Consider the following 57,442-nt stretch of genomic DNA (forward strand, 5'->3'; position numbering starts at 1 on the left):
CTGGTGCTTGAGGCAGGTGGTGGCGTTGAGCAGCCGGGCAACCTCGTCGCGGCTCAGTACCACCGGCAGCTTGCGCGGGTGCGCCAGACGAACGAGCTTGCGCGCCAGATCGGGACGATCGACCGTGTGCGTGAAGAAGAAGCGCAGCGCCGACACGATCCTGTTCATCGTCGGCACGGGAACACCGTCGTCCTGCTGCTCGATCTGGAACCGGCGCAGGTCGTCGGTGGTCGCTGTGTCTGGTGAACGCCCAAGGAACGTCGCCAGGCGTCCGATATCGCGGAGATAGTTGCGCTGTGTCTGCCGTGAGAAACGCCGCAAGTTCATAGGGTCGATCAGCCGCTGGCGCAGCGGGCTGATAGGTGCATCGAGAATGGGAGGGTGCATGGTCAGGCTCGTTGTTGAAAAGCCCGTGATGCTCTGCCGCTGCCGAACCATCCTCAATGCGAGCGCGACGTCCGGTTCATGATCTCTACCTCACCCCATGCGCCCCTCCCGCGCAGCGGGTTCGTTCCCCGGCCCCACACCGGTCGTTGCGTTGCTCCGGCTTAGTGGACGATTCTGGCGCTACAGCCATCTTCGCCAAGCGATACGGATACGAGCTACATCTTCACACCAACCCCACCCTGAAATCCTGCAGAACCTGAGCCAGACCCTGCGCGCCGAGAAGTGTCAAAACGCGCGTCGGCTGAAGCTTCAGTATCGCCCGGTCGTAGATGGCGAGATTGGTCGCCCCGTTCAGGCGCGAGGGGTAAATGACCCCGTCAGGCTCAGATGGGTGCTCGTGAAATGCTAGCGACCACCGGCGTGCCAGGTTCTGGCGCTGTGCCCGAACGACATCCGTCGGCACACCCATCCGAACGGCATTGTCGCCTCTGAGATCGACCAGGCGTAGGTCTGTCGTGGTCGCGATGTCCGCATAGCGCCGTCGGGTCAGCTCCACCTCCTCTATTGGAAGATCGTCAAGGATTCCTTCGCGGCGGTCGCGGAGCACGGTCTCGAGGAAGCACACCTTCAGGGAGTCACCGAGGTACACAACGCCAAACCGGTTGGCGTCAAGACGGCGTCGAGGATCGCTGAACCGGCTCGGCGACTTCCCGTACCCCAATGGATCAGGATAGATGCTCCAGTAGATCCGACCGAACGTCCGACCCCGCGGTATGGTCTCGATTTCGAGCTTTGTGCGCCCGAAATCCGACGGAGGTGGAACGCCGGGCATTCAGTCGAAATCGCCCCTGGCCTTGCCTTCCGCCGCGACCAACACCGAGGCGTCATCGCCTTGCTGTAGGGCTCGAAGGCCCGTCCGCCCATCGAGGGCGCCATGGCGCGACACCAGAAACCGATAAACCGCCCAGGCGCTGTTGCCGAGCGTCTCATGGAGCGCCGGCAATGTCCCGAACGGCCGGCCGTCCTTGTCGAGTTGCCACACAGGAAAGCGGAAGCCGCGCTTGGCGCCATCGATCCCGAGTACCTGACCGCTCTGCCGCTTGGCATTGACCGTCACCCGCGACATGCCGAGCAGTTTGGCGAAGGCTTCCGCGCTCAGCATGTCATCGCCGGCGACAATTTCGGCGACGCGCTTGCGGCCACGTTCGCGCGCCGCGGCAACAGCCGCCTCGAGTTCGGCATCCGGCTTGCCCGTGTCCTCCACGGGAAACACATCCGCAGCGATCGGTTGCTCCTCGACCGGCGTGATCGTCTGCGCATCAGCCGTTGGATCGACCTCTACCCGGAACGAGACCCGATGGCCGATCTTGCGGCTGCGTGCGATCGCTTCCTGATAGCGTTCGAGCAACACCTTCTTGAAGTCTGCCTGTGCCGGCAGCTTCGTTGTGAAGCTCAGGGCGGCGACTCCCGTATGGGATGCGGTCCCGCTATGATTGCTGCGTTTTGGAGCGGCCATGATGACAACCTCTTGCTGTCACCAATATGGTTACAGAGCGCAAGTTCGTCAAGTTCGATAATTTCGTAAAGTTAGTAGCGAATGGCTGCGGACTAAACAATTCCCCAGGCCCGAAACCTTCCCCTCCCCGTCATCTCACGCAGGCCAAGCTCGCCGACCAGATTGAGCGCTCCCTGTTTTGTCACTTTTAGCCGCTCCTGGATCATGCCAGCCGAGACGAGTGGCCGCGACAGCACGAGTTCGACCAGGTCGGACAGTTTGGAGCTGGCGCGCCGTTGTTTGACTCGCCGCTCCATCTGGCTTTTTGCCAGCACCAGCCGATCGTGTTCCTTCAGGCCAGCCACTGCTGCGTCGTGAATGGCATCGAGCAAGGCGAGCAGCCGATCGCCGCGATTGCGCGCCCGCCTCCGCTCGCGCGGAATGTTTTTCGCGCCGAGATGAATGCAAGCGAGATGGTGGGCGGCGAGTCCTTCCTGTCGCAGCAGTGCAGCCACGAGCAGCGGCCCGAGCCACGTGGCATGCTGCAGCACCTCGATGTCGGACCAGGCTTCGAGCAGGATCGCCGCGCGCAGGACGACTGGTTGCCCCCGCGTTTCCGCGAGCACAGCGTGCCATTCGGCCAGCCGTTCTTCCTCATTCCAGTCGGGATCGTAAATCAGGTCCGGCCGGTCGTCCGGGCGCGCCGCTTTCGCCGGCACGTCGGCGCCGCTCAGAATCTTCGACGAGCGCGCCAGGACAGCATCGATCTCGGCAAATTCTTCCGCCACCAGATCGGCCTCAGCGTCATCGCGATCGTCGTCTTCCACAGAGGCAGTTCCAGCCCCCTCCCCGTCCCGGCTTTTCGGCCCCGATGCCGGCATCGCGCCGCCGCGACCGGTCAGCGCCAAAAAACCTTCCCGGCCGAGCGCCCAGTCCGGCTTTTGCGACAAAATTCGACGGCGGGTTCGCAGCACCGCATGCGCCCGGGTGAGTTCGTGGGTCGGTGTGCGGATGTCCATATGGGCGTCGTGCAGGACGAGGTCCTCGAGGTGGACGAGCTCGCCCTCGAGCCACAGCGCGGAAGCCGCGTCGGCAAAGTTTTGGCGCTCGACAAAGCCGTCGCGGATCGGCGAACGGGCCAGCCGCTCGTCAAGACGCGCCGAAACCTCGGTTGCGCGGGAAACCGGCCCTAAGAGGGTTTTCAGGGACAAATCGCCGATGTCGTAAGTCATTGTTTTCATGATGCCTGATTCGCGTTAGTCAAGCTATCCGGCTGTTAGGTTGACTTGCAGGGGATTTTCCCTGGCGTCGTTCTCACTATCGATAATGACCTGTTATCGATAGTGATGGCTTTGGCGGCGCAAAGGCGCTAGATTCGGCGCCAAGCACGGCCGCAACGGCCCAGAAACGCCCGGAAGGTTCCCTCGATGCCAGAAGCGCCCCCTACCCGCGCCGGCGGCCGCCAAAGCACCGAACTCGTGGCGCGGCGCGCCGAAGCCCTCGACGCGCTCGATTCCGTGCTGCCTTTCGACCGCCGCGATTTTCTCGCCGGCCTTTTAACCGATGACGACGTCGCAACCCTGCGCCATCTCGCCAGAGAAGGCATCGGTGCAAATTCTCTGCGGGCACTCGCCTCCGACCTCGGCTACCTCGAGGCGTGGTCTTTTGCCGCGACCGGACAGCCGCTGCCCTGGCCGGCGCCAGAAGCACTGCTGATCAAATTCGTTGCGCACCATCTGTGGGATTTTGCGAAACGCGAAACCGATCCGGCGCACGGCATGCCCGGGGACGTAACAGCCGCGCTGAGGGCGCAAGGACTGTTGCGCAGCGACGGCCCGCATGCGCCGGCGACCGTGCGCCGGCGCCTATCGAGCTGGTCGACCTTGACCAAATGGCGCGGTTTGCATGGAAAGTTCAACGCACCGGGTCTGCAGAGCGCGATAAACTTGGCGGTGCGCGCCAGCGCCCGCCCGCGCGGCCGCAAGAGCAAGAAAGCGGTGACCGCCGACATTTTGACCGCCCTCCTGAAAGCCTGTGCCGGCGACCGTCTCGTCAACCTCCGCGACCGCGCCGTTCTCATCACCGCCTTCGCCTCCGGCGGCCGCCGTCGCAGCGAGATTGCCTCGCTCAGGACCGAGCAGATCATCGAAGAAGACCCGGTGCCGGCCGATCCCAAAGCTCCCGACGGCGACAAACTGCCGTGCCTGTCGATCCGGCTCGGCCGGACCAAGACGACACAGGCCGACAGCGCCGCTTTCGTGCTGCTGGTTGGCCGGCCGGTGACGGTGCTGCGAGCGTGGCTGGAGCGTGCCGAAATATCGGAGGGCGCCGTTTTCCGCGGCATCGACCGCTGGGGCAATCTCGAAAAACGCGCCCTGACGCCGCAGGCCGTCAATCTGATCCTGAAGCGCCGCATCGCCGAGGCCGGCCTCGATCCGGCAGTATTCTCCGCCCACGGCCTGCGCTCCGGCTATCTCACCGAAACAGCCCGTCGCGGCATTCCGCTGCAGGAAGCCATGCAGCAGTCGCAGCATCGCTCGGTGCAACAGGCCTCGAACTACTACAACGACGCAGAACGGACGCTTGGGCGCGCGGCGCGGGTTCTTGCCTGACCAGGGGCATGAGATGCTCTTGGTCCTAGGCTAGAGCGGTTAGTTTTTGATAGAAGCGCCGAGCCGCTCTATCTCTTTGTTTTGACGCAATTCCGAACGGAAAACCGTTCCACACGTTCCCTGGAATTGCTCTTGGGCCAAGCGGAGCAGGAAAAACATGACCCTGACCAATCGAGACATTGTCGAGCTGACGGCATGGCGCCGCAGGCTGCACCAGCATCCGGAAATCTCGAATGAGGAAGAGAAAACCGCGAGCGAGGTTGTCGACTTCCTCGCCGACACAGCGCCGGACAAGGTGCTGACCGGATTGGGCGGCCACGGTGTGGCGGCGGTATATGAAAGCGGCAAAGCCGGTCCGACAGTCCTGTTCCGGTCGGAACTCGATGCGCTTCCGATTTATGAGCTTTCAGGCGTTTCTCATTCGTCGCTCGTACCGGGAAAGTCGCATATGTGCGGCCATGACGGACATACCGCGATCCTCGCCGCACTTGGCCGCCAGTTCGGGCGCGAAAGACCTGCCCGCGGCCGCGTCGTGCTGATGTTCCAGCCGGCGGAAGAGACCGGCAATGGCGCGGCCGGCGTCGTCGCCGATCCGCGCTTTTCCGAGATCGCGCCGGATTTGGCCTTCTCGCTGCACAATATGCCCGGTGTGCCGTTCGGTGAGGTGCGTATCAAACCCGGCGTGGTCAACTGTGCTTCACGCGGCATGCGAATATTGCTGGAGGGCAAGACCGCGCATTCGTCGATGCCCGAAACGGGTGTCTCGCCAATGATGGCGGTCAGCCAGCTGATGCCGGCACTGCCCGCGCTCGGGCGCGGAACCTTCGCTGACGACGATTTCAGTATGGTGACCGTCACCCATGCCCTGATGGGCGAAGCTGTGTTCGGCATTGCGCCGGGAAATGCTGAAGTGTGGGCGACGCTGCGCACAAGGCGCGATGAGCGCATGGCGGACCTGTGCGCCGCCGCGGAAGCGCTGGTGGAAAAGATGGCTGGAGGGCATCGTCTTTCGGCCCGCTACGACTATCACGAGATCTTCGTTGCCAGCGTCAACGCCCCGGATGCCGTGGAACATCTGCAGCGAGCGCTCGACGAGGAAGGCGTGCCACGCACAGAGGAAGCCCTGCCGATGCGCGCTTCGGAAGATTTCGGCCTATTCGGCCATAGCGCGGCGTCCGCCATGTTCTTCCTCGGCGCCGGCGAGCGGTACCCTGCGCTGCACAACCCCGACTATGACTTTCCAGACGACCTGATCCCGATCGGATCCAGAATATTCATGCGCACGGCTCGCAACCTTCTGGGGTGATTGGCTCCCGGGCTGGCCGCGCGCAAAAGCTCGGTCTCAGCCGGGATATTAATGACGTCGCCGGTTCGTGAATGACTGGGGCGTCCACTCCCACGACCGCAGCACTCGGCATCCTCCCTTACCTCAACGATCGTTCGTTCGTCTGAGTTCGTTTCTGCGAGTGCGCCAGTCTGCCCAATCAACCGGCTCGGAGTTGACGACCCTTAAATCGGCTGGAGTAAACCGCTCTGTGAAGAGCACCAGGTTCTGACATGGCCAGCGTGCACTCGGCGCCAAGATGCCGTCGAAGCCGAGAAAGGCGGCCGCATCCCCGATCTCCTGCGTTCGTTCGTAGCTCAGCGATCCATAGGTTTCGGGCGAGACTCCGAGAGCTTCCAATGCAGCAAGATCGGCTATCCTCAGCGTTCGTTGGGTGCGGACCAAAATCCGGTGGAGAACCGACCGAATTTTTGAGGGAAAGACAGGTTGCCGACTGAGGTGGAAGTGGATCTCCTCTAGGGCGCCTTCGCGCTCGAGCGAGGTGTAAAGGACATCGAAGGTGCCCGGATCCCATCGAGCGCGAGACGGATAGCCCTGTAGAGGCTCCCGCTCTTCCCGCACAATACGCCACACTTCACCTTCAAACGAAACGCCGGCATGAGCGTCGAGCGCGTCGAGCAGATCCGGATCGCGCGCTCGCCGCTCCACCCGAAACTCTCAGACGTATGCGCCGGCGTCGAGCCGCTCAATTACAGCCAGAACTTCCTGCGTCCGGTCCGCATTGATGAGATCGATGGCACGCTCATTGTTGAGGAGCGGATGACGCGAATGCAGCCAAAGCCGCGTTTCGTCGGCTGTGTAAAAATCCGACAGGCGCTCGACGACGTAGCGCAGATCCGCGATGACCGTCTGGGTCCGCAGATTTGGGGAACCGTTACCATGAGACCACCGCGATACGGTCGCCGTCGACACGTCAACGATGTTGGCTATGTCCTTGCCCTGAAGTCCACCGCGTGAGCGCAGATCATCCAGAATTCTCACCACCGCTGTGCTCATGACATTATCCTACCTGCTCGAAGCAGCTCTGGGCGCCGTCGCCTGCCGGCGCGGCGGAACCAGTGAACCTGATTGGCCCGGAACTAAACGACATTCTTGCTCATCGGGCAATTAACTCCACCCCGATAATTACAGATTGATTTCACGAATGTCAATCTGTGGAACCATTTCGTAACCGTCGGAGTTCGCCGGTCGTCGCCGCCGATCGCACCAAACGCAACGCCCAAATCACCTCCGCTTGCCGTGGGGACACTCGCAACTGGAAACGATGGCGGGCGTTTCTGTGACACGGGCTATAACGCTATCCGTGGCAGCGAGCCTGGTTGAGAAAGCCCAACCGTCATGAAGCCAATGACCGAACAGCATCTCGCGGTGCTACGCAGGCACATGGTTGAGTTGATTGCAATCTATACCGACCTTGCAAGCGAAGAACTCGGCAAGGCGGCGCTCGATGAGCGGGTGATGGCAGCGATGCGGCGAGTGCCGCGGCATCTCTTCGTGCCAGCCTCGGTTGCACCTTATGCCTACCAGGACATGCCGCTGCCGATCGGCTTCGATAAAACCGTCTCGCAGCCATTCATCGTCGCTCTCATGACAGATCTCCTTGCTCCCCAACCGCACGAGGCGGTGCTCGAGATCGGCACTGGCCTGGGCTATCAAACCGCAATTCTCGCGGAACTCGCCGGGCAGGTTTGGAGCGTCGAAATCATCGAGGAATTCGCAAGCCATGCCGAGGCTCTGCTGCAGGGCCTCGGCTTATCCAATGTCGGCATTCGTGTCGGAGACGGGTCTCGCGGCTGGCCAGAGCACGCCCCATACGACAAGATCCTCGTCACAGCAGCGGCTGAGCGGACACCGCCGGCTTTACTGAAGCAGCTTAAGCCGGGGGGACGCCTGGTTCTGCCTTTGGGACCTGAAGAAACACAGTTTCTGACTGTCGTCGACAAGGATGCGGCAGGGCAGCTCGAGACGCGGCAGCTTATCCCAGTTAGGTTCAGCCGGCTCGAAACGGGCTAATGAAAGGTGCAGACCGCCGCGGCCGGTGGTTACCATCGTCACACTAGCCCAGTTACCCGGCCATCCTGGTCAGTGACCCATTAGCTTTCAAAGCAGCCATCAGCATCGGCCCGACCGAAAACTGCCCTGCCCTCGCCTTCTCGGTGAGCGCCCGCAGATAGCCGCCGGCTGAATCGATGTGCTGCGCCCGGTGCAGAATGCACGCAATCACGACTGCTGCGATCTCCTGACCCATGACATGGCAGGCATCCTCATACGCCGACGGCGAAACGCCCAGATATCCCCGCACCTGGGCGGCGGTTATCATGAAGTCGCGCCAATTGCCGATCCCGTCGACGGCGTAATCCCCAATTTCCGGGCAGGCCTTCAGCACCATCCCTAGCGGGTAGGTTTTTGGGGGCTCTGCGGTCCTCGTTAGTGGCTCGGCCGCCGCCCCGCTTTTCTCTAAAGCAGGTTCAAATTCAAAAGTAGAGTCGGTATTTGAATTAGATTGCTGCCGCTCGCTTTGGGACTCATTGCCGCTAGGATTTGTGGATTCCATATGAATTTCCAGCAGCTTATCCACGTCGTCATGCAACGCTGCCAGATCGGCCACGATAGGTTCGAGGTCGGCAATGTTGGCTCGGCGCGGAATTGTCTCCACAACGGCGCGGAAGCGCCTCCACAGGCCTCCCCAGTCGCCCGGCACGTCTTCCTCGACGGCCGCCTCGATCAGCTTGTGGATGTCACGGCGGTGCAAGGTGATCCGCTCGCGCATCAGCCTGAGCGCCCTGTTGTCGGCGCGAACACGCTCGGCCGCCGCCTCGAACTCTTGAGCGCGGGCCAGCAGCGGCGCCAGGGAAAAGCCGAACGCTTCCTCGATCTCCCCTCCCCTGCCCTTCCGCGCGTAACGCTTGCCGTTCGGGCTGTCCCGACGGATGACTAGACCGCAATTCACCAGTTCCGCCAGGTTCCTCCTCAATGTGGAATCGGGCATGCCGTGCGCCCTAAGCGACAGCTGTGCGTTCGAGGGAAACACGATGAGGCCGTTTTCTTCACTCAGCTCACTGTCAGGATAGAATGATAGCAATGCATTCAGGACGGCCAGGGCGCGATCGCCGGTGCCGATGATGCTCTTGCCCTCGCAGAGGTTGCGGTAGACCTGCCATTTGTCGGCGACCCTGCCCTTGGGGATCTCCCGTGACTCGTTTTGCGCTGCCAGCATGGCAAGCGACATCGGCCGCCGCCCAAAGGGCGTCGTTGCAATACCCGTCTCCATTTCTTCCTTCGCCTTCAATTAGGCAAAAGAAATCCGTCCGCCGAATCGACGCTTAAAACTCTTGACACTGATTCGCGGAAATGAGATTCTCGGCTTGCTAAAGATCGAGAAGGGCTTCCACGGTTCGCCGTCGGGGGCCTTTTTCTTTTGCGGTTCAGTCTCCTGTTGCTGTCCTCTCCGACTTCCTGAACGCCTCATAAAGGTCGCCTAGATTGTCGGAAATCCACGTTCCAAAGCGGCCGCCATCTGTCTCCTTCACGGCGATCGTGACGGCCTTGCCTGCCTTCTTGACACTGACGCTAACTGATTTGTCCTCAGGAGCCCAAGATTGTGCCTCGGGCTTCACACTGGCCTTGCGAACGGGCTTTCCCTTGGCATTCAGGGCCGCAAACAACCTTTCGAAGCGTTCGTTGCTTTCCAACTTACCGAATTCGGGTGACGACTGGATTTCATCAACCATGTCGGATTTCCTGCCGACAAGCAGGGACAGTTCGACCCACCGCTCGCGACCGACAGACGCAGCTGATCCAATCTTGCCGATGACAGATGCCGGGATCCTTGTGACAACTGACACCATCTTCGAGACAGCAGCGGCGTTCGAGGCCAATGCCGACGAGATGACATCTCTGTCGTATCCCAAGTCTTCAAGGCGCTTTGCGAACATCGCCTTCTCGATGAAACTGAGATTTGCCCGAGCAGAATTCTCCTGACCCTGGGCAATGACATGAGTCTTGTCGTCGATCTCCTTGACGACCGCCCTCACCTTCCGCCCCAGTTCGCCAGCAACTCGGACGCGGCGATGGCCGAAAACGATCATGAAGCGGCCGTCGATACCGGGATGCGGACGAACAAGTATGGGAGAATCCTGACCCCTCTCCCGGATCGCTTCCAGCAGTTCTTGATACTGCTCCTTGTCGTCGCCCATGCGGTCGGAAACGAACGAGCCGTCGATGGCGTTTGGATCGAGTTCGACCACATGCTCGCCTTCAAGATACGCATCCGCTTGCTTTGCCAACTCGTTGACTGAGCGGATCATGGATTTCGAAGCGCCGCGGATCGGATATGCCGCCGTGGAGGTAGACGACACCTGGTCGTCGGTCTCCGTTTCTGAGAGGCCTGCAAGAAGGTTCTTACGTGCCATATTTGTCTACCTCCAGACAGCGCCTAGTCCATTGAATGCATTCGAAAAAGGTCCGAATTTGTCAGCGGACAAAGTCAGCGCCCCCATGCTTTATGAATCAAGTCGGCGACTTCACCGTTTACGACTTCCAGCGCATCCATTGCCCGCTCGTATGTGGAACGGGTCATCGCATTCTTCTCAACTTCGTAGAGGGTCTGCTTGGTAATCCCCGCATCGGAAATCGCCGTTGATTTCAGCATCTGGTTCTTGAGAATGAATTCGCCAAACAGCGTATGCAGGAACGCCACCATCTGCGCTTGCGGCTGATCCGTGGGTTCGAATCGAGTAACAAGATAGCGATACCACTCCAGGTTCACCTCGGCACCCGCCGCCCTGATCGGCTCGAGGATGTTTCCGAGCATCAGCAGAAACTGGCCCATGCTCATCACATCGAGCATCTGCGGATGGATCGTGATCAACACGGACGTCGCCGCGGTCAGTGCGGTGATCGTCAGATACCCGAGCTGCGGGGGACAATCGATAATTACGACATCGTAGCGATCGTCGACCTCCGTCAATGCCGTCGAGATGCGCGTGAAGAACGCCCTGCCCACATTCGAAGACCTGTCGGTCATTGCAAGAGGCGTGTCGTATTCGAATTCCTGCAGCTCTAGGTTCGCAGGGACGATATCGAGGCCCGGGAAATTCGTTGGCTTGATGATTTCCGAGAGAGGCACCTTCTGGTCGTCATATCGAATCGAGTCGTAAAGCGATTTCGTCTGGTCGAGTTCAGGCTGGAACCCATGCAATGAGGAGAGCGACGCCTGCGGGTCGAGATCGACAGCTAGGACACGGTGCCCGGTCAGCGCAAGATATTGGGCGAGGTGGGCAGCGGTGGTGGTCTTACCGCTGCCGCCCTTGAAATTGACCACAGCTAGGATCTGAAGCTTCTCGCCCGGCCGCCGATGGGGAACATACATTCGGGCGTCGGATCGCCCGTACTGGTCGAGATACTGGCGCAGCTCAAGCATCTGTTCAGCAGTATACGACCGCCTGCCCGACGTTGAGGTTTCAGGCACCGGGCCTTTGCCTTCCAGATGCAGTTTCTTCAGATGGCTTTGGGAGACCCCAAGATATGTGGCAACCTCGGCCAGCGAGAACGAGCGAAGATTCTTCTTTGCATGGGGAGGGAAGCGCTGCATCGAGAGTAGGTGCAGCTTCTTCGATATCTGGTCGCCTTGCTCGAGAATGCTTTTCTCGAACAGCAACGGGATTTTCGTGGGAACGGGCGAACTCACGTTCATTCGATCGACACTCTCTAAAAACGATTTTTGGCGCAAAGACGCCAAGCAAGCGTCATTATGTCCGATTCGCTCGATCCGGCAAGAAATTTTAAGTTAACAAAAGGTTAACGGCCTCGCGGCAGCGGAATCACGTGATCCGATTCATGCAATTGAATAAGCTACACAATTTGCCGATTTTGTCAGCGGACAAATTTCCTGCTTTCTGCAGCCGTCAGTCAGTCTCCGCAAGTATATCGCCGATCATCATACCGTGCGGGAAGCCGACACGAGTGCTGCGCAGCCTTCCACTTAGGGGAAGAGGAGTTCACGTGAAAGTTTATGCCAAGAAGACCCACCGAACCTTTCGGACCCTGGGCAGGGCAGGGGGGGGCGGCGCCTTGTCGATCACCCCCATCCGGGAATGTTGTCCTGCAATGACGATTGCAGCATGTCCGTTTTTTGTCGAAAACAAGCCCGCGCCTCGGGCGGAGAGCGCGGGCCGATCGGGTTGGGCCCGATTTGTGGCGGGCAAGCGGGGGCGGGCCGCTGCTCACAGATAATTATTAGTATGCGCTAATATTATGCTGTCAAGTTCGGCAACTTCTCCGGGGACGGGGATCAATTAACGGAGCCGAGGGCGCCATTCGCGCCCGGTTCCCAACTGATCCGAGGCGGTGACGTATTTGTTGGCACATGCGCTTCGCATCGTAATAAGAAGGGCCGCCGGCCCGGAGCCTGCTCGCGATGCGCATTATTGCATTGTGGTTCGGGCCTCAACGCCCGCTGCATACGCCAAATCAGTCGGTACAGGGCGCCAATTGCGACGAGCCCTGCACCTCAGGCTGGCTTACCTGCAACTGCTGAGCGTGCATCCAGTCGGCAGCGGCCTGCGCCTTCGCAGCGGCCGTGATGATAGCCCTCTTGTCATTCTTCAGGACGGCGAGCCAGCTCGCCAGATAGGCAGCTGTGTTGTCGCGCGGATCATGCGCCACGCCCAGGTCGGCACACAGGAACGATGCCGCGAGCTCCGCGACGAGCTCCTCGACGGCATAGCCTTCACTGCCGAACCTGCCCGTCAGATCGCGGTCCAGGCGATGCTTTGCGCCGGACCAATGCGAAACCTCGTGTAGCAAAGTTGAGTAAAGGTGGATCTCGCTGTCGAAACGCCCGCGGTCAGGCATGAGGATGTCGTCGATGCTCGGCCGGTAGCAGGCTTTGGTGCCACCGTAGCTGACGCTTGCGCCGATGTTCTGGACGAAGCTCTCGACGGTCTGGATGTGGGGAACCGGATTGCCCGGGAGCTCCTCGGCCGGCCTGAAGAACCGATCCGGCATGTTCTCGATCTGCTCAATATTGAAGACGGTGTAGCCCTTCAGATATGGAATCGCGCGGTCTTCGTCGTCGTCGTGATCCTTCGGCGTGAACGTGCCGTACTTGACGACGAGCGTGCCTTTTTCGCCCTTGCGGACCTGACCGCCGAAGTCCTGCGCCTGTCTGTAGGTCATCCAGGTGTTTTCCTCGTAGCCGAACGTCTGGCCCGCGACCCACAGCATGATGACGTTGATGCCGCGATAGGCTTCTCCGGTCACGCGACGCGGAATGATCGAGCTTCGGCGGGCATTGCCGCGCCATGGGCGGATCCAGGGTTTGGTGCCGGCTTCAAGCTGCTCGACAATAGTATCCGTGATGCGCTGGTAGGTGTCCTTAATGCTCGTCATGGCCGTCTCCATCCGTTGGTTGACGGCAAAGACCGGAGATAGCCGAACGAGCCTATGCACCCCAAGGGGCCGCAACGGAGAGGAGGACCGCGACAGCGGTTGCATGGGGGAGGGGCTATCGTAGCTTGTCCGTCAAATCACCCCAACGGATGGAGTCGGCCGGCTGCATCGAACGCGCCGGCCGATCAACTACGGTCGCTGAGCAGCTTGCCGCCTGCGGACGCTGTCACCGTTCGCGGTCATCGCTATCGCGCTCACGCGCTCGCTGCGCCGCGATATCGGTCTCGATAGCCTCCAGCTCACCGAACGGCGTGTCTTGCCGGGGCGCTTCAGCCCGTTCGGCTTGCGCGGGCGCCTCGAAAGACTGCGGCTCACGCCCGAGGCGGGAAAAGTCTGATCGTGCGGTGAAGGTGAATTCAGTTTCGTCGTCCGGCAGCCGTTCGGGCAGGTCCGCGCGATCGACGGCGACAATCCGCTCGTCTGTGACAATGCTGGCGACACGGTTATCATGCCCGAGCACCTGGCCAGTGACTTCTTCGCCCGGGCGGGCTGTGCGGACGTTGTGTTCAAACGGTACCTCGCCGCGCGCCTCGAGGTCGGACAACGCGGCGCGAAGGGCTTCGCGGCGGTTCGGGTCTACCGCGTCCTCGAGCACATGTTTCATGGCCGCACTTGACGGGTCGTTCGTGGTTTCGATCGATGCCTCCGTCATGCGCGGTTTGGTGATGACCGTAAACTCGACCTCATGGCCGTAGTGACGGCCAAGCTCAGCAATGAAAGCCTCCTGGGTGCGTCCGTTGCCCTCACGAAAGGGATGCACATAATTGAGCTCGGCCATGACCTGGCCCCCACGCTCGGCGAACTGCTCTGGAGTCGAGCCGCGCAAGACATCCGGATCACGGATAGGCTTCAACGCCTCGTCGAGCCCCATCTCGATGCGGGAGCCATGCAGGAATGCGGTGCCGCCTTTGGAGAGGCCACCGATCGGCTCCACACGCTGCCCGTCCACGATCGGGCTTTCGTTGCGCGTGTGTCCGGCCCATTCGTAGACGTCCTGAAAGATGTGGCCGTGAAATGCCTTAATATGCGCCTTGTCGAATTTTCCTCGCGGGCCGTCGCCTTCGGCAATCTCCGCCATGCGGAAAGCCGTAGAGCGGTACTCCTCGATGCGCAGCTCGGAATGAGTCTCGATACCGAACTTGTTGCGCAACACGTCGGTACGATCGGGATCGTCCGACGTGTTCGGATAGAAATAGGAACCTTGGGCAGGGCTGTCGGACATCGGCGGGGTCAACAAAAAACCGCCTGCGTAGGGCAGGCGGCCTTTCGCCTTTTGATAGCTGGTATTTCGATTACGCCCGTTTCGGCGGCCGCACGACCCTCAGGCGATATTCCTCGCGGGTGATGTCGCCGGCGACGTAGGCCGCCGTCGCTTCCTCCAGCACCGGATCGTGGGTGTAGCCCTGCCGGATATTGGCCGCACGGGCCTGCTCCGTTGCCTTTCGGCGCCGGGCGACGGCTTCCGGCGAGCGGTCCGGACGGGTCGAATGAATGTTCATCAACAAATCTCCAATAGCGCTAAACACTAGCAGAAAAACCGCTGAAAATCGAGCGGTTTGCGGCATGTATCCGGCTTGTGAAATGATGCGCCCGGCTCGAGGCCGGGCGCTTCGCGTCAATCAGTCGCGGGGTTCCCATTCGATGATCGCCTGCAGCGTGGGATCGTCCTGGCCGGGGAAGCGGCCGAGATTGGCGTTGAAGCCGAGGCGCTTAATCGAAAGCGTGTAGTAGGGCTTCTTCGCCTCACTGGTCTTCTTCCAGATGCCGCCGACCTCGATGTCATAGCCGCGCGGGGACTTGGCATAGACGCGGTGCGTCGGGGCTTTCTCGTTGCTCGAGTCGAACGGGACAACGTGGATGTCCAGGTCGCGATCGATAGTGGAGATAAGGCCGTTGCCCTTGGCGGCGTCCAGGTTGTCGGTGTCGAACTGGATGAAGTTGGTGGTGGTCATGTCAGTCACTCCTCTTTGGTGGTTGCAATGATCGTTCACGGGCACGGCGGAAAGCGGTGCGCACCGGAGGCCGAAGTGAGAGCGGAGGAAGCCGAGGCCGGAAAAATTTGGTGCGCGAGGAAGCCGCAGGCGGGGAAATTTTTGCGGGCGCGGCTTTGCGCAAACCGCGTCGGCGTGCGAACGAGCGTCAAAAGCAACCGCCTTAGAGGGGTGAGGTATGAACATCATTGGCTATCTGTCTCCGGATCGATGACGGCCTGAAGCGGCAAGAAGTGACCTCATTTTATTCACAATTTCCGTCACGGCAACGGGTTCTCGCCATTCAGAGCAAGAAACGAGAAGCAAATTGCTTCAGCGCTTCTACCACTTCATAGCATCGATTTGGGTATGCCAGGTCAAGGCGCCGGAGACTTTTTGGCGCGCCGGTAGAGATGCGGACTTTCGATCTCGGCCGACCAGAGCCCAAGCCTTCTGTTTCGGGCGCTGTTCTCGGCCTCGCCATACTCGACCAGGTTGATGGCATGGGACGACGGCAGATATCGAAGCATGGATTCGGCAAGCCCGGCGCGGACCATCGCCAGTCCGATATCGGTTTCCTTGTAGAAGCAGTGCCCCACCAGGCGGCGATACTGATCGCGGTCGATGATCCGGCAACTGACGTGTTTCCCATTGATCATTCGCCGAAGAAAGGCCCGGCCTTCAATGCCACATTGCCAGACCTTGCCATTGCGAAGGCCTGTCTGGCCGAGCTCGCAAGCGTCGATCGCCGCGATCCGGATGCGCTGCTGGCGCACGCTGATCGTGTCTCCGTCGATCACGCGGGCCGTGCCAGACCAGGTGGTCGGATCGGCATCGACCGCGCCGACGCTGATGCAAACAAAGACCGCGAGAAAATAGCGCAGGAGGTGCATCAATTCACTGTCTCCATGAGATTGCGGGCCGCAAGCCCAAACACTGACGGGGCAAGATGAAGCTCACCGGCGGCTGCGCGGTCTGTCATGGCACGCAAATAGCCGCCCGGCGAGGTAACTTCCTGCCGGTCGAACTTCTGCAGGGTCACCGCGATCGCTACGGCCGCCTGCTGCTCGCCCATCTGGTCGATCGCGCGGCGGCGTGCATCGTCGGAAATTCCAGCAATTCGGCACATTTGGGGCACGATTCGCGCCAGTTCGGTCCACGTACCGGGCAGGGCAAAGCCGTAGGTGTCTAGCGCCGGTATCGCCCGCACCACGTCCTGCAAGGCCACAAACGCCCCTGGTGGGTGCTTCGGTTGGTTGACTTGGCGCGAGCCGCCCCCCAGGCTTGCTTCACAAGCCCCTTGGCTGGCAGAGCCAGCCTCTAGCAAACTGAGTTGTTCGGCGTGAGCCGAACGCCGATTCTCGTTACTGTTCACAATAGGGTCAGGGTTTGTAATCTGTCTGTGCATGTCGATTTCGGCATTCGCGCATGCCGAATTTTCTGTCACCAACGCGGATTCCGAACGACGGCAGAGCTGCAGGGCTCGTTCGATGAGACACTCGAACAACGCCGTAGCGCGGCCCAAAACTGCGCTCGACGCCTTTGCGGGAATACCGACAACCGCAACGACCCGCTCAAGTCGCGCCTCAAGCCGTGATCGGGCGCGCTCTGAAAGGCTGATGGCGGTTGCCAATGTGTACCGGAGATTGCGCAGCGCCCCGCGATAGCGGCGAAGTGCTGCGCTTGCGGCTGCTTTCTCGGCTTTCGCCCGCCGCACCAGCCCATCGAGCTCGCGGTAACGAACAATCAGAATGCGCATATCGATGCCGCAACCACCGACAATCAGACCGTCGGCGTTGCGGTGCGGATAGCGCTTGTAATTGCCGCTGTCCTGCATGGTGACGAGCCCGGCGTCGAAGAGGTTCGACAGCATGCGACTGACCCGTCCGACCGAGCGATTGATCTCGAAGGCGAGCTGCTGGTTGGACTTGAAGATGATCGGCCGCCCGTCTTTGTCAAAGGCCTCAGGCGACGCCGTGTTGACCAACGTGACCAGAAGATGGCTTTCGCTCGCGTTAATTAAGCCCGTGCAGGGCAGGTTGTGCGCGAGCACGGCAAGCTGCCCGCGTGTCACTGATCCCATCTCGGCTGACTCTGACAGCCGCCGGTATTCGGTGCGTTGTGGCGTCACTCTGCGACCGATCGGCCGCTTCAGTGGCACAGCTTCTCCCATTCTCGTCTCCTTTTTGTTGGAGACCAGGCAAAGCAATCCCGTTCACCGAAACGGTGCTTTTCAGGTTGACAGAGGAAGGGAGGTTTGCGACAAAGATGTTGGCTAAATTGATTATTCGCAAACCGCTTCCGGGATTCGTTTCGGGGCGGTTTTCTTTTTCTGGTCGGTTCGTCTTCTCCGTCGTAGGCACTAGTTCGCGCGACTCGGAATCATCATTCCGGGTGATTTGTAGAACCATAACTCGAATATCCACTTTGGCGCAACAATTGCGCTACCACCGGTAGCAAACAAAACCACTCTCCTAAGGTTTCCAGGCACTTCATAGCTCGACACTCTCCGGTTCGCGCTTTATCTGCTATACCTTCTCGGATATACGAACGGCAGCAAAACCGGCCTGGTTCTAAGCCGGTTTTTTTGCGGACGGGAGGGGGAGTTTGAGGGGAGGGGAACCGGGCCTCCGCTCAATGCGGATAGGGGCCGTTCGATCCGGCCCCGATCGCATCAGCGGCCGTCGATGAATGTTCCCGGAAGGCCGAAGGCTTCAAGCGCCACGGTAAGCGCGTGCTGAATGTCTGCCCAACTCGACATGTGCGGGTTCTCGACATAGGCATTGATGAGCTTGCAGCAGGCAGGCGCGGTAAACCGACGGGCCGGAGAAAGCGCGACCGATATGGGGGCATGGCAGGCTGCGCTCGCCGACGTGTTACTCGTTGGGATGATTGCCGCACTCATCGCCAAATTCGGTTCGATGGCACGGTCCTGGTCATGACGGTGGCCATGTCACACATCGCCTGCAAGGCCTCGACGCGCCTAGCCAGCAGCGGCGACGGCGAAAAGCACCGTGTGCAGGACGCTAACGATCTATCATTGCAGCCTCCGCACCAAGCGCCTGGAACGGCCGTAAAAATGTGAAGTCTCAGCGCCTGGCTGCAAGCCATGCGGCTTACGCAATTCCTCGCGACCCGAGCAGTGTCTTCGTAGGCCGCTGCATTCACTGCCTGCGATCATTTCAGTGTCGTGTTTATCGGGATCCCGGCTCGCTGGACAGAGAAACCTCTCTGACCACGCCTCTCAAGGAATCATCAATGTGCGAAAGGACGCCCACATCGTAACCTCGCTCGCCGGGCAACCCCATGGATACCTACCAAGCCGCCATTGGGATCAGGGTTTTCTCGCCCGGACGGCCGGTGAAAATGAGGAATCTTTCATGGATGGCACCCTGCTTCGCGTTCGCCGAATTATTTGCTGTCGTGTCCACGACGTCAAAGGGGGCCGAGCATCCCCTTGTGCCAACAGAACTCCATCGGACCCGGTCCCGGTGGATGGCCCTACCGCGAGGCTGCGGTTCCTAGCGCGAGCTGCTGTCCACTCTCGGACGCTCGGACGAAGCATGTGCTTCTTCCCACTTGACGGGTGCCTGCAAGGACGTTCCCTCCATCTCATCGCTAGCGACGTGGCCTGATGAACAGGCTGTGGAGGCGCATTCCGGTCGGCACGTCGGGAACCGGCGGGCAGCCGCTGCCTCCACAGTCCGGGGAGCCAAAGACGGGCCGCCCGGGAAGGGTAGGCCTTCTGGGGATCAGAGCGACAGGGAGCTTAGACACCAAGCCCAAATGTTGCTTTCCGAAACTCGCTCTTCCCCGTCCAGCGATTTCCCGCGACGGGCGCTGATCTGCGTCGGCAGATCGCTTCTGCCTGTGCTCGAAGCGGGTTTTCCTTACATCCCAATGGCTCATACAAAGGTATCGCCGACACCATCGTGCAATAGATTTGCCTCGGCTAACGGTCGATGTGTAACTCGCATCCAAACGGATCAATTAGGCCGAGGAGCATATCATGTCAGCATTACCGATCTCGCCCACACGGCGCGAACTACTTGCCGCCACAGCCGCTGTGGGCGCTCTCAGCCTGCTCCCGGGAACGTTGCGGGCGGCGGGTGCTAGCGGCTCCATCCGTCCATTCACTGTCGACATCCCGCAGGAGGAGATCACCAAGCTTCGCCAGCGCATCGCCGCGACGCGGTGGCCTGATCGCGAAACGGTTGCCGATTCATCGCAAGGAGTCCAGCTCGGTACTATTCAGAAGCTCGCGCGCTATTGGGCGACAGATTACAACTGGCGCAACGGTGAGGCCAAGCTCAACGCCTACCCGCAATTCATAACCGAGATCGACGGGCTGGACATCCATTTCATTCACGTCCGTTCGAAACATGAAAACGCCTTGCCGCTGATCGTCACGCACGGATGGCCCGGCTCGGTCTTCGAGCAACTGAAGATCATCGATCCCCTGACAAATCCCACGGCACATGGCGCGAGCGCATCGGATGCTTTCGACGTAGTGATCCCATCGATGCCGGGATACGGGTTTTCAGGCAAGCCGACCACGACCGGCTGGGGCCCCGAGCGCATGGGCCGGGCCTGGGCAGAACTGATGAAGCGCCTCGGCTACACCCGCTATGTCGCCCAAGGCGGCGACTGGGGCGCGTTTGTCGTCGACCAGATGGGCTTGCAGGCGCCTGCGGGATTGCTCGGCATCCACACCAACATGCCTGCCACCGTTCCAGACGAGATTGACAAGGCGGCTCAGGCCGGCGGCCCGCCGCCGTCTAGTCTTTCGACTGACGAAAAGCGCGCGTACGAGCAGCTGGTCGCGACATTCAAGCAGGTCGCCTATGCACGGATGATGGCGTCGCGCCCGCAAACTTTGTATAGCATTGCAGATTCACCCGTGGGCCTAGCGGCCTGGCTTCTTGATCACAATGATGCTGGTGGCCAGCCGGCTGCAGCGATCGCCTCGGCTCTGGAACGGACCACGAGCGCGACTGGCGAACTTACCCGGGACGAGATCCTCGATAACATCACGCTCTATTGGGTGACAAATACGGGCGTCTCTGCGTCGCGACTCTATTGGGAGTACAAGGGTGGCTTTTTCAACGCCAAGGGCGTTTCCATCCCGGTGGCCGTAACCGTCTTTCCTGGCGAGCAATACCAAGCCCCAAGGAGTTGGACTGAACGGGCGTATTCCAAGCTGATCTATTACAACAAGGTCGACAAAGGGGGCCACTTCGCGGCCTGGGAGCAGCCGCTGCTCTTTTCCACCGAGCTTAGAGCAGGGTTCCGGCCGCTGCGCCAAGAGATCTGAAGCGAGCGGGCTGCTTGCCGCCCCGCTCTCCTCCCGAGGCGCGGACCGGGTCGTTTGAGCCCGGTCCGCCGCGCTACGACCGACACACCGAGGATGTCATGTCAGCAATATCACTAACGCCCGCACGGCGCGAACTGATCGCCGCGACGGCTGCCACAGGAGCCATCGGGCTGCTTGCCGGAGCATTGCGGGCGGCGGGCGCTGGCGATTCCATCCGCCCATTCACCATCAAAATCCCGCAGAATGAAATCGCCGAGCTTCGTCAGCGCATCGCCGCGACTCGGTGGCCGGACCAAGAGACGGTCAATGACCGGTCGCAGGGCATACAGCTTGCAAGACTGCAGGAGATCGTCCGCTACTGGGGAACCGAGTACGACTGGCGCAAGGGAGAGGCCAAGCTGAATGCTCTTCCGCAGTTTATGACCGAGATCGACGGGCTCGACATCCACTTCATTCACGTTCGGTCGAAGCATCCCGAGGCCCTGCCGCTAATCATGACGCATGGCTGGCCTGGCTCCGTTTTCGAGTTGCTCAAGACCGTCGGCCCGCTCACTGATCCTTTGGCTCATGGCGGAAGCCCAGAGGATGCTTTCGACCTGGTTCTGCCCTCAATGCCGGGCTACGGCTTATCCGGCAAGCCAAATGGCACGGGCTGGGCGCCCGACCGCATCGCTCGCGCCTGGGCCGAACTCATGAAGCGTCTAGGCTACGAGCGCTACGTCGCCCAGGGCGGCGACTGGGGCGCTCCCGTTTCGAGCGCGATGGCGCGCCAGGCGCCGAGGGGACTGCTCGGAATCCACATCAACTTGCCGGCGACGATACCGGCCGAAGTAGCCGCAGTGCTCGCCGCCGGCGGGCCTGCACCGGCGGGCCTCGTCGAGAAGGAACGCGCAGCGTTCAGGTCGCTCGATACGTTCTACAAAAAGTACAGGGCCTACGCGGCGTTGATGGGCACGCGACCGCAAACGATCGGCTACGCGTTGACGGATTCTCCAGCCGGGCTTGCGGCCTGGATGTACGACTATAATAACGGTGAGCCCGAGCGCTGGCTTAGCAAAGACGAGATGCTGGACGACGTAACGTTATACTGGCTCACGAACAGCGCGACGTCATCAGCCCGGTTGTACTGGGAGACCATGGGCCAGAGCGTCCTTCTCGCGACGGCGCAGAGGACCGCCGAGATCTCACTCCCCGTGGCGATCACGGTATTTCCGGAGGAGGTCTATGCAGCGCCCGAGACATGGGCCCGGCGCGCCTATCGCAACCTGATCTACTTCAACGAGGTGAGCAAGGGCGGGCACTTCGCCGCCTGGGAAGAGCCAAAGCTCTTCTCAGCCGAACTGCGCACCGCTTTCAGATCACTTCGGCCGGCACAATGATCGCCAGCTCAAAGCGAGGAAAAAGGAAGGTCCACATGGAAACGGCTCGAATGATGGTGGCAGCCGTGCTGATCGTCGGGACCGGTTTGACACTGGCCGTCGCGCAGCCCGAGGAGGCCCGACTGGGTGGAGTCCAGCGCATCGACCTCCTGCGGAACGATCTCAGCATCTCTGGACGCGAAGTTATCCAGGTGCTCGTCCAGTTTGCCCCCGGAGTGGTAGCCCCTAGGCATTCGCATCCCGGCGAAGAAATCGTCTATGTCGTCGAAGGTTCGCTGGAGTATGCGCTCGAGAGCAAGCCGCCGGTGACGCTCGAAGCCGGCGACGTGCTATTTATCCCCAACGGAACGACCCATGCGGTCAAGAACGTCGGCAGCGGCAACGCGGCCGAACTCGCCACTTATATCGTCGAAAAGAACAAGCCACTCGTGGTGATCAAGTGAACGCGACGCTGTGGCTCGACGCCGATCAGCAGGCGCAAGCACGGCAACATTGCTGAGGATTCAGGAGGCTTCAAATGAATATAAAAAGTTCTTGGCAGCTGCGGCACTGCTTTGCGGTGTTGTCGCTGTCACCTTCGTCGGCGCCCAGTCACAGCCGGAGATAGTAGCCACGACAACGGCGGCACAGAGCATGTTGCTCGTGGCGGTTAACGACTATCGACGAGGCTGGAATTCTGCTCGGCTCCTTCACTTGCCGACGCGCCGGAGAAAGGCGCAAAGCAGTTGCATGTCGTGTATACACAGCCCGAAGCGTGGAGGGCTACTTCGAGACCGGCACATTCCAGGACGGCACCGTCTTGGTCAAGACGTCTTTGGCACGACCACCGAGGACTTGACGACCGGCACGCTATGCCGACACGCAAATCGGGCGTTTCGTCGACCCATCCGACAAGCATGCCAACGGATCCCCGCTGGGGCGAAGGCTGGGGATGGCCGGGGATGGGCTTTCTATGAGGGAACCGAGACACGGAAGACAGTCGCGACCGACTACCGCGTAGATTGTCTTGCATGTCACGAGCCGGCACGAAGCCAGAATCTCATCTACCCGCAAGTCTATCCCGTCCTGAAGCGTTAGGCACGTCCGGCAATGGATGACGACGCGATCAGGGTCTCCGCCACGAAGGATGTCAACATCGGCAAGCCGGAGGCCATCGCCGGACGTAAAGAGCTTGAGCGGCGGAGAGCATGGACGGTCGTGCCCGGTCTCCCGCGCCGGTCCCCGGTATGTGCGGGCGGTCAGCACGCGGTGCCAAGTCGAGGCGCCGATCACGCCAATGCTCGCTAGGCTGGCCGCGCCGAACAGGCGCGCAATGTTCGTTGCTGCGGCGAGGTAGCGCCGAGGGCGCTTTCGCCGGTCGACAGGGCGTCCCAGCGCGCTACCGGGATCGCCGGTGTGGCGTAACGAGACACTCTCAAGAAATCTAGATCAAGGAGATAGACATGAGTACCGCTACAGTCCGAAAGGACGCTGCAATCGAGACCTCGAAAGCACAGTTGGTTGATATGAAGCTCGAGGTCGTCGTCCCTGTTTCGGACGTCGATCGCCCCAAACATTTTTAGGGGAACTTGGGCTGGAGACTCGATGCCGATTTCGTCGTCGGCGACACGTTCCGGGTCGTGCAGTTCACTCCTCCAGGGTCGTCGAGCTCCATCCACTTCGACAGGGGATCACATCAGCCGAGCCCGGTTCGGCAAGCGGAACGTATCTCGTTGTCTCAAACATCGAGGCAGCGCGTGCAGAGATTATCGGACGCGGCGTCGACGTGAGCGAAGTGTTTCACCGTGCAGGCCCAGGAAAGCCGCCAGTCAGGCCGGATCCGTAGCGGCGCAGTTACTTTACTTAGGCCACTTTCAGCGATCCGGACGGAAACACCTGATTGTTACAAGAAATAACTGTACGATTCCTCGGGAGTGTGGAGTCTGACCAGACGACCATTCACCTCGTCGATCGAGCTCGCCGCCGCGCTCCGACGCGCGTCGGCCTCCCACCGCGAGCACGAGGCGCGGACAGGCGGCCAGCGTGATAAGAACTGGCCCGACTGGTACGCCGCATGCATTGGAGGAGCAGGATGGCAAGCCGCTGCCGCTCTAACGAGCAGCCTCGTCATCACGCGAGGCTCGCAATCGCCTTCTGAGATCCATCGAAGTCTTTGTATTCGACCTCGACCGCGAGCCTCGGCGCAACGGTCCGCCTGGACATGGCTAGACACGTAGTTACCCACTGGGCGTAGGCTTCAATGAAACTGGCAAGAAATTTGCGGGTCCCCTCATCTGCCAGCGCGCCACTCTGATCGAAAAATTCGCTTGCGCCGCCCAAATAGGCTTCAGGTTGCTGCATGACCAGCACGTTGAGGAAGACGAACATCTGGCGGAGATGGTGATTGGCGCCAAACCCGCCGATAGCGCCCGGTGAAACTGTAATCACTCCTCCCGGTTTTCCGTTCCACACGTTTGCGCCATATGGACGTGAGCCCACGTCAATTGCGTTCTTGAGCCCCGCAGGAACGGACCGGTTGTACTCCGGCGTCACGAACAGAATGGCGTCTGACGCATTGATGTGTTCGCGAAACTCCTGCCACTCCCGCGGCGCATTCTCCTCGAGGTCTTCATTGTAGAGCGGCAGATCACCGATCTCGACTATCTCCAGGCCGAGGTCTTTGGGTCCCGTGCGGGTAAGCAACTCAGCTACCTTCCGATTGAGCGACTTGGCCCGAAGGCTTCCTACCAGAACAGCGACCTTAGGCATGGTAAATATCCTTCTCAGTAGCAACTTGCATGGAAGAAGACTGCGAGCGCGGCTGCAGCGGCACCATACATGGTTCGCCATGTGGGGGATCGAATATTGCCGCCATCACGACCTCCTGTGTCACGTGTGGATGAGCTAAACAGATCGATCGCCAGTGGGTGAAAATCTATTGTACGATGGTGTCGCCAATACTTTTGGATAAGGCTGGTTCGGTGAGCAGGCGATGCCGCTGATGAAGATAGATACCAGTCGCAATACGACAGCATGGGCCTGGGCACATCGACGCTCGCATGCGCAAAGATCGCGTAACCGCGATGTGGAACGCGACAGTGGCTGACTTACAGTTGCGCTCTCCACGTTCGGGCTAAACGGTTGTACTCGAATCTCTTGATTTGCTGATCCGCTTTCGCAGGCTATTAGCCAACGCTGGCCAACTCGCTCACTGCATCATCTAGATCGCGAAAATGAACGGGGTTGCACCACCACAGCTTCACGCAGTTGATGCCGCCCTTAGCGACGCGAACTGATGCCAAAGTATTGGCGACACCATCGTACAATAGATTTGCCTCCACATTCGCATGAATCTGTACACGGCATCGACCATGCAGGCGTGCTCAGGAAAGAAATCGCGTCATGAAACTCTTATTTGTCATCACGCAGCCTCTATCAGTGTATCGCAATTTCGTCGCGCCTCTTTACCGCCCCGAGGTTCACCCCTGCGCGGCCCCGGACCAGGCAACGCGCGCCGCATGGTCACGGTCAACGCGAGGCGAGCAATGCCGAGACCCAGGGGCCGATGAGGACAGAATCGCGGTCATCACCATGTGGACGCAGGGCAATCGATCTGTCGGTCGTAAACAGCCTTTCTCGGCCAGGCGCACGGGTCGGCCTCAGCGGCTGCCGGGCCGCGCTGGCTCACCGCCGGAGCAAGGATCTTCATCTGACCCAAGGCTGGCGCCGCGCGGTTGCGTTTAGCGGATGCTTCGGCCGAAGCGCAGACGCGGTTTGAAGACGTCTCTGGGGACACCCCGCGTCTTATCGCGGGACTGGAGACCATTGCGACGGGTGGTGTCCGACTGATCGCCTCTGGCCCGAATCCTTGGATTGAGGAGTTGCCGCAGTTATGACGCCGAATGCGCTAACGCCAAGCAAGGTTCTGTTTCTTGCCACCGGCCTGGCAGGATCGCTGCTCATTGGCCTGTCAGCGCAATTGCCCTCGGCCAATGTCGCCGACATCCAGGGAGGCCTCTTTTCCACGCCAGACGAGACATCCTGGATCCTCACGGTTTACACCATGGCCAGTTTCGCCGGCATCGTCACCTCCGGCCCATTCATCAGGTTCCTCAGCATCGGCCGCTATCTCACGGTGAGCGCCACGACCTTCATGATCACCGCGTTGGCCTGTGCCACAGCCCCCGATATTCGGGTGATGATCGCGCTGCGGACACTCCAAGGTTTCGTGGCCGGCGGGTTCGGTCCGGCCGCCTTCGTCGTCGTGTTCATGGTCACGGGCGGGCCGCGGCTTCCGTTCGGCGTGACCCTGCTCGCCTTCGTGCTTCTGTTCCCCGGCTCGATGGGACCAGTCATAGCGGGCTTCGCCGAAGACAGCCTTGGCTGGCAAATGCTGTTCCTGATCCAGGCCGGTTTCGGCGCGACGTTAGCCCTCTCGGCCTGGGCCTGGGTGCCGCGTCAGAACGACCCTGATTGGTCGGCCCTCAAGACCGATTGGATCGCCGTGATCCTGCTGTCGCTCGCGCTCGCGACGATGATGCTTGTCCTAAGTCAAGGCACGCGGCGTTTCTGGTTCGAGAACGAAATAATCCTCTGGAGCACCGCGGTTTCCCTCGCCGCGTGGGCCGGATTCCTGTTCCTGATGCGGTTTTCGCCCGTACCGATCATATCGCCCCGGCTTATTGCGTCGCGCAAATTGGGCATCCCGATCGCACTCAATCTGGTGTTTCGCGTCGGCCTCGTAGTGACCGCCTACCTCGTTCCGCAGTTCCTCGCAGTGGTGCAAGGCTATCGACCGGTGGAACTCGCTGAATTGTTTTTGTGGGCTGCAATCCCACAGCTTCTCGCACTGCCGCTGGTCTGGTGGCTCATGCATCGTCTCGACATGCGAGTAGTCATGGCGCTCGGCCTGGCGCTCTGCGCCATCGGTACGGCGTTCGTGGTTGGTGGCACGGCTCTCGTTGCCGCCGAGCAGTTGCGAGCGACACTTGTCATCTTCGCGATAGGCCAATTGCTGTTCCTGGCACCAGCCTTGGTCGTCGGCGCGACTTCTCTGAAACCTGCTGACCTTCCAACAGCCTCGCTTGCTTTCAACATAGCGACGCTCGGAGGCACGACCCTCGGAGTCGGCCTGGTGTCCCATTTTGTAACCGAGCGCGAAAAGTTTCACTCCAACGTCATCACAGAGAACGTATCGCTCTACAACGCGCTCAATGCTGATCGCCTGGCGACGCTCGCGGGAGCGTTTGCAAACCGGCTGGTCGACGACAACAGCACGATGGCCCGAGCGGCCGCCCTCTTAGCCTCGATTGCACGGCGCGAGGCGTGGGTCCTGGCGTTCAATGACGGCTTCCTCCTGGTTGTTAGCGTGTTGCTGATCGGCGCGATGGGAATTATCGCGATCGGCCGGTCGCCACCTTTGCGGCCAGTGAAGGTCGCCATAGGAGAAGCACCATGAAGCTATTAAGTGCTGGGCTGAGCAGTCTTCTCGTCGCTGGGATAGTGTTCGTCGTGGCCTCGACCTCGATGGCCCCGGGACGATGGTTCACCAGGCTGCATTCGACATCGACCGACAACGCTTACGTGCGTGGCGATGTCACGCCGATTAGCCCCAGGATCAGCGGCTACATCACGCAAGTCGCCGTACGGGACAATCAAGCTGTGAAAGCCGGGGACGTCCTATTCCGAATAGATGACAGCGACTATCGCGCCCGAGTCGACCAAGCTGCCGCCAGGATTGCCACGCGCCGCTCGGTGCTTGCCAATCTGACCAGCCGGGTCGACTTGCAGCACGCTGTCATTGAACAGATGATCGCCGCTTTGCAGGGCGCAGAAGCCGACGCCAACCAGGCCGCGCGCAATTTCGCGCGAACTCGAGAACTGAACAAAGGTGGTTGGGCTTCGCAGTCGATAAGCGACCAGGCGGAAGCGGACGATCTCCGGGCCCGCGCCAAGATCGCCGAAGCGCAGGCAAACCTAGCCGCCGCTCGGCAGCAGATGAACGTGGTCGAGACCCAGCGCCCGCAGCTCGAAGCCGACATCGCCGCAGCGGCTGCAGATCTCACGCTGGCAGAAATCGAACTCGCAAGTACGGTCGTGCAGTCACCGGCCGACGGCTGGGTCGGCGAACGCCAGGCCAGGGTCGGACAGTATGTCCGTGCCGGTACTCTGCTCGTCGCGGTCGTGCCTCGGAACGTCTGGGTCGTAGCCAATTTCAAGGAGACGCAGATTGCAGCGTTGAGGATAGGAGACAGTATAGAAATCTCAATCGATGGCATCCCCCAGCGGAAATTCACGGGTCGCGTCGAGAGCCTCTCGCCGGCCAGCGGAGCACAGTTCGCGCTTTTGCCACCTGACAACGCGACCGGCAATTTCACCCACATAGTCCAACGAATTCCGGTCAAGATCATCTTCGACCCGGGGCAGCCAGACCTTGATGTTCTGCGGCCCGGCATGTCAGCTCTGGTAGCTCTGACTTCTGCCAGCCATCCCAGTCACATCTGACCAGCCACATCTGATGCTCGGACCGGCGCCCCATGCGACATCAACGGCTGAACGCGAGCGCGAATGTCTGCTCATCGCCCTGCGGCAATGCCAGCTGTATGCCGACCAAGACACTAGTCGCCAAGGCCTATGCCGCACCTGGGTCAGCCTACATTGATGAAAAATGCGTGGCGCCTTTAGCCGGCGCTCATCCACCCGGTTCCATGTCGAGGTTGACCGGCTTCTCAACGACGATGCCAAACTCGGCCCCGCTGGCTCCGCGCGACTGCCAACATCCCTGGTACACTGCGCCTCCGAAGAGCTCGTCGATTGGCGGTCAGGCGTCGGCCCAAAACGCACGATCTCGGCCTCGACCGAGGGGAGATGCCGAGGCTATGCTACCGAATGCTTTCAGGGGAGAAACGTCGAAGAGACCCGGAGGAGCCTTGAACGCCACGCGAAATTCGGGGCAGTATTTCAGGCTCGTTTCGATGACTCGCAAAATTCCGGTTTACCGCGCATGCTTCTCTACATCACGCTTGGTACCAGTGACCTTGATCGAGCTCGTGTCTTTTATGACGCTGCGCTCGGCGCGCTCAGCTATACCTGCCGTCGGGCCGACGAGGTCGAGATAGGCTATGCGGCAGAGGGCGATAGCCGCAGTCGTCTGTGGGTTACGACCCCGTTCAACAAGAAGGCCGCCACTGTAGGCAACGGCTCCATGGTGGCTCTCGATGCGCCGAGCCGCGCTTCCGTCGATGCCTTCTATGCTGCCGCATTAGCCTCAGGTGGTACCGACGACGGCAAGCCGGGACTGCGGCCCCACCACGCAAATTTCTATGCGTGCTACGTCCGCGATCCGGATGGAAACAAGCTTTCCGCCGTCTGCGAAAGAACGGAATAGACAGGCAATGACAGCGCCATTGGTGGTGACGTGCTCTGTTCGGAAGATTGACCCATGGGATGCTTGCGACTCGCGGTCGAGGGGGCTTGAGATGGGCGGCGAGGCCGCTCGGCCAGCACCCTCCTCCGGGACCTGGAAAGGCTGCACTACGGCGCCACCGTCTCAGTCGCCCATACCCGGCCGAAGCCGGTTGGCTTTGATGGCGAGCACTTGGCCGCCACCATTCGCGTGACTGACCGGCTTGTTGAACCAGCTATTTCATTCCCGCGAGGGCGTTCACGTTGGCACAGAACTCGGCATAAGGCTTGCTCTGCGCCGCGTCGTTGCACTCCTTCATAATCATCGCCCGAGTGTTCTGCGGCATCGCCATGAACGTCGCCTTGAATTCAGGCATCGGCTTGAGCGTCTTCATGCTGGCATCAACGTAGAACGGCCGGATGTTGTCGACGACATCGAGTGCGCCGGCAAACACTACGCCGCCGAAGGCGGAAAGAGCAAACGTTGCACCGAGACAGATAATTTTGATGTTCATGGCGAAGTCCTTCTCCTGAGTTATGCAATCGCCCCGTCGGCGACCTCAGTGATGGTCTCTAATGAGTTATGTTATCCGGAGTTTCTCCCGAAGATTGTTATCGGGCCGAAGACGGACACGAATCTATTGCACGATGGTATCGTCGATACTTTCGCATCGGTCGATGCGACAAGAGGCCCGACGAGATTATCCAGGCATTGTGCACCTTATGGGATGCGTGGAAGTAACTCACAGGCCTGTTCCTTACTTCTACTGCACCCTATTCGCATGCCAGCGACATGCATGGGCCTGTTGCCGTGTGGCGCGCTATTGCCAACTCCACCTGCAGACCGACACCAAAGCATCATGGACTTCGCACCTAATGTAGCGCATTTTTCTTCGAGGGTCAGAGCCTCTTACTGCCAAAGAGGACTTACCAGAGCCAGAGAAAGCTACTTTAGCCGACATCCTCTAACCTCCGAATGGGTCAACCGATGACACGTTTTGTGCTTACCCGTCTACCCGGCGTTTGCACCGCCATAAAGTGGTCGGGGTGGTTGGGGAATGGCGGCCGTCGTATCCTTGGCGTTGTTGTAGTGGCGGGCGCGGCGATCATCTGGCTCGGACTCGACACTGGCCTTTTGACTCGCTGGTCTATAGCGAGCACAGCCGGTCTTGAACAAGATCTCATCGGCACCTCGCGGCACGAACCCGTTTGGGCCTTGAGTACTGTAGCGCACGCGGCCCCTACTTTGTCAGGACCGTTGGTTTCGCTGCTGGGAGCGCGGCAGTGGCTAAATTCGCAACCACTTCGCCCTGAAGATTTACGAGGCAGGGTCGTTCTGGTGAATTTCTGGACTTATACCTGCATAAACAGCTTGAGGGGCGCTCCCGTATCTCCGGGCTTGGGCGGAGAAATACAAGGATCGCGGACTTGTGGTCATCGGAGTGCACACGCCCGAATTCGCCTTTGAGAAACACTTCGTCAACGTAGGCAAGCAATTGGGATTGCTCGGCGTCGACTATCCTGTTGTTATCGACAACGACTACGGAATATGGCGGGCGTTCGGCAATCGAGCATGGCCGGCATTCCATTTCGTCGGCGCCGACGGCAGGGTGCGGCACCACGTATTCGGTGAACGCGATTACGACCAATCTGAACGCCTGATCCAAAAACTGCTGTCCGAAGCCACTGGCGAAGAGATAGCAGGTGATTTGGTAGCCGTCGCCGGCGAAGGTCCTCAGGCCGCAGCCGATAAACAGAATCTGCGCTCGCCTGAAAGTTATGTCGGCTATGCCCTAGGCCGAACGTTCGTATCTCCCGGTGGCGTTAACGAAGATGCTCCCACTCTTTATCAGGCGGTACAAGCGCTGTCCCTCAATCGTTGGAGCCTAGCAGGCATTTGGACTATTGGTAGCGAGTTCGCAACCTTGAACGATCCATCTGGTAGCATTTCGTACCGGTTTCATTCCCGCGATCTTCATCTAGTGTTGGCTCCTGCCGTCCAAGGCCAAGGCATTCGCTTTCGTGTCAAGATCGATGGAGCACCGCCCGGGGTCGATCATGGTTTTGACACTGACCCCGAAGGCTGGGGAAACGTGCAGGACGGGCGCATGTATCAGCTTGTCCGGCAAAGAGGATCAGTCGAAGATCGGACCTTCCAGATTGAGTTCTTCGACGCCGGTGTACGGGCCTATGCCTTTACGTTCGGATAATTACCAAAACAGGTTTGGGACGACGCGCCTGCACGAGCGTCTGTTGGCGATCGGCCGTCGCGCCACTCGGGTGATGTGCGGCGCCACCGCCGCTCCAGCTATACAAAACATATCGGCGACACCATCGTCCGATAGTTTTGCGTCCGCTGATATATGATCTTTGCCTCCGCATCTGAACAGATTGCGCGGATAAAGGGCGAAGCACCGCTCTTTGCGACCAGCATCGAGCGGACTCTCGACAGGAACTGGCATCGATCGTGACCTCTGCTGGCGCAATATTGACCGATGCAGGGAGTGCGATCTGACGCATCCTGTGGCGCACCACTCCAGCAGTACAACAGCATGCGCCGCCAACCGTACGCGGCTTCGGAAGTACGCACCTGTGCAAAGAGGTTCTCCGCTAACTAACCGCGTGATCACCGCGGCATCGGCCAACCACTACCCGCATCCAATTTATGCTCGGAGTTGTCATGGAAGACTGCCTCGCCCGCATTTTCACTCACCCGGTGATCCAGGCACCGATGGTGGGTGTTTCTACGCCACAGCTTGCGGCCGCCGTATCCAACGCCGGGGGTGTGGGATCGCTCGGTATTGGAGCGAGTTCTGTCGCCGCGGCGCAGCACATGATAGAGGAGACCCGCGGCCTCACCTCGGCCGCTTTCAACGTCAACGTCTTTTGCCATCCTCCGGCGCAGCGGGATCAGGTACTAGAAACTGCATGGATAGAATATCTTACCCCGCTGTTTCACGAATTTGACGTTTCGCCTCCGGTCGACGTCAAGGAGATCTACAAGAGCTTTGTCGAGGATGACGAAGCCTTGCGGATGCTCCTCGCTATGAGACCCGCCATTGTAAGCTTTCATTTCGGCCTGCCTCCTCAGGAACACATTAACGCGCTGCGCGATGCCGGAATCATTACCTTGGCGACAGCGACGAATCTCAGTGAAGTGCGTCTGATCGAGGATGCGGGGATCGATGCCATTGTCGCCCAAGGAATAGAAGCTGGTGGGCACCGGGGTCAGTTCGATCTGTCCGAACATGACCTAGGGCTGAGCATGTCCGTTCTGATGCGTCTGCTCGTTCGGAATACGCGGCTCCCGGTGATTGCCGCCGGAGGCATTATGGACACACGAGGCGTAAAGGCCGCACTTACATTGGGCGCTGCTGCCGTTCAGATGGGGACGGCCTTCATTTTGTGCCCCGAGTCTGGCGCGGACTCGGCATATCGTGCTGCCCTCAAAAGCGAACGTGCCGCAGACACACGCCTGACGTCCGCGATTTCCGGGCGGCCTGCTCGCGGACTGGCTAATCGCTTTATGGAGATTGGCTCGATTGGCCCGCGCGTTCCGAGCTACCCAGTGGCCTACGACATTGGAAAGACGCTGTACGCCGTCTCCAAGGCGCAAGGCAGCGATGCATTTGGTGCCTACTGGGCCGGACAAGGAGCAGCGCTCGCCCGTGAGGTGCCTGCCGCTGTATTGGTGGCCAGTATCTTAAGCGGAATTTAGCTGGAAACGATGGTGTCACCGTGCAGCTGTGGATCTGCCGGCTCTGTGAAAATGCCGATCTTTCCGGAGAGACGGGTGGAAGCGTATTTGTCGATGAAGTTGCAGAAATTTGAAGATCGGCATGGCGAGAACGCACGAAACGTGGGTGAAGCTGACCGTCATCGAGCGAAGGGGGCGCCGGCGCATCTCGTCGGTAGCGCCAAGTGCCGCTTCTCCTCACGCGGCTCCGTCCTGCGGCTCGCTGCAGGGCGGTGAGTTACTCAGCAGCGGCCTGCGCCCGTGATGATGGCCCTCCTGTCATTCTTCAGGACAGCGAGCCAGCTCGTCTGATAGGCAGCTGTGTTGTCGCGCGGATCATGCACCACGCCCCGGTCGGCACACGATGCGGGAAGCTCGGCAACGAGCTCCTCGATATGGCAGAGGTGCCGCGTTGCCGCAGGGTCGTCTCATCGCCACCGCCTTCGCCCAATGGCGCGCCATAGCCGACCAGATCCGGCCGAAGGTGCCGAAGCTGGCGACAATCATGGACGACGCCGAGTCCGACGTGCTGGCCTACGCGCGCCTCGTCCCAGGGAAAGCTGATGCCTGCGCGGCATCAACTGACTGGATGGAGTTCACACGGCTTCAGATAGGCGGCGCTTGGGACATAGCCTTCGGCAAGCACCAAGACGCCTCAATCCAATGACCCCTTTGTCCTCCCGAAACAGTACTAGCCCTGCAGAAGCTTGAGCAACTGCTTGGCAGCCGAGCTAGATGAGGAGGGGTTCTGGCCGGTGATCAAGCGACCGTCAACGACTGTGAAATCGGCCCAATCACCAGCTTTTTCATAGTTGCCGCCCAAACGCTTCAGCTCGTCCTCGACGAGGAAGGGGACGACATCCGTCAGGTGGACCGCTTCCTCCTCGCTGTTGGTGAAGCCGGTGACACGCTTTCCCTTGACGATAGGTTGACCCCGATAGGTCACCTTTTGCAGGACAGCCGGGGCATGACACACTGCGACGACCGGCCTGTCTGAGTTGTAAAAATCCTCAATCAGGCTGATCGAATTCTCGTCATTGACAAGGTCCCACATGGGACCATGGCCCCCCGGATAAAAAACCGCATCGAAACCGTCCGCTTTCACGTCGCCGAGCTTTTCGGTCTTCGCCAATAGGTGCTGAGTTTCGGAGTCTTTCTTGAAGCGCGTCATCGCTTCTGTCTGATTGTCCGGATCGTCGCTTTTGGGGTCGATCGGCGGCTGCCCTCCCTTGGGCGATGCCAAAGTGATCTCGGCTCCGGCGTCCCTGAACACGTAGTAGGGCGCCGCGAACTCTTCCAGCCAGAAACCCGTCTGCTCGCCCGTATTCCCGAGCTGGTCATGCGACGTTAATACCATCAGGATTTTCATAGTCAGTCTCCGTTAGTTGCGGCGTGTCCCAGACCGGCATTGCCCGGTTACTCTTAATCCGGCTTCTCGTGATCTTCGAGGGCTATTCTTCGTACTTGGCTGTATAGTGTCCGAGGTTCTTTTCCACGTCCCCAGGCTGCTGCAGCCCCTGGTTAACGAGAGCTTTCACTCGCGCCTGAGCACCGGGCCTTTGTACAGAATTGATGAATGCGTCCCATCCCGGTTGCATTTCGGCGTCCGGCGGCAGGCTGGCGAGATCAACCAGGTTCTTGGTCTCGGCAATGGCTTCCTGATCGAACGAAGCAATACGCCTCGCCAAAGCATCGACAAAACTGTCGAGTTCGGAGTCAGGAAGTGCCCGATTCACGTAGCCGTAACGCTCAGCCAGTTCTCCGTTGAAATCATCCGCGCCAATCAGGATTTCCATTGCGCGGCCACGGCCAACCAGGCGAGGCAAACGCGCCATTGGGCCGCCACCCGGGACGAATCCCGCTCCGACTTCGAATTGCGACAGAACCGCTTTCTCGCGACTGGCGAAACGCATATCTGCAGCGAGCGCAAGTTCGCTGCCAATGCCACTCGCCCGGCCGCGAATCGATACGATTGTCACGGCCTTGAGACGGCTGAGGCGAACCATGAGGTCGGGCACGGGGTGCATGCCCGTAGGCCCCGGCTTCATCCCCGTGGAATCTTCAAGGGGCTTCAACAGGTCATAGTGCGCGATGAAATAGCCTGGGACCGCGCTGTCAATTACGACAACCTTAACGTTCGGGTCCGCTTCAACCTGGTCCAGGATGTTAACTAGTTCCCGAACCTCCGCAGGGCCGATTATGTTGAGGGGCGGGTTGTCGAAGGTGACCTCCCAGTACGCCGCACTCTTGCGGGTCAAGCGGATATTCTCCGTCTGCTTGTTCTCAGCTGCTAGAACATGCGCGTGGGCGCCACCCGATGGCTTCGAGGTTTGTGCGAGTGTCTGGGTAGAGAAGCAAGCTACTGACGTTGCGGCGAACAGTATTGCTAGCTTATTGATATTGGACCCCTTCATCGCTTGATTCCAGCTAGTTGAGCGCGGGGATCTGGCTTTTTGCACGTCGGATCCACCAGCAACGTCGTCAATTTCGATAGGCATGGGTCAGCTTCCTGTCGCTGCGCGCATGCGCCGGTAGTCGAGTGTAGGCAAGCCGCCCCAGCCCCAGTTGTCTGTGTCGACCTCCTCGATGATGACAAAAGTCGAGTCTAGAGACTTGTTAAGGACATCGCGCAGGAGCTGGCTCGCGCCCTTGATTAGGGCCGCCTTCTCCTCCGCAGTGACCGACGTTGTTCCTGACTTGGTGCCCTCGCGGGTCACTTGAATGGTAACAATAGGCATGTTGTTTCCTCGGCGAATTGGATGCTAAATACGAATTTCCTTAATGGCCGGCACTTTGGCCGCCATCTACGTGCAGGATCTCTCCGGTCACGAAGGCAGCCGATTCCAGGTAGAGAATTGCCTCCACAACATCGGCGATTTCGCCCATGCGTCCGACGGGGTGAAGGGCGCCAAGCGCTTCGTGCGTCTGGACCGGATGGATAGTCGTCTTGATGACACCGGGCGAGACCGCGTTCACCCGGATCCCGCGGCTTGCATACTCGATGGCAAGCGATCTGGTCGCGGCGTTCAAGCCGCCCTTAGTCAACGCAACGAGCGCCGCTGGCACGGCCGTATTTGGATGTGCGACCAGACTCGTTGTGACCTGCACGATATGGCCTCTGCACTTCTTTTCCATTTCGCGAGCGGCGAGTTGCGTGATGTGAAAGAAACCAGCGATGTTGACACCAAGGACCGCCATGAAGTCCTCCTCGGTGTAGAGGTTGAACGGCTTGGAGATAAAGATGCCCGCGTTGTTGATGAGCGTGTCTATCCGTCCGAACCGATCCACTCCTGTGGCGATAACGCGCTCGGCCGTCTTGGGATCGGAGATGTCACCGGGTACGACCAGGATGTCATCGTCGCCCGACGACTCCATCGAACGTGCTGTGGCGACCACACGGTAGTTCCGATCCCGGTACGCCCTTGCAAGTGCAGCGCCAATACCGCGCGACGCGCCGGTAACGACTGCTACTTTCCGTTCGTCACCCACAGTAATTCACCTTTTCGACTTCCTTGTACCCAGTTCTTCACAACGCAATAGACAGAATGCAGGAGGAAGGGTGCGAAATCGATAGTACGAAGGTGTTATCGATACCTTGGGATTAGTGGATTAGTGTCGAGCTATTCGGGGTGGATCGGACTCCGCAACTGTGGCTGGGCGCTAAACCGCGTTAGGATCGCCGCGGAAGGATGGGCTACTGAGCGGACTTAGGCCCGCGACATGCGGGAGTCAGCGCGCGAGGCCGAGCCTCGCGGCAATGTTCACTAGGTCGGGAAGAGTTTTCGCTTCCATCTTGCGCATTACGCTGCCCCGATGCGGCTTGATGGACACGTGATCTCGCCGTCAGTTCCAATCTTCGCGATGATAGTGATTTTGGCAGCTGAACAGAGGCATGAGGATCGACGCGCAGGACCTGCGCAGAGAGTATTCGATCCGCTCTCTACCGCCAAATCTCAGAGGATAGGAATGGCCCTGTCCTTCCGATCTGCCGTTCAAGCCCACGACGGCATGCTCTGGGCTTGCCCAACGCCCCCACGGGGCTCAATATTTCAATTCGCGTTAGGCACCCATACGCTCCGTCGGCATAGTGTGAGGCCCTGGAAGTCGCGCACATTTGTGATCTCCGAATCGTCGCGCGTCGCCGGGCTCGCCGGACGCAGGATCGATCGCCAGCATTCGAGCAGCCGCAGCAAGTTTCCCGATTGAGTAGCTTCACTGCAGCCATGAGCTTCGTCGAGCCGAAAGCCGTATATTCGGGCTGGGCTCGGTTGACAAAGTAGATCTGCCGGTCAAGCCCGCGGTCCACGCGATGGTCGGCAACACCTCCGCCCCCCGACCGAGATGGATCTCCATTGCCATCCGTTCGCGGGTGCTAAGCTGCGCCACGAAATGCGGACCGTCCCATTGTATCTTTGTCGGTTTTCAGACGTGCAGTGTTATCTAGCTGCTATCAATACGAAGGTATTCCGACACCATCGTGCAATAGATTTGCCTCGGCTAACAGTCGATGTGTAAGTCGCATCCAAACGGATCAATTAGGCCGAGGAGCATATCATGTCAGCATTACCGATCTCGCCCACACGGCGCGAACTACTTGCCGCCACAGCCGCTGTGGGCGCTCTCAACCTGCTCCCGGGAACGCGGCGGGCGGCGGGTGCTAGCGGCTCCATCCGCCCATTGAGACGGCCCGCTGGTTAGCCGAAAGTAGAGCGCAGCAAAACAACACTAGAGGAGAATAAAGGAGACCATCATGAACCAGACTCTGTCCAAAAGAGCCGTCGCACACTCCGCAGGAACGGTCGACCTGAAGCTCGAGGTCGTCGTCATCTCTGTATCGGACGTCGATCGGGCCAAGCGCTTTTATGGTGACTTGGGCTGGCGGCTCGACGGAGACTTCGTCGTCGGGGACGAATTTCGGGGCGTACAATTCACACCTCCCGGCTCTCCCGCCTCGATCCAATTCGGTAAGGAGACGCCGTCCGCGGCGCCAGGATCGGCAAATCGACTCTATCTCGTTGTGTCGGACATCGTGGCGGCTCGTGCCGAGCTCTTAGGTCGTGGTGTCGAAGTGAGTGAAGTGTTCCACCGTGCCGGTCCGGGAAAACCGGCCGTACCCGGCCCGGACCCGGAACGGCGCAGTTATTTTACCTATGCCACGTTCCGCGACCCGGATGGCAATGAATGGCTGCTCCAGGAAGTCACCACCCGATTCCCGGGCCGGATTGACTCGAACACGACGAGCTTCGCCTCGGCATCGGATCTGGCGGGCGCCTTGCGGCGTGCGTCGGCCACTCACGGCGAGCACGAGAAGCGGAACGGCGGCCAGCGAGATGATAACTGGCCGGATTGGTACGCCGAATACATGGTGGCGGAGCAGTCGGGCAAGCCGCTACCTCTTTAAGCAGCCGTTGCGGCGGCTTCAATAGGTGACTGCGCACGATTGCAAGCTGCTCCTTTCAGCCCCGACGGTTGGAGACTGCAATCGTGCGTTCCTTCGGTCGATCACCAGACACCCCTGCTTGCCGCGCCCATCAACCCAAAGATATTGGCGATACCATCGTGCAATAGATTTGCTCTGCGTAACAGCCGATTTGAGTATCGTATTCGACAGATGGGAACACAGAGGAGGTTGTCCATGTCTGCAACATCACTATCGCCCACGCGCCGCGATCTGCTTGCCGCCACGGCCGCAGCCGGGACCCTCAGCCTGATGCCATCAATGCTTCGCGCAGAGGCCGCTGACAATTCAATCCGTCCCTTCCGCATCAGTGTCTCCGAAGAGGCGCTCGTAGATCTTCGCAGGCGCATCGCGGCGACACGGTGGCCCGACATGGAAACCGTCAGTGACCGTACCCAAGGTGTCCAATTGGCGAAGCTCAAGCCGCTCGTAGAGTACTGGGGTACCCTCTACGACTGGCACAAGGTCGAAGCGAAGCTCAACCAGATCCCCCAGTTCATCACCGAGCTCGACGGGTTGGAAATCCAATTCGCTCACATCCGTTCGCCCCATAACAACGCCATGCCGCTGCTTATGACGCACGGTTGGCCGGGCTCCATTATCGAGCTGCTCAAGGTCATCGATCCACTCACCAATCCCACGGCCCATGGCGGTAGCGCCGAGGATGCCTTTCACCTCGTCCTTCCCACAATGCCTGGCTACGGCTTCTCTGGCCATCCAAAGACGACCGGCTGGAGCCCAGCTCGGATGGCGAGCGCGTTCCACGAGCTGATGCTCCGGCTTGGCTACCAGCAGTACGTCTCCCAAGGAGGCGACTGGGGCGCGATCATCTCTGAGCTGCTCGCGGTGCAAGCGCCGGAGGGTCTCCTCGGCATCCACGTCAATATGCCCGGCACTGTGCCGCCGGACGTCCTCCGGCACCTACGCAATTTCGATGCCGTACCCGCGGATTTCTCGGAGAGCGAGATGGTAGCCTACGACCGGCTCCTGCATTTCTACCGCGACGGCTTCGGCTACGCGGCGATGATGAATCAGAGCCCGCAGACGATAGGCTACGCCCTCGCGGATTCGCCGGTCGCCATGGCGGCATATTACTACGACAAATTCGCGGAGTGGACCGACAGCGGCGGAGAACCAGAGAAAGTCCTGACGTACGACGAGATGTTGGACGCCATCTCTCTCTACTGGCTGACCAATACCGGGACATCATCGTCTCGGTCCTACTGGGAAGGCGCCCGGGCAGGCGGCGGCCCGTTCAACGCGTTCGACATCCCGGCTGTCCCGGTCGCGGTTAGCGTGTTCCCAGCCGAGATCTACCGCGCGCCTCGGCGGTGGGGCGAGCAGAGTTTCGGCAACCTCATCTACTGGAACGAGGTCGACAAGGGCGGCCACTTCGCTGCCTGGGAGCAGCCCGAACTCTTTTCCGCCGAGATCAGGGCCGCGTTCCGCTCGCTTCGTCAATCGGGATGAGATCAACCGCAGAACGGCTTGCCGCTCCGCCTCCCGCTGAACGGAATGAGAATGACGATGACATCAGCAAATGGCGGTTCGATCCTCGTGACTGGAGCAGCGGGTGACATCGGTGCTATCGGCCGCCATCTCACCGCAATGCTCCTCGCCAAGGGGCATAACGTGCGCGCCCTGGTGCGGCGGGAAGATGCAAGGGCTGAGGCCTTGCGAATGCTCGGGGCCGAGGTCGTGCAGGGCGATCTGACCGATCTTGTCTCGGTTCACCGTGCCGTGGAAGGTTGCGCGCGCATCTATTTCGGAATGTCAGTCTCGGCGGCTTATCTCGAAGCGACTGTGAACCTCGCCGCGGTGGCGCGCCACCATGGTGTCGAGGCATTCGTGAACATGTCGCAGATGACGGTAACGCAGATGAGCATCACCGAGACCACTGACAGCCCGCAGCACAAGCTGCACTGGCTTGCGGAACAGTCATTTGCCTGGTCGGGTCTGCCGGTCGTCACTGTGCGGCCGACGGTCTTCCTCGAAAGCTTTTTCCTGCGTCTCGCCGCGGCTGGCGTCCGAGACAACGACGAACTGGCGCTGCCGCTGGGAAACAGCAGGACATCGCCTATCTCGGCTGTTGATGTGGCGCGCGCGGTTTGCGTGATCCTCGTCGACCCTGCCTCCCACATAGGTCATGTCTATAATCTGACCGGATTTGAGTCGGCCGATCTGGACCATTACGCGCGGGTCTTCTCCGAGGTTCTCGGCCGAACGATCGGCTATCGCAACGTACCGCTCTCCGCGTGGACGGACAGTATGCGAGAGCTTGGAGTGCCGGCGCACCTCGTCAACCACCTCGTCGCGATGGCCGAGCTGCACGTGCAGGGACGCTATGACCGCATGACGGACGACCTGTTCAAGCTCACCGGCAAGACGCCGACGAGCATGTACGACTTCGTACAACTGCACGCTGCTGAATTCACGCGGAGCGAAGCTGCGGCGGCTTGAGATACTGGCCGACGCCGTGTCGCTGCGTGCACAATCACCGCGAGAGGAAAGGCCTGTCATGGACAAGATCAAGAATCCCGAGAAGATTCATCGTCGCCGCCTCTTGGTGGGCGCCGCGGCAATGGCAGTTGCAGCCGCGGAACTCACCGCAAATGCGCGGGCAGAGGACCCCGCTGGGGTTACAATCCAGGCCAACGCGCCCACCTCGGGCGGGGGGCCGAACTCGTTCGGATCGCTCAAACAGATCAATGCAGGCGTGCTGGACGTCGGATATGCCGAGCTGGGGCCTGCCGACGGCGCGCCTGTCATTTTGCTTCATGGCTGGCCGTACGACATCCACACCTTCATCGACGTCGCACCCCTGCTTGCAGCGAAGCGACATCGTGTGATCGTGCCCTACCTGCGTGGATACGGCACCACGCGTTTCCTGTCGGACGACACGATGCGCAACGGTCAGCAGTCGGCGTTCGCTGCAGACACGATCGCCCTGATGGATGCGCTGGGCATCGAAAGAGCTATTGTCGCCGGCTGCGACTGGGGCGCCCGCACGGCAAATATCGTCGCCGCTTTCTGGCCGGAACGCTGCAAGGCGATGGTCTCGGTGAGCGGCTATCTCATCGGGAATCAGCAGCTCGGCATGGTGCCGCTGCCGCCGAAGACCGAGCTGCAGTGGTGGTACCAATACTATTTCGCCACGGACCGCGGCCGTGACGGCTACGAGAAATACAGGAACGATTTTGCCAGGCTGATCTGGCAGCTCGCTTCGCCCTTATGGAGCTTCGACGACGCCACCTTCGAGCGCAGCGCTGCGGCCTTCGACAATCCTGATCATGTGGCGATCGTGATCCACAATTACCGCTGGCGACTCGGGCTGGCTGGAGGCGAGCAGCAGTACGATGAGCTGGAGCAGCGGCTCGCTCAAGGTCCTCTCATCAGCGTGCCCACGATCACACTCGAGGGCGACGTCAACGGCGCGCCGCATCCAGATCCCAGTGCATATGCAAAGAAGTTCGTGGGCAAGTATCAGCACCGGATGATCGCAGGCAATATCGGTCACAATTTGCCGCAAGAAGCGCCACACGCCTTCGCTCAGGCGGTGATCGATGTTGATGGCATTTGACGGCGATCCGGACACGGTCCCTGGTGAGAGAGCCTCAGCTACCGGCGCCGAGACAGTCGGCATTCGCGCACGTTGCACCCACCAATCCCAAGGTATCGGCGATACCATCGTGCAATGGACGCGGCTCCATCCTGCGGTAGCGTTGCCGACCACGATGGTCAAAGGGAGATACACCATGGCCTTTTCCATTAAAGTCAATGGTCAGACGCATAGCGTAGATGTCGACAACGATACTCCTCTTTTGTGGGTGCTGCGTGACGTGCTTGGCATGACGGGCACGAAATTCGGATGTGGCTTGGCGCTCTGCGGCGCCTGCACGGTGCATGTCGACGGCGTCGCGACGCGTTCCTGCGTTACGCCTGTCGACAGCATCGGCCCGTCCGAAATTGTCACGATCGAGACGATAGGTGCGACGACGGTGGGCGCCAAGATCCAGAAGGCCTGGCTAGATCGGGAGGTCGTTCAGTGCGGCTACTGCCAGTCGGGACAGATCATGTCCGCGGCGGAACTCCTCGCCACCAACCCCAATCCGACGGATGCTGACATCGACAACGCGATGTCGGGTAACATTTGCCGCTGCGGGACTTATGCCCGCATTCGCGAGGCCATCAAGCAGGCTGCGGCGAGCTGAGAGGGAGGCAATCATGAGAATCGACCAACAGGCGACCCGAACTTCCGACCGGCATCAACTGCCAGCGGCGAACGCTCTCTCCCGGCGGTCCTTTCTGCAGGCTGGTGTGGCTGCCAGCGGCGGCCTGCTGCTCAGTCTCAGCCTGCCGTTCCCGGCTGACGGAGCCGAAGCGAGCACCGACGATATCTTTGCGCCAAACGCGTTCGTCCGCATCGGCAGTGACGGCAAGATCGTCCTGATCATGCCTTACGTCGAAATGGGTCAAGGCACCTACACGGCGATCCCGATGCTGATCGCTGAAGAGCTGGAGGTGGACCTCAAACAAGTGCAGCTGCAGCACGCTCCGCCCGATGAAAAGCTATACGCAAACCCCTTGCTGGGCGTGCAGGCGACCGGCAATTCGAACGCGATCCGAGGAGCATGGGAGCCGCTGCGCCATGCCGGTGCGACCGCGCGGATCATGCTGGTGGCCGCTGCCGCGAAACGCTGGAAAGTCGATCCGGGGGCCTGCCGCGCCGAACGCGGAGAAGTTGTTCATGCGACCACGGGCCAACGTATCGGGTACGGCGAACTTGCCGCCGATGCGGCTCGGATGCCGGTTCCCGCAAGCGTCGAGCTCAAACGACTGCAGGATTTCACGCTCATTGGCACCCCGGCGAAACGTCTCGACACGCCGGCGAAGGTCAATGGGACGGCGGTCTACGGTATCGACGCACGCCCGCCAGGCGTGAAGATCGCGACGCTTGCCCAGTCGCCGGTGTTTGGCGGTCGCGTCAAGCGCGTCGACGATGCGGCTGCCAGAGCCGTCAATGGCGTGCGCCAGATTGTACGGCTTCACGACGCTGTGGCCGTCGTGGCCGATCACATGGGAGCTGCCAAAAAAGGGCTAGAGGCCCTGGTGATTGAATGGGACGACGGTCCACACGCCAAACTCGACACGGGCACGATCCTCGGCGAGCTCGAACGGGCAACGCTCAATCCGGGCGCAGTTGCGCAGAGCATCGGGAATATCGAGCGTGCGATGGCGGACGCCGTCACCAAGGTCGAAGCGACCTACCGGGTTCCGTTTCTTGCGCACGCGTCGATGGAACCGATGAACTGCACGGTTCATTTGCGTGAGGACGGCTGCGAAATCTGGGTTGGAAACCAAGCGCTCGCACGCGCCCAGGCGGCCGCGGCGGAGACCGCTGGTTTGTCGTTGGACAAGGTCGTCGTGCACAATCATCTGATTGGCGGTGGTTTCGGGCGAAGGCTCGAGGCAGACGGTGTCATTCGCGCCGTCGAGATTGCGAAGCATGTAGACGGGCCGGTCAAGGTCGTGTGGACCCGCGAGGAGGATATTCAGCATGACATGTATCGTCCCATGTTCTTCGACCGGGTCTCGGCCGGTCTCGACACAAAGGGGATGCCTGTCGCCTGGAACAATCGTTTTGCCGGATCCTCCATCATAGCAAGGTGGCTACCGCCCGCGTTCAACAACGGTCTCGACCCCGACACGACCGAGGGCGCCATCAACCTTGTCTACGACCTTCCGAATCTGAATGTTGAATACGTGCGGGTGGAACCGCCCGGCATTCCGACTGCCTTCTGGCGTAGCGTCGGCCCGTCACACAATGTCTTTGTGACTGAAAGTTTCATGGACGAACTGGCGGTGGCGGCCGAGCAGGATCCGGTTGCCTACCGGCTCGCGCTCCTCGGTAAATCGCCCCGAGCCAAGGCTGTCCTCGAGCTCGCCGCCGACAAAGCCGGTTGGGGACAAGAGCTCCCCCAATGGGTCGGCCGCGGTGTCTCAATCCAGAACGCGTTTGGGAGCTATATGGCGCAGGTTGCCGAAGTTGAAGTGGCGAAAGACGGCACCGTTCGCGTTCGGCGCGTCGTCTGCGCAGTCGATTGCGGCATCGTCGTCAATCCCGACACTGTCCAGGCGCAGATCCAGAGTGCAGTCATGTTCGGAACCACCGCCGCGCTCCATGGTGAGATCACGCTGAAGGACGGCCGAGTCAAGCAGACGAACTTCGACACCTACCAGATTCTGCGGATGGACCAGGCGCCAGCTGTCGAGGTGCACATCGTCCAGAGTTCCGAGGCCCCGGGCGGAATGGGCGAGGCCGGGACTTCCTGCATCGTTCCTGCCGTGAGCAATGCGATCTTCGCGGCTACGGGTAAGCGCCTGCGACAGATGCCCGTGGACCAAGCTGTCTTGCAGCGACCTGTTTGAATGGGAAATGGCATGACGCGGACGAGCAGGACGCCCGAACTATATTGGCCTCAAAGTGAACTGTGTAGTCGTTGCGCTCGTCTGCAAACCAAGCGTCGTACTCACACGCGGGCCGGATGACCCCTTGCGGCCGAGCATGGCGGACCGCCGGCTGTTGGTGCCGCACCTCTATTTCTGGAAATCGCGAAATGGGTGAATGCGCTGCAGTTCACCGACCGCGATGAACTCGGTTTCTGGGAATTGCGCGGCTACCATCGCTATGGCGACCCTTGGCGCGAACGGCGCTACACAAACGATTGACACGCCATGCATTGGCAGGGCGCTTTCCACTAAGCACGTCTGCACAGACGAATGGCACGTACACATTCGTACAAGTGTGGAGACGAATCTATTGCCCGATGGTGTCGCCAATACTTTGGCATCAGTGTGCGCGACTAGCGCCACATCAACCCCAGTCCTGATCGCAAGCGGCCGCCACGAAGACAGCTTCCGCGTCGGCATTATCGCAGCGCGTACTCAGCACGGGGGCCGAACCAAAAGTATTGGCAACACCATCGTGCAATAGATTTGCTGCGGATATCGGTCTATCTGTGTGCCTATAACCGAATTGCGAATGGTTTCCGTGCGGGCGCCCTTGCGGCCGCCTGGATCCATTCAATCGGCACTCCTGATCAACCCCGCATTCCATCTGAGCGACGAATGGAGGTTCTCGTGAAAACGGTTCGTATCATGGCGACAGCAGCAGCTCTAATCAACGGGGCCGCGTCATGAACCGTAGCTTCGACGCGATCATCATCGGCGCCGGGCAGGCGGGACCCTCACTCGTCGGGCGCTTCACAGCGGCCGGCATGAAGGTCGCGCTGATCGAACGCAAGTTCGTCGGCGGAACCTGCGTCAACACCGGCTGCATGCCCACGAAGGCCATGGTCGCCAGCGCCTGTGCCGCGCATTTCGCCCGGCGCGCGGGCGACTTCGGCGTCTCGGTCGGTGGCGGGATCGCAGTTGACATGAAGAAGGTACACGCGCGCGCGGCCAAGGTAACGCTCGACGCGCGTTCGGGCCTCGAGAGATGGCTGACCGGCATGGAGAACTGCACCGTGCTCCGCGGTCATGCCCGGTTCGTCGGCCCGCACAAGATCGAGGTTGGCGGCGAATTACTCTCGGCGCCGAGTATCTTCATCAATGTCGGCGGCCGGGCGGCAAGACCCGATATGCCCGGAATCGACCAAGTCAAGGTCCTGGACAACACCGACATGGTCACGCTCGACCAGGCGCCTCGCCACCTCATCGTGGTCGGTGGCAGCTATGTCGGGCTCGAATTCGCACAGATGTTCCGCCGCTTCGGGGCCGAAGTGACCGTCGTGGAGAAGGGACCTCGGCTGGTCTCGCGCGAGGATGAAGATGTTTCCGCATCGATTAAGGACATTCTCGAGCGTGAAGGTATTGCAATTAGGCTTGACGCCGAATGCATCCGCTTTGAGCCACACGGCGATCAAATCCGTGTCGGCCTTAACTGCGCGCGCGACCCTCGCGACGTGGTCGGCAGCCACGTGCTACTCGCTGTCGGACGCCGCCCCAACACCGATGATCTGGGTTTGGACCTGGCAGAAATCGCACGGGACGCCCGCGGCTACATTACCGTCGACGACCGTCTCGCGACTAATGTCGAGGGTGTCTTCGCGCTCGGCGAATGCAACGGCCGCGGTGCCTTCACCCACCACCCACACGGCCTACAACGACTTCGAAATCGTTGCCGCCAATCTGCTCGACGGGGAAAGCCGCAAAGTCAGTGACCGCGTGCCCGGCTATGCGCTCTACATCGACCCGCCGCTGGGACGCGCCGGGATGACCGAGGCGGAAGGGCGGAAGGCCGGTCTACCCGTCCTGATCGGCTCGCGGCCAATGACGCGTGTCGGCCGCGCTATTGAGAAGGGCGAGACGCTCGGATTCATGAAGGTCGTCGCCAATGCAGAAACGGGTAAGATCCTCGGCGGCGCTATCCTCGGGCCGGGCGGCGACGAGGCAATCCACGGTATACTCGACGCCATCAACGTGGGCACGCCATATCGAGACCTTCAATGGGCCGTGCCGATCCATCCAACGGTCTCGGAGCTTATACCAACTGTGATCGGTGCGATGCAGCAGAGTCGTTAGCGAATACGGCGCCCGGAAGCGACCAGTGCGCGCCTGACGAGCAGATCTCCGTGCTCGCTGCGTTGAGGCGGAGCCGTCGCAGTGCATCTTTCTCACGGCCCGTCGGGGACCGTCGTTCACAGGGCAAAACCAGTGCGTTTTTCGCTCCAGCAGGCGGCCGACTCGCATGCAGAATAACGCCCCCGCTATGATCGGCGCCAGCTTGCGCCTCACCGCCATCACGATCTTGCGGTGCGAGGCGCGTGAGGCGACCGCTAGCACCTAGTTCTCGACTTTTTCAGGCCACAGCTCGCTGCGGCGCTGGGCACTACACGCAGCCATAGGTCAATCGCAGTGCCGTGGTATGGCGTGCTTGTGACCGACAGCCCACCGCCTTGTCTTTCCATCAGTTGGCTCACCATCGCGAGGCCGAGCCCTGTACCGTTAGTTTTCGTCGAAAAGTAGGGCATCCCCGCACTTCGCAGCGTCGCCAGGTTCATGCCGATACCGGTATCGGCAACCGAGAGACGGACCATCGGTTCGCGCGTCGCGGTGCGGTTACCAGGCTGTCGAGCCATGGCGGCGGCTACGACGACCTCCCCGCCGTCCGGCATCGCATCGCGGGCGTTGAGCACCAGATTGAGCAACGTCCGCTCTATTAGCTGCCGGTCGATCAAGGCCGGCGGAAGATCGTTGGCAATATCGAACCGAATGATGATACCGGTAGGCAACACGCTCGCTAGGACCGGCTCCAGGGTTTCTAGAAGCTGGCTGATATCCACCGCCGCTAGCTGGAGTTCCCGAGGGTTCGCAAAATCGAGCAGTTGTCGTGCCAGTGTTTTGGCGCGGAAGCCGCAGAATATCGCTCCATCTATGCGTCTGAGCTGCCTCGGGGAGCCTGCCTTCAGACGTTGCAGTTCCTCCATGATCGTGATGATCGGGGTGAGGAGATTGTTGAAATCGTGGACGATCGAGGCGAGCAAAATTCGCGGATCAGTACCCGCCACCGCAGGAGTGTCCTCGTCGATGCTTCGAGACCGCGATGGCCGTTCTTCTATCATGTCCTCTCTCCATCGGGAAACTTCTTCGGGAGTCTCAATAAGCTGACCGGCGAAGGCGAGACTACCGGCCGGCGAGGTGTTTTCATGACGCGATTTCCTGTCACTCCGCACATCTGGCTAGTCGGATGCAATGCCCAGAATCGATCAAGCGAGCAGGCAAATCTATTGGACGAAGGTATCCTCAATACTTTGGCGTCGGTTTAGCGACGAGAAGCCAGATCGTAGCGGGAAGTTGTATTCGAGAGGTACCTGAAGACGTCCACCGTAGGCCAAGCCTGGGCGAATTGTCGTCGACAAAGAGCAAATCAAGCGGTTTCGTCGCGAGTTCGACCCCCGCCGTGCGCGAAGGGTTCTATTCTTCTTCGTGCACGGCTCCTTATCGGGCCCGAATGGGGTTAATCGCTAATCATGCAAACCAATGCAAAAGTATCGTCAATACCATCGTCCAATCGATTGTCTACGCATGAAGGTAGAGCTTGGTGTTCGCATTCAAAGATCTGAAAATAGCGGAGAACGTCATGCCAGCAACATCTCTATCGACTACACGGCGCGAACTGATTGCAGCCACGGCCGTGGTCGGAGCGCTCAGCCTGATCCCAGCGACGCTGAGCGCTGCGGGCGCTGGCGATTCCATCCGCCCCTTCGCCGTCAGCTTCACGCCGGACGCGATCACCGAGCTTCGCCGGCGAGTCGACGCTACCCGGTGGCCCGAACGGGAAACCGTCACGGATGACTCTCAGGGTGTACAGCTCGCGACCATTCAGAAACTGGCGCGCTATTGGGCGACAGATTACGACTGGAGGAGGTGCGAGGCGCAGTTGGCCGCCTTGCCGAACTTCCTGACCGAGATCGACGGGCTGGATATTCACTTCATTCACGTGCGTTCGAAGCATGAAAATGCGCTGCCGATCATCGTCACGCACGGCTGGCCTGGATCGATCGTCGAGCAGCTGAAGATCGTCGATCCACTCACTAATCCCACCGCACATGGCGGCAGCGCGTCGGACGCCTTCCATGTCGTGATCCCGTCGATGCCAGGGTACGGCTTTTCGGGCAAGCCGACCACCACCGGTTGGGACCCCACCCGCATCGCGGGGGCATGGACCGTGCTGATGAAGCGCCTCGGCTACACGCAATTCGTGGCGCAAGGCGGCGATTGGGGTGCACTCGTCACAGAGCAGATGGGCGTGCAGACGCCCTCGGAATTGCTCGGCATCCACACCAACATGCCTGCCGCCGTACCGAAGGAAATTTCGAAGGCACTCCATTCCGGCGACGGCCCGCCGCCCGGCCTCGCGGCCGACGAAAGCCATGCGTTCGAGCAGCTGGCGTTTTTCTTCACGAAAGGCTTGGCTTACGCCCAGGAAATGGGGAACCGCCCACAGACGCTATACGCGATTGCGGATTCACCTGTGGGACTCGCCGCCTGGTTCCTCGACCACGACGCGTTGAGTTACGAACTTATCGCACGCGCCTTCAATAGCCAGCCCGAAGGGCTAACGCGAGACGATGTTCTCGACAACATCACGCTAACGTGGCTCACCAACACGGCGATTTCCTCGGCTCGTCTGTATTGGGAGAACAAGCTTGCCTTTTTCGCCCCGAAGAACATCACCATTCCCGTTGCCGTGAGCGCCTTTCCCGACGAGCTCTATCAGGCACCACGGAGCTGGGCGGAGCGGGCCTATCCGAATCTCATCCATTACAACAAACTCGACAAAGGCGGACACTTCGCGGCCTGGGAACAGCCGGAGCTTCTCACCGCCGAGTTGAGGGCAGCGTTCCGGCCACTGCGCCAGAACTGAGAGGAAGCCTCCGTCTTGCGTCCGCTCTCCCGAGGGCGGACCGTGGACATTCGAGCCTGGTCCGCCGCGCCCGAACCACGCGCCGCTGCCGACCCACGGAGAAGGAGACACACGAGTAGTGAATATCCGATCGAACTGGAAGTCGTTGGAGGAAATCGTGTGGGCAAGACTAAACTCGGTCAAGTGGCGCAAACTGATTGCCACTGCCGCAGCGCCGAGCGCGGTTAGTCTTCTGCCTGGGCAACTCTCTGCGGCGCTTACTGCGGCGAGCGCGGTTCGCCCTACGCGCGACAGCGACGATCGAGACGTCGTTCTCGTCGCTGGCTCTCCCAAATCCGAGGGTACCGAAATCGTCCGAACACAGCTGCAACGCAGATGATATTAGCAAATGGCGGCTCGATCCTCGTGACCGGAGCAGCCGGCGACATCGGTGCTATCGGCCGCCACTACTCAGCGATGCGGAGTCGGGCCGCCATGTTCACCAGTTCGGCCAGCGAGCGGGCCTGCATCTTGCGCATAGCCTGGCCACGATGTGCCTTGACTGTGATTTCGCTGATGCCAAGCTCAAAGCCGACCTGCTTGTTCAAGAGACCAGAGACGACCAGCGTCATGACCTCCTGCTCGCGACGGCTGAGCGATGCATGACGATGCCTGAGGGTCTGCAACTCAGAGTCCAGAGCAAGTGCGGTCTCACTTCTTTCGAGTGCCAGCTTGATCGCGCCCAAAAGTTCCTCGTCGTCGAATGGTTTGGTCAGAAACTCGACAGCCCCAGCTTTCATCGCCTTAACCGTCATCGGTACGTCGCCGTAGCCGGTTATGAAGATGATGGGCATGTCGGTACGCTCGACGGATATCAGCTTCTGCAGGTCCAGCCCACTCAGATCAGGAAGATTCACGTCCAGGATCAGACAGTTCGCAACCAGCGGACGTGACCGGTCGAGAAATTCTTTTGCTGAAGCGAACGTCTCTGGTCGCCAGCCCACAGAGCAGATGAGTAGTTCCAACGATTCGCGTATCGAAACGTCGTCGTCTACAATGAACACGACAGGTGTTTCGTGCGACATGGATGACGATTTTACCCCACCGTCCAGTTGAACCGCTAGATACGAGTACATCGCAAATTATCCTCCTAAGATGGCATTAACAATCCACCGGGTTCAAGGACCACGGAGCGCCGAACTAAGCGCTTCCTGAAGGACCTGATCGCTGAATGGCTTGAACAAACACTCCACTGCCCCCTGTTCGATGAGACGCTGCCGGATCGTGCTATCCCTTTGCGCGGTGATATAGATGATCGGAATCCTCTTTCCGCGGCGCGCTAGCTCCACTTGCAACTCGGGTCCCGTCATATCAGGCATGGCAACATCGAGAATGAGGCTCTTAGTCTTATCGACGGCGTCAGACGCGAGGAACTCCTCCGCTGAAGAGAATGTGTTCACGCTAAAGCCGAACTCCTGCAACAAATCTGGTAAGGACTCGCGTACCGATTTATCGTCATCGACCACCGACACGAGTGCATGCGTAAGCTTCATCTAACCCCCACTGATCTTAGAGAATCGCCGACCTCGAACACCGTGCTTAGATTCACATTCTCTGCCGATGATCGGTACTTGGAGTACTCGGGTACGGAAAACGTAAATGTAGCCCCCGGGCGCGCTTAGCACGTCGCGGAGCAAACTGCCTGACGCGATCATCTCCAGCAGCTGTTTTTCGCCCGCGAGGAAAGCTTCCGCCTGCTTCCGACCCTCAATATCGTGGCTCATACCGCACCAGCGGATCACTTTACCGGCTTCGTCGTGGAGCGGCACGCGACGGGCAATGTGCCAGCGATACGTACCATCGACCGCTCGCACTCGGTACTCATGTTCGAACGGTTCTCCTGTCGTGACACATGCGCGCCATTTGCTCTCTTCGAGTTCGATGTCCTCTGGGTGGATTGCGCCCCTCCAGCCACCATTCGTCACATCCGCAGCAGAGAGCCCCGTGAACTCGCGCCCCCGCTTGTTGATAGGAATTCGCGAGCCGTCGGCGTAATAGGCCGCAACCAGCGCCGGTATGCCGTCGATCGTCCGTTGTAGCTCGCCCTCAGCTTCGACGGCCTTGTCCTCAGTCCGCTTCCGCTCATCGATGTTAATGTTCACCCCATACCATTTGACGATGTTGCCCGATTCATCCCGCAACGGGTTAGCGCGGTTAAGAAACCACCGATAACTTCCATCAAATCGGCGCAATCTCGCTTCGGTTTCCCCGGCTTTACCCGAGGCTATGATTGTCTGCCATATGGTGATCAGCCCATCCAGGTCGTCAGTATGGACCACAGCCGTCCAGCCACAGCCCCTCGCCTGCTCGGCGGAGAGGCCGGTGTAGTCTAGATAGTGCTGGTTCAGAAACTCAGTGGGGCCGTCTGGCCGAGCTGACCATGCCATCGCAGGAATGGTATCGACGATGAGTTTGAAATTGTGCTGGCTTGTCACGAGGGCTTCTTCGCTTTTGCACAGTGCTTCTTCTGTTCTGTGGCGCTCACGCCAAAGGCCTCATCGTCGCCGTTGAAAAAAGCACAGGCATGCGCCCCTTCGCCGAGTTCAGATCCAGCGAACGAAGCGGATGCGGCAGTTTTCTTCATGGCCGTTGTCGCCTAACAGAACGCGTCTGCGCCCTGAGAGAACATGCCCCCGGACAACACGAACGTCTATTATGCCTTGGTGTTGATTTTGGTGACGGAGATCGAAATGCGCGATGGGAAAAAACGCTTCAAGGCAATGATAGCAATATCTGCGATCAACGGTCGCTCCATGTCTCTACTAACGCGACTTTATCGTCCTCCGCCTGTGCGCTCGCGAAGGCCACCACCTTTTGCTCCAACTCGACTAATCCTGCATCGACCAAGACGGACGTGTGGGGATCCTCAGAGCGCCGCCTCGAGAATGGCCACATCCTCTTCAACCGTGCCAGCACTCACCCCAACGCCGCCAATCACCTCACCCTCGCTGGTAAGCGGAGCTCCCCCTGCCATCGCACAAAATCTCCCCTGGGAGATCAGCGGGAAGAGCGGCTGTCCAGGTGCCTCGATGCGGCCGGCAATATTTTTCGCGAAGGATAGCAAATCCATGTTCTTGCCCTTTCTTAGGAGGAGTGCAGTGAATCGTTCCAGGTCTAAATGTCAGCGACCGAGTTGCCCTACATGGAATCCCAGGCCATCTTCCATGTCTCCCGGGCTATGAAACCCTTGCTTGAAAAACGCCTTTAGCCTTTCCTGAGCGGCCGGCCGAACGATCGATGCCGCATGCATCCCGACCGGCCGCGATTTCGACATCCGGCGGTAAGCTGGCGTTCACAAGGAGTGTTCGCGATCGCCCACTTGTCGAACGACGCAATACGGGTCGCGAGCGTATCGACAAACTCGTCGAGTTGGCGCGCGCGTCAGGCGCACGAGTATGTCGGGTCAGCCCTCCAGTCCCGTAGGACCTTGAGGTAGGCTGGTCAGGTCCTCGAGCTTGGCGAGGAAATCGCGGCCGCGGTTGAGGAAGAACCCCTCGACAGCACTCTCGATGACCAACACCCTGACTTGATCGGCGGCCTCGAGGGCCGTCATGCCTCGCCGAATTCCCGAACGGAATTGTGGCCCCATTACATTCAGCGGGGGGTTGTCAAACGTCACGCGCCAATAGGTTATGACGATCGAGTGAGTCGAACCTGCGGCATTTTCGTTTTCGCATTCATCCAAACCTCCTGCGGTGACACGGTGAAAACGCAAGGATTTTGGGGCCGGCTGCGGGCGGCCGCTATTGGACGATGATATTGCCGAGACCATGGTATCGAGTCAGGATTGAGAGGCTACGCGTCGTTGCTACCGCCATTGCCATCCAATGGTATTGGCAACACCATCGTATAAATAGATTTAAGACCCCTCCTGCATTTGTATAGCTCTGCCGATCAGGTTACCGGCTTGAGTTTTATGACTTGCAATCAGTGAGGGCTATTATGCGGTCCGATATTGTTCCCGGGTCTGTTTTTCCGAACTATGAGCTCTCGGATCATACAGCCGCGCGGCGAACGCTTTCCGAGTTGCAGGGAGGGGATCCCCTGGTCCTCGTTCTCGGTAGGGGTGGGTATTGTCCCAGGGACCGCCGGCAGGCTGAAGGGCTTGCCCAGCTCCATCGTGAAATGGAAGTGGGTTATTGCCGGCTTGTCACCATTACGACAGACAATCTTCTGGAGACGAACGAGTATCGTTCTGGCGTGGGCGCCCATTGGCCTTTTCTCTCGGACCCACGGCGCGTTGTGCAGCAGGACCTCGATATCGCCGAGTACACGGATCCCGCGCACAACCCCATGATCCCTTACGTTATCGTCTTGGAGCCGGGCCTTATCGTCTACAAGGTCTACAATGGGTATTGGTTTTTCGGGCGACCCACCGTGGAGGAACTGCGGCAGGACATGCGAGCGGTGACCATGAAATGCCGGCCGGACTGGGACATCACCACGCCGGAACTCAGGGCTGCGTGGCAGACGGGTCGTAAGGAGCTTTTCTATCCTTATGGAAAGACGCGCGCTCAAACACTTCGCGAACAGGAATGAATTCGAAGATTGTCGGTGCGCGAGACCGGGCTGGCAAGGTGACCAGCTTTAGTCGCTGTGCGAGGTTTTGGCCTGGGGAGGTTAAGAAAATTTAATATGGAAGACCGGGAGATATGAGCGGCTCTGGATCGCCACTGGGCTGCCTCCGATGCGAATGATTTCGAGGAGGAGCACCAGATTTATCGGGAGGACGCGGTGCTCGACTATCCGCAATCAGGCGAGCGTATCTGCGGGCGGCGGAAGATTCAGTCGTCTCGCGCCGCACAGCCGAACCGAAAGCGCTTCACGGTGCGGCGGATCATCGGCGCCGGCGACCTCTGGGTCACCGAATATCTCCTGGCTTATGACGGGCTGCCCTCCCACACCGTGAGCATCATGGAGTTCCTCGATGGCAAGGTGGCCCGCGAGACCCAGTATTTCGCCGATCCGTTCGAGCCGGGGCTTTCGCGCGCGCAATGGGTCGAGCGGATAGCCTGAAACCTGGCCGCCATAAGGATGGTCATCCGCCGCCCAATCGCCCGCTCGGAGCTGCCGAACGATACGGCCGCTCTCGCCCGCTATCTCATTGGCAAGGTGGTGGTGCTGGAGTTGCCGGAAGGCGTCGCCAGCGGCCGCATTGTCGAGACCGAGGCCTATGTTGTCGGCGACGCCGCCGGACATGGCTACCGGGGGATGACCCCGCGCAAACGTTCGCTGTTTCTCGAACGCGGCCACGCCTATGTCTATCTCGCCTACGACATGTCCACCATGCTGAATGTCTCGAGCGAGATGCAAGGGATCGGAACCGGCGTCCTGATCCGGGCGCTCGAGCCGCTCGAAGGCATCCCGATCATGCGGCTCAATCGCGGCATCGAGCGCTTGCGCGATCTGGCGCGAGGACCGGGACGGCTCGCCACGGCCTTGCGGATTGATCGTTCGCCGACGGGCTCGATCTTTGCCGGGAAGGCCCTCTATGGCTCGCATGCGATGACCACGAACCCGGCGAAATCGGGCAGCATCAGGATCGGCATTTCGCGGGATGCGGACCGACTCCTACGGTTCTATGTCAGGCAGAGTCAGTTCGTCAGCGGTCGAGGATCGCAACCCGTCAGCGGAGAACAGCTTTGAACGCATCAAGCAACGCAGTATCCGTGAACGGTTTTAGGAGACATTCGATTGTCCCACTCTGACGCAGACGCCCACAGACCTGTTCATCTCCGTGGGCTGTAATGAAAACGATCGGAATCTGCCGACCCTGTTGCGCCAGCTCGCGTTGAAGTTCGATCCCGGACATACCAGGCATTGCGATGTCAAGGACCAAGCATTTGGCTTGATCGATCAGTTTCGAAGCCAGGAATTCTTCTGCCGAGGAGAATGCCTCGGCTTCATGGCCGAACAAGCTGATTAGGTCCGGAAGCGACTCGCGAATGGACTCATCATCGTCGATTACAGCGATATATGCTCGTCGTATCATTATGCATTTCCAGTACTATCCGCGAAACTTTGGCGGGGCATGATACCCCCACAATCAGGGAGGGAACGGAGAAAGCAGGCCTTAGAGCCTGGGCCGTGACCTATGCCCATTTCATTGCTTTTGGTCGTATAGAACGGCCCAAAGAGTTCCTCGGCATAATCAGATCAAACCCGCTGAGGCAGCGCTGAAGCCATTTGTTCTCAGAAAGGAGAACCTCGGGCTTCATGATCAGCTTGCAGTCGCTGCGAGAGCGCTTTTTATCGGTGCGGCGTTGAAACAATCTTTGAAGAGACTCTTGAGCCGGCGCGAAGAAAGGATTTTGCTCAAGGATGCCGACCTCACCGACGCATGGGGCGGCGCCGGGAGTGTGCGAAGCTTCAACTCGTCAAGGCGCTGCGCTGATATGACGTTGATCCCGTCAGTATCCCAATGGTTACCAGGGTGACCATGACGACATAGACCGGCCATCTGAACCACTCGATGGTCGCGGTCGAAGCGATTCTTTATTGATGGCATGAGGATACACACACGCTAGGCACTCGATCCAGTCGAGCGCCCTCAAGCAGCATAGGCTGCGCTGACGTAGCCACCTAACTCCCTCCAAGCCCGTGGGGTTCTAATGCCGCAGCAATGGACGGTGCCCGCTCCCATCCCGAAAATCCATAGCACCTTGGTATCGGTCTAAGGGTTTTTTCCGTTAACGTCGGTCGTTGGGCGGAGGCAAGGCCCCGATTTTCGCCGGAGATTTCAAAAATAAAGCGTCCGCGCGTGACGATCATTGACGATGACATCATGAAGGAGAAGCGGCAGCCCACCTACGGGGGGCGTGCCGGCGCGCAGACCCGCCCTGAGCTGGGGGCGCGGGCAGGTCTGCACTGGCAGGGGTCAGGCGCTATGCAGCGACCTGAACGCGGCCCTGAGCTCGTTGGTGAAAACCTGCGGCTGTTCCCAGGCCGCGAAATGACCGCCTTTCGGGAGCCGGTTGTAGTGGATCAGCTTGGGATGGGCCTTCTCGGTCCAGCTCCGCGGCGCCGTGTAGATCTCGTCCGGGAACGCACTCACGGCGGTGGGGAGCGGCACGCCTTTCGGCGCGAAGAAGGGCAGCTTGCTTTCCCAGTAGAGGCGCGCCGACGAGACCGCAGTGTTGGTCAGCCAGTAGAGCGCGATGTTGTCGACGACGTCTTCCTTGGACAGACCCTCGGACTTTCCGTCAAAGACACGGGCGATCAGGTCGTAGCTGCGTGCATCGTGGTCGAGCATCCAGGCTGCGAGGCCGATAGGTGAATCGGCCAGCGCGTACAGCGTCTGCGGCCGATTCGCCATCTCCTGGGCGTAGGCCAACCCATGCTTCCAAAAGAAGTCGAGTTGATCCCAGGCATAGCGTTCGTCGGCCGACAGACCGGAGGGCGCAGGGCCGCCCGCCGCGAGCGCACTCGAGACCTTATCCGGCAA

52 protein-coding genes and 5 pseudogenes (1 of these 57 cut by a window edge) are annotated in these 57,442 nt (G+C 60.0%); 25 read left to right on the forward strand and 32 right to left on the reverse strand.

The genetic code is table 11. The features are described 5' to 3' along the window. The 4 genes from NKI25_RS15925 to NKI25_RS15940 form a co-directional block, all read right to left on the reverse strand. A partial coding sequence (locus NKI25_RS15925) for a phage integrase N-terminal SAM-like domain-containing protein (RefSeq protein ID WP_352998661.1) occupies nt 1–387 on the reverse strand: 387 nt, incomplete at its 3' end. A 223-nt stretch (nt 388–610) separates the two neighbouring features. Further along, entirely contained in the window at nt 611–1,219 is a 609-nt protein-coding gene (locus tag NKI25_RS15930) for an RES family NAD+ phosphorylase (RefSeq protein ID WP_352998662.1), read from the reverse strand. Continuing rightward, nucleotides 1,220–1,903 carry an XRE family transcriptional regulator gene (locus NKI25_RS15935; protein ID WP_352998663.1) on the reverse strand — a complete coding sequence of 228 codons (684 nt, stop codon included), beginning with the start codon at nt 1,901–1,903 and terminating at the stop codon, nt 1,220–1,222. It lies immediately after the preceding gene. 92 nt (nt 1,904–1,995) lie between these two features. Continuing rightward, nucleotides 1,996–3,123, reverse strand: coding sequence for an RHE_PE00001 family protein (locus tag NKI25_RS15940; protein ID WP_352830368.1), 1,128 nt, complete (start codon nt 3,121–3,123; stop codon nt 1,996–1,998). A 186-nt stretch (nt 3,124–3,309) separates the two neighbouring features. On the opposite strand from NKI25_RS15940, the gene NKI25_RS15945 reads away from it, so the two are divergent. Next, nucleotides 3,310–4,494 (forward strand): site-specific integrase, encoded by a 1,185-nt coding sequence (locus NKI25_RS15945; protein ID WP_352785439.1) that lies wholly within the window; start codon nt 3,310–3,312, stop codon nt 4,492–4,494. A gap of 157 nt (nt 4,495–4,651) precedes the next feature. Beyond that, nucleotides 4,652–5,800 carry an amidohydrolase gene (locus tag NKI25_RS15950; protein WP_352998664.1) on the forward strand — a complete coding sequence of 383 codons (1,149 nt, stop codon included), beginning with the start codon at nt 4,652–4,654 and terminating at the stop codon, nt 5,798–5,800. Nucleotides 5,801–5,923: 123 nt separating this feature from the next. On the opposite strand, the gene NKI25_RS15955 is transcribed toward NKI25_RS15950, so the two are convergent. Beyond that, on the reverse strand, nt 5,924–6,487 hold the full coding sequence (locus NKI25_RS15955) for an RES family NAD+ phosphorylase (protein WP_352785432.1): 564 nt from the start codon (nt 6,485–6,487) through the stop codon (nt 5,924–5,926). Nucleotides 6,488–6,496: 9 nt separating this feature from the next. Further along, the gene (locus tag NKI25_RS15960) at nt 6,497–6,835 is read right to left on the reverse strand and encodes a hypothetical protein (RefSeq protein WP_352785429.1); all 339 of its coding nucleotides are present in this window, start codon (nt 6,833–6,835) and stop codon (nt 6,497–6,499) included. 342 nt (nt 6,836–7,177) lie between these two features. On the opposite strand from NKI25_RS15960, the gene NKI25_RS15965 reads away from it, so the two are divergent. Further along, a complete protein-coding gene (locus NKI25_RS15965; RefSeq protein WP_352998665.1) occupies nt 7,178–7,852 on the forward strand; it encodes a protein-L-isoaspartate(D-aspartate) O-methyltransferase in 675 nt (224 codons plus the stop codon). 52 nt (nt 7,853–7,904) lie between these two features. Here NKI25_RS15965 and repC (NKI25_RS15970) read toward each other — a convergent pair whose 3' ends face one another. From repC (NKI25_RS15970) to NKI25_RS16015, 10 genes are all read right to left on the reverse strand, one after another. Continuing rightward, entirely contained in the window at nt 7,905–9,110 is a 1,206-nt protein-coding gene (gene repC, locus NKI25_RS15970; protein WP_352998666.1) for a plasmid replication protein RepC, read from the reverse strand. Between the two features lie 154 nt (nt 9,111–9,264). Continuing rightward, nucleotides 9,265–10,251 carry a plasmid partitioning protein RepB gene (gene repB / locus NKI25_RS15975; RefSeq protein ID WP_352998667.1) on the reverse strand — a complete coding sequence of 329 codons (987 nt, stop codon included), beginning with the start codon at nt 10,249–10,251 and terminating at the stop codon, nt 9,265–9,267. A gap of 74 nt (nt 10,252–10,325) precedes the next feature. Beyond that, nucleotides 10,326–11,534, reverse strand: coding sequence for a plasmid partitioning protein RepA (gene repA / locus NKI25_RS15980; protein ID WP_352785417.1), 1,209 nt, complete (start codon nt 11,532–11,534; stop codon nt 10,326–10,328). 776 nt (nt 11,535–12,310) lie between these two features. Beyond that, nucleotides 12,311–13,231: an ArdC family protein gene (locus tag NKI25_RS15985; RefSeq protein WP_352998751.1), complete on the reverse strand. Its 921-nt coding sequence runs from the start codon at nt 13,229–13,231 to the stop codon at nt 12,311–12,313. A 226-nt stretch (nt 13,232–13,457) separates the two neighbouring features. Then, the gene (locus NKI25_RS15990) at nt 13,458–14,513 is read right to left on the reverse strand and encodes a Fic/DOC family protein (RefSeq protein ID WP_352998752.1); all 1,056 of its coding nucleotides are present in this window, start codon (nt 14,511–14,513) and stop codon (nt 13,458–13,460) included. Between the two features lie 70 nt (nt 14,514–14,583). Further along, nucleotides 14,584–14,790, reverse strand: coding sequence for an antitoxin VbhA family protein (locus tag NKI25_RS15995; RefSeq protein WP_352787459.1), 207 nt, complete (start codon nt 14,788–14,790; stop codon nt 14,584–14,586). Between the two features lie 120 nt (nt 14,791–14,910). After that, nucleotides 14,911–15,243 (reverse strand): DUF736 family protein, encoded by a 333-nt coding sequence (locus NKI25_RS16000; protein WP_352787462.1) that lies wholly within the window; start codon nt 15,241–15,243, stop codon nt 14,911–14,913. A 395-nt stretch (nt 15,244–15,638) separates the two neighbouring features. Then, a complete protein-coding gene (locus NKI25_RS16005; protein WP_352998753.1) occupies nt 15,639–16,154 on the reverse strand; it encodes a thermonuclease family protein in 516 nt (171 codons plus the stop codon). Next, entirely contained in the window at nt 16,154–17,434 is a 1,281-nt protein-coding gene (repC, locus tag NKI25_RS16010) for a plasmid replication protein RepC (protein WP_352998668.1), read from the reverse strand. The genes NKI25_RS16005 and repC (NKI25_RS16010) overlap by 1 nt, the downstream gene beginning before the upstream one ends. A 501-nt stretch (nt 17,435–17,935) precedes the next feature. Beyond that, nucleotides 17,936–18,166: a hypothetical protein gene (locus tag NKI25_RS16015; RefSeq protein ID WP_352998669.1), complete on the reverse strand. Its 231-nt coding sequence runs from the start codon at nt 18,164–18,166 to the stop codon at nt 17,936–17,938. A 1,104-nt stretch (nt 18,167–19,270) separates the two neighbouring features. Here NKI25_RS16015 and NKI25_RS16020 point away from each other — a divergent pair. The 4 genes and pseudogenes from NKI25_RS16020 (at nt 19,271) to NKI25_RS16035 (ending at nt 24,048) form a co-directional block, all read left to right on the forward strand. Beyond that, a complete protein-coding gene (locus NKI25_RS16020) occupies nt 19,271–20,575 on the forward strand; it encodes an epoxide hydrolase family protein (protein ID WP_352998670.1) in 1,305 nt (434 codons plus the stop codon). Between the two features lie 98 nt (nt 20,576–20,673). Continuing rightward, nucleotides 20,674–21,954, forward strand: a complete 1,281-nt coding sequence (locus NKI25_RS16025) for an epoxide hydrolase family protein (protein WP_352998671.1) — start codon at nt 20,674–20,676, stop codon at nt 21,952–21,954. Between the two features lie 35 nt (nt 21,955–21,989). Then, nucleotides 21,990–22,397 carry a cupin domain-containing protein gene (locus tag NKI25_RS16030; RefSeq protein ID WP_352998672.1) on the forward strand — a complete coding sequence of 136 codons (408 nt, stop codon included), beginning with the start codon at nt 21,990–21,992 and terminating at the stop codon, nt 22,395–22,397. 999 nt (nt 22,398–23,396) lie between these two features. Next, nucleotides 23,397–24,048: pseudogene (locus tag NKI25_RS16035) on the forward strand (VOC family protein). A 15-nt stretch (nt 24,049–24,063) separates the two neighbouring features. Here NKI25_RS16035 and NKI25_RS16040 read toward each other — a convergent pair. Continuing rightward, on the reverse strand, nt 24,064–24,702 hold the full coding sequence (locus NKI25_RS16040; protein ID WP_352998673.1) for an NADPH-dependent FMN reductase: 639 nt from the start codon (nt 24,700–24,702) through the stop codon (nt 24,064–24,066). Nucleotides 24,703–25,825: 1,123 nt separating this feature from the next. Between NKI25_RS16040 and NKI25_RS16045 the strand changes: the two genes are divergently transcribed. From NKI25_RS16045 to NKI25_RS16055, 3 genes are all read left to right on the forward strand, one after another. Beyond that, nucleotides 25,826–27,391 (forward strand): MFS transporter, encoded by a 1,566-nt coding sequence (locus tag NKI25_RS16045; RefSeq protein WP_352998674.1) that lies wholly within the window; start codon nt 25,826–25,828, stop codon nt 27,389–27,391. Between the two features lie 44 nt (nt 27,392–27,435). Then, entirely contained in the window at nt 27,436–28,437 is a 1,002-nt protein-coding gene (locus NKI25_RS16050) for an HlyD family secretion protein (RefSeq protein WP_352998675.1), read from the forward strand. A gap of 499 nt (nt 28,438–28,936) precedes the next feature. Beyond that, on the forward strand, nt 28,937–29,320 hold the full coding sequence (locus NKI25_RS16055; protein WP_352787490.1) for a VOC family protein: 384 nt from the start codon (nt 28,937–28,939) through the stop codon (nt 29,318–29,320). 253 nt (nt 29,321–29,573) lie between these two features. Here the strand turns inward: NKI25_RS16055 and NKI25_RS16060 are convergent, their stop codons facing one another. Next, complete coding sequence (locus tag NKI25_RS16060) at nt 29,574–29,852, reverse strand: hypothetical protein (protein ID WP_352787491.1); 279 nt, start codon at nt 29,850–29,852, stop codon at nt 29,574–29,576. A gap of 915 nt (nt 29,853–30,767) precedes the next feature. Here NKI25_RS16060 and NKI25_RS16065 point away from each other — a divergent pair. Further along, entirely contained in the window at nt 30,768–31,547 is a 780-nt protein-coding gene (locus tag NKI25_RS16065; RefSeq protein ID WP_352998676.1) for a thioredoxin family protein, read from the forward strand. Between the two features lie 470 nt (nt 31,548–32,017). Next, nucleotides 32,018–33,055, forward strand: a complete 1,038-nt coding sequence (locus NKI25_RS16070; RefSeq protein WP_352998677.1) for an NAD(P)H-dependent flavin oxidoreductase — start codon at nt 32,018–32,020, stop codon at nt 33,053–33,055. A 260-nt stretch (nt 33,056–33,315) separates the two neighbouring features. Here NKI25_RS16070 and NKI25_RS16075 read toward each other — a convergent pair. Continuing rightward, a pseudogene (locus tag NKI25_RS16075) lies at nt 33,316–33,468 on the reverse strand (zincin-like metallopeptidase domain-containing protein); the annotation flags it as partial. On the opposite strand from NKI25_RS16075, the pseudogene NKI25_RS36455 reads away from it, so the two are divergent. Beyond that, nucleotides 33,432–33,611, forward strand: a pseudogene (locus NKI25_RS36455) (IS256 family transposase); the annotation flags it as partial. The pseudogenes NKI25_RS16075 and NKI25_RS36455 overlap by 37 nt on opposite strands. 153 nt (nt 33,612–33,764) lie before the next feature. Here the strand turns inward: NKI25_RS36455 and NKI25_RS16085 are convergent. From NKI25_RS16085 to NKI25_RS16100, 4 genes are all read right to left on the reverse strand, one after another. Beyond that, nucleotides 33,765–34,442: a type 1 glutamine amidotransferase domain-containing protein gene (locus NKI25_RS16085; protein WP_352998678.1), complete on the reverse strand. Its 678-nt coding sequence runs from the start codon at nt 34,440–34,442 to the stop codon at nt 33,765–33,767. Nucleotides 34,443–34,524: 82 nt separating this feature from the next. Further along, nucleotides 34,525–35,571, reverse strand: coding sequence for an enoyl-CoA hydratase/isomerase family protein (locus NKI25_RS16090; RefSeq protein WP_352998679.1), 1,047 nt, complete (start codon nt 35,569–35,571; stop codon nt 34,525–34,527). A gap of 3 nt (nt 35,572–35,574) precedes the next feature. Continuing rightward, a complete protein-coding gene (locus NKI25_RS16095; protein WP_352906740.1) occupies nt 35,575–35,811 on the reverse strand; it encodes a tautomerase family protein in 237 nt (78 codons plus the stop codon). Nucleotides 35,812–35,851: 40 nt separating this feature from the next. Then, nucleotides 35,852–36,562, reverse strand: coding sequence for an SDR family NAD(P)-dependent oxidoreductase (locus NKI25_RS16100; RefSeq protein WP_352998680.1), 711 nt, complete (start codon nt 36,560–36,562; stop codon nt 35,852–35,854). Between the two features lie 1,261 nt (nt 36,563–37,823). On the opposite strand from NKI25_RS16100, the gene NKI25_RS16110 reads away from it, so the two are divergent. The 8 genes and pseudogenes from NKI25_RS16110 (at nt 37,824) to NKI25_RS16145 (ending at nt 47,114) form a co-directional block, all read left to right on the forward strand. Continuing rightward, on the forward strand, nt 37,824–38,474 hold the full coding sequence (locus NKI25_RS16110) for a VOC family protein (protein WP_352998681.1): 651 nt from the start codon (nt 37,824–37,826) through the stop codon (nt 38,472–38,474). Nucleotides 38,475–38,708: 234 nt separating this feature from the next. Further along, nucleotides 38,709–40,001 (forward strand): epoxide hydrolase family protein, encoded by a 1,293-nt coding sequence (locus NKI25_RS16115; RefSeq protein ID WP_352998682.1) that lies wholly within the window; start codon nt 38,709–38,711, stop codon nt 39,999–40,001. 51 nt (nt 40,002–40,052) lie between these two features. Then, a complete protein-coding gene (locus NKI25_RS16120) occupies nt 40,053–40,991 on the forward strand; it encodes an NmrA family NAD(P)-binding protein (protein WP_352998683.1) in 939 nt (312 codons plus the stop codon). Nucleotides 40,992–41,049: 58 nt separating this feature from the next. Next, nucleotides 41,050–42,111, forward strand: a complete 1,062-nt coding sequence (locus NKI25_RS16125; RefSeq protein WP_352998684.1) for an alpha/beta fold hydrolase — start codon at nt 41,050–41,052, stop codon at nt 42,109–42,111. Between the two features lie 175 nt (nt 42,112–42,286). Next, a complete protein-coding gene (locus tag NKI25_RS16130; protein WP_352787669.1) occupies nt 42,287–42,742 on the forward strand; it encodes a (2Fe-2S)-binding protein in 456 nt (151 codons plus the stop codon). Nucleotides 42,743–42,755: 13 nt separating this feature from the next. Then, entirely contained in the window at nt 42,756–44,960 is a 2,205-nt protein-coding gene (locus tag NKI25_RS16135; protein WP_352998685.1) for a xanthine dehydrogenase family protein molybdopterin-binding subunit, read from the forward strand. Between the two features lie 120 nt (nt 44,961–45,080). Beyond that, nucleotides 45,081–45,260: pseudogene (locus tag NKI25_RS16140) on the forward strand (molybdopterin-dependent oxidoreductase); the annotation flags it as partial. Between the two features lie 467 nt (nt 45,261–45,727). Next, nucleotides 45,728–47,114, forward strand: a pseudogene (locus NKI25_RS16145) (FAD-containing oxidoreductase). Between the two features lie 254 nt (nt 47,115–47,368). Here NKI25_RS16145 and NKI25_RS16150 read toward each other — a convergent pair. Beyond that, nucleotides 47,369–48,154: a two-component system sensor histidine kinase NtrB gene (locus NKI25_RS16150; RefSeq protein WP_352998686.1), complete on the reverse strand. Its 786-nt coding sequence runs from the start codon at nt 48,152–48,154 to the stop codon at nt 47,369–47,371. 518 nt (nt 48,155–48,672) lie between these two features. Here NKI25_RS16150 and NKI25_RS16155 point away from each other — a divergent pair. Further along, a complete protein-coding gene (locus NKI25_RS16155) occupies nt 48,673–49,959 on the forward strand; it encodes an epoxide hydrolase family protein (protein ID WP_352998754.1) in 1,287 nt (428 codons plus the stop codon). A gap of 446 nt (nt 49,960–50,405) precedes the next feature. Here NKI25_RS16155 and NKI25_RS16160 read toward each other — a convergent pair whose 3' ends face one another. From NKI25_RS16160 to NKI25_RS16185, 6 genes are all read right to left on the reverse strand, one after another. After that, nucleotides 50,406–51,074 (reverse strand): response regulator transcription factor, encoded by a 669-nt coding sequence (locus tag NKI25_RS16160; RefSeq protein ID WP_352906697.1) that lies wholly within the window; start codon nt 51,072–51,074, stop codon nt 50,406–50,408. 42 nt (nt 51,075–51,116) lie between these two features. Next, a complete protein-coding gene (locus NKI25_RS16165) occupies nt 51,117–51,491 on the reverse strand; it encodes a response regulator (RefSeq protein ID WP_352998687.1) in 375 nt (124 codons plus the stop codon). Continuing rightward, nucleotides 51,492–52,433 (reverse strand): PAS domain-containing protein, encoded by a 942-nt coding sequence (locus NKI25_RS16170; RefSeq protein WP_352998688.1) that lies wholly within the window; start codon nt 52,431–52,433, stop codon nt 51,492–51,494. It abuts the gene before it with no gap. Continuing rightward, nucleotides 52,430–52,582, reverse strand: a complete 153-nt coding sequence (locus NKI25_RS16175; RefSeq protein WP_352998689.1) for a hypothetical protein — start codon at nt 52,580–52,582, stop codon at nt 52,430–52,432. The genes NKI25_RS16170 and NKI25_RS16175 overlap by 4 nt, the downstream gene beginning before the upstream one ends. Nucleotides 52,583–52,864: 282 nt before the next feature. Continuing rightward, nucleotides 52,865–53,068, reverse strand: coding sequence for a heme-binding protein (locus tag NKI25_RS16180; RefSeq protein WP_352998690.1), 204 nt, complete (start codon nt 53,066–53,068; stop codon nt 52,865–52,867). Between the two features lie 333 nt (nt 53,069–53,401). Continuing rightward, complete coding sequence (locus NKI25_RS16185) at nt 53,402–53,551, reverse strand: hypothetical protein (RefSeq protein WP_352998691.1); 150 nt, start codon at nt 53,549–53,551, stop codon at nt 53,402–53,404. 389 nt (nt 53,552–53,940) lie between these two features. Here NKI25_RS16185 and NKI25_RS16190 point away from each other — a divergent pair, with 389 nt between their 5' ends. From NKI25_RS16190 to NKI25_RS16200, 3 genes are all read left to right on the forward strand, one after another. Beyond that, on the forward strand, nt 53,941–54,537 hold the full coding sequence (locus NKI25_RS16190) for a redoxin domain-containing protein (RefSeq protein WP_352998692.1): 597 nt from the start codon (nt 53,941–53,943) through the stop codon (nt 54,535–54,537). A 123-nt stretch (nt 54,538–54,660) separates the two neighbouring features. Beyond that, nucleotides 54,661–55,014 carry a nuclear transport factor 2 family protein gene (locus NKI25_RS16195; RefSeq protein ID WP_352998756.1) on the forward strand — a complete coding sequence of 118 codons (354 nt, stop codon included), beginning with the start codon at nt 54,661–54,663 and terminating at the stop codon, nt 55,012–55,014. Nucleotides 55,015–55,032: 18 nt separating this feature from the next. Beyond that, nucleotides 55,033–55,644, forward strand: coding sequence for a DNA-3-methyladenine glycosylase (locus tag NKI25_RS16200; RefSeq protein ID WP_352998693.1), 612 nt, complete (start codon nt 55,033–55,035; stop codon nt 55,642–55,644). On the opposite strand, the gene NKI25_RS16205 is transcribed toward NKI25_RS16200, so the two are convergent. After that, nucleotides 55,625–55,990, reverse strand: coding sequence for a response regulator transcription factor (locus NKI25_RS16205; protein WP_352998694.1), 366 nt, complete (start codon nt 55,988–55,990; stop codon nt 55,625–55,627). The genes NKI25_RS16200 and NKI25_RS16205 overlap by 20 nt on opposite strands. 885 nt (nt 55,991–56,875) lie before the next feature. Next, a protein-coding gene (locus NKI25_RS16210; protein WP_352998695.1) for an epoxide hydrolase family protein crosses the window boundary here: on the reverse strand, nt 56,876–57,442 show its 3' end. The gene runs 732 nt beyond the window's last position; only the last 567 of its 1,299 coding nucleotides appear in the window; its start codon lies beyond the right edge, outside the window; its stop codon occupies nt 56,876–56,878.

It is taken from the genome of Mesorhizobium sp. M0808 (genome assembly GCF_040320025.1).
Classification (GTDB): Bacteria; Pseudomonadota; Alphaproteobacteria; order Rhizobiales; family Rhizobiaceae; genus Mesorhizobium.

Coding starts and splice junctions, on each gene's coding strand:
- NKI25_RS16070 (WP_352998677.1), top strand. CDS start 32,018: ATGGAAGACTGCCTCGCCCGCATTTTCACTCACCCGGTGATCCAGGCA.
- NKI25_RS16020 (WP_352998670.1), top strand. CDS start 19,271: ATGTCAGCATTACCGATCTCGCCCACACGGCGCGAACTACTTGCCGCC.
- NKI25_RS16060 (WP_352787491.1), bottom strand. CDS start 29,852: ATGAACATCAAAATTATCTGTCTCGGTGCAACGTTTGCTCTTTCCGCC.
- NKI25_RS16040 (WP_352998673.1), bottom strand. CDS start 24,702: ATGCCTAAGGTCGCTGTTCTGGTAGGAAGCCTTCGGGCCAAGTCGCTC.
- NKI25_RS16200 (WP_352998693.1), top strand. CDS start 55,033: ATGGTCATCCGCCGCCCAATCGCCCGCTCGGAGCTGCCGAACGATACG.
- NKI25_RS15940 (WP_352830368.1), bottom strand. CDS start 3,123: ATGAAAACAATGACTTACGACATCGGCGATTTGTCCCTGAAAACCCTC.
- NKI25_RS16175 (WP_352998689.1), bottom strand. CDS start 52,582: ATGAAGAAAACTGCCGCATCCGCTTCGTTCGCTGGATCTGAACTCGGC.
- NKI25_RS15935 (WP_352998663.1), bottom strand. CDS start 1,903: ATGGCCGCTCCAAAACGCAGCAATCATAGCGGGACCGCATCCCATACG.
- NKI25_RS16045 (WP_352998674.1), top strand. CDS start 25,826: ATGACGCCGAATGCGCTAACGCCAAGCAAGGTTCTGTTTCTTGCCACC.
- NKI25_RS16025 (WP_352998671.1), top strand. CDS start 20,674: ATGTCAGCAATATCACTAACGCCCGCACGGCGCGAACTGATCGCCGCG.
- NKI25_RS16130 (WP_352787669.1), top strand. CDS start 42,287: ATGGCCTTTTCCATTAAAGTCAATGGTCAGACGCATAGCGTAGATGTC.
- NKI25_RS16150 (WP_352998686.1), bottom strand. CDS start 48,154: ATGATAGAAGAACGGCCATCGCGGTCTCGAAGCATCGACGAGGACACT.
- NKI25_RS15965 (WP_352998665.1), top strand. CDS start 7,178: ATGAAGCCAATGACCGAACAGCATCTCGCGGTGCTACGCAGGCACATG.
- NKI25_RS16110 (WP_352998681.1), top strand. CDS start 37,824: ATGAACCAGACTCTGTCCAAAAGAGCCGTCGCACACTCCGCAGGAACG.
- NKI25_RS16120 (WP_352998683.1), top strand. CDS start 40,053: ATGACGATGACATCAGCAAATGGCGGTTCGATCCTCGTGACTGGAGCA.
- NKI25_RS16090 (WP_352998679.1), bottom strand. CDS start 35,571: ATGCCTATCGAAATTGACGACGTTGCTGGTGGATCCGACGTGCAAAAA.
- NKI25_RS16135 (WP_352998685.1), top strand. CDS start 42,756: ATGAGAATCGACCAACAGGCGACCCGAACTTCCGACCGGCATCAACTG.
- NKI25_RS15995 (WP_352787459.1), bottom strand. CDS start 14,790: ATGAACATTCATTCGACCCGTCCGGACCGCTCGCCGGAAGCCGTCGCC.
- repC (WP_352998668.1), bottom strand. CDS start 17,434: ATGGGAGAAGCTGTGCCACTGAAGCGGCCGATCGGTCGCAGAGTGACG.
- NKI25_RS16005 (WP_352998753.1), bottom strand. CDS start 16,154: ATGCACCTCCTGCGCTATTTTCTCGCGGTCTTTGTTTGCATCAGCGTC.
- NKI25_RS16155 (WP_352998754.1), top strand. CDS start 48,673: ATGCCAGCAACATCTCTATCGACTACACGGCGCGAACTGATTGCAGCC.
- NKI25_RS16085 (WP_352998678.1), bottom strand. CDS start 34,442: ATGAAAATCCTGATGGTATTAACGTCGCATGACCAGCTCGGGAATACG.
- NKI25_RS15990 (WP_352998752.1), bottom strand. CDS start 14,513: ATGTCCGACAGCCCTGCCCAAGGTTCCTATTTCTATCCGAACACGTCG.
- repC (WP_352998666.1), bottom strand. CDS start 9,110: ATGGAGACGGGTATTGCAACGACGCCCTTTGGGCGGCGGCCGATGTCG.
- repB (WP_352998667.1), bottom strand. CDS start 10,251: ATGGCACGTAAGAACCTTCTTGCAGGCCTCTCAGAAACGGAGACCGAC.
- NKI25_RS16055 (WP_352787490.1), top strand. CDS start 28,937: ATGCTTCTCTACATCACGCTTGGTACCAGTGACCTTGATCGAGCTCGT.
- NKI25_RS16015 (WP_352998669.1), bottom strand. CDS start 18,166: ATGAGTGCGGCAATCATCCCAACGAGTAACACGTCGGCGAGCGCAGCC.
- NKI25_RS15945 (WP_352785439.1), top strand. CDS start 3,310: ATGCCAGAAGCGCCCCCTACCCGCGCCGGCGGCCGCCAAAGCACCGAA.
- NKI25_RS16000 (WP_352787462.1), bottom strand. CDS start 15,243: ATGACCACCACCAACTTCATCCAGTTCGACACCGACAACCTGGACGCC.
- NKI25_RS16205 (WP_352998694.1), bottom strand. CDS start 55,990: ATGATACGACGAGCATATATCGCTGTAATCGACGATGATGAGTCCATT.
- NKI25_RS16125 (WP_352998684.1), top strand. CDS start 41,050: ATGGACAAGATCAAGAATCCCGAGAAGATTCATCGTCGCCGCCTCTTG.
- NKI25_RS16190 (WP_352998692.1), top strand. CDS start 53,941: ATGCGGTCCGATATTGTTCCCGGGTCTGTTTTTCCGAACTATGAGCTC.
- repA (WP_352785417.1), bottom strand. CDS start 11,534: ATGAACGTGAGTTCGCCCGTTCCCACGAAAATCCCGTTGCTGTTCGAG.
- NKI25_RS15985 (WP_352998751.1), bottom strand. CDS start 13,231: ATGACGAGCATTAAGGACACCTACCAGCGCATCACGGATACTATTGTC.
- NKI25_RS15950 (WP_352998664.1), top strand. CDS start 4,652: ATGACCCTGACCAATCGAGACATTGTCGAGCTGACGGCATGGCGCCGC.
- NKI25_RS16030 (WP_352998672.1), top strand. CDS start 21,990: ATGGAAACGGCTCGAATGATGGTGGCAGCCGTGCTGATCGTCGGGACC.
- NKI25_RS16160 (WP_352906697.1), bottom strand. CDS start 51,074: ATGTACTCGTATCTAGCGGTTCAACTGGACGGTGGGGTAAAATCGTCA.
- NKI25_RS15930 (WP_352998662.1), bottom strand. CDS start 1,219: ATGCCCGGCGTTCCACCTCCGTCGGATTTCGGGCGCACAAAGCTCGAA.
- NKI25_RS16185 (WP_352998691.1), bottom strand. CDS start 53,551: ATGACGGCCCTCGAGGCCGCCGATCAAGTCAGGGTGTTGGTCATCGAG.
- NKI25_RS16180 (WP_352998690.1), bottom strand. CDS start 53,068: ATGGATTTGCTATCCTTCGCGAAAAATATTGCCGGCCGCATCGAGGCA.
- NKI25_RS16095 (WP_352906740.1), bottom strand. CDS start 35,811: ATGCCTATTGTTACCATTCAAGTGACCCGCGAGGGCACCAAGTCAGGA.
- NKI25_RS16115 (WP_352998682.1), top strand. CDS start 38,709: ATGTCTGCAACATCACTATCGCCCACGCGCCGCGATCTGCTTGCCGCC.
- NKI25_RS15960 (WP_352785429.1), bottom strand. CDS start 6,835: ATGAGCACAGCGGTGGTGAGAATTCTGGATGATCTGCGCTCACGCGGT.
- NKI25_RS16165 (WP_352998687.1), bottom strand. CDS start 51,491: ATGAAGCTTACGCATGCACTCGTGTCGGTGGTCGATGACGATAAATCG.